Below are 57,671 nucleotides of genomic sequence, written 5' to 3' on the forward strand. Positions count from 1 at the left end.
TCGCCGGAGTCGAGCATCGCATCCGTAAGAGCCGCGAGTTCCTCGGTGGCGAGGCCGCGATAGAAGACGGCCATTGCAAGTGCCGCCATCTGGTAGTCGGGGACGTCGCCGGTGGTGTAGTGGCGGATCAGCTCGCGCCATTCGTCACCGGTGAGTGTACCGCCGTCTCGCTTGCGTTCGATCAGGCGTGGGACGACCATTCAGCCTCGGGCCGCAGCGGCCCCGGATCTTCGAGAAGAGTGATGACCAGCGTATCCCGCATTGCATCATGCATCGTGCTTTCTGCCCTGGCCCTGCTGGGGCCTCGGCGCCTCGCGGCCCAGGAAAGCGCCCTGGCGCGCGGCACGACGGCGATGCTCAGCTATGACTACCTCGGCGCCCGACGCGCGCTCGAGCAGGCCGTCAAGGAAGAGCCAGACAGTTACGAAGCCAACTGGCGACTCGCCATGACGCTGGTCAACATCGGCCAGCAAACCCCGGACAACCAGAAGAGTCCCGCGCGGGACTCACTGTACGCCCAGGCCGAAAGCTACGCTCGTCGGGCCGTGACTGCGAAGCCATCGGGCGCCGATGGCCATTTTGCCCTCGGGACGGCGGTCGGCCGTGCCTCGCTGACGCTGGGGGTGCGTGAGCGGATCAAGCGCGCCGCCGAGATCTATCGGGAGGCGCATAACGCCATCGACCTCGACCCGAAGCACGACGGCGCGTACCACCTGCTCGGCCGCTGGCACGCCGAGATCATGCGACTCTCCTCGTTGCAGAAGTTCTTCGCGAAAAGCTTCCTCGGGGCGGATATCTTCAATCGTGCCTCATGGGACGAAGCCGAGCACAATCTCCGCACCGCCGTCGAGCTGGATCCGCGACGGATGTTCCACCATCTCGATCTCGCCGAGGTGCTGGTGAACCGGGAGCGGTGGCGGGAGGCGAAGCGGGAAGTGGACCTGATTCTCACCATGTCGCCGGTCGAGCCGATGGACCTCACCTATCGACGGCGCGCACAGGAGTTGAGCACTGTCATCGCGGGGAAGTTGAATCGATGAACGAACGGGCAACACCACCGGCTATTGCGGCCGAGGCCGAGAGGCTCCGACAGCAGCTGACCCAGGCGAGCCGCGAGTACTACGAACTCGATCACCCCACCATTTCCGATGCGGAATACGATCTCCTCTTCCGGCGACTCCAGTCGCTGGAAGCGGAGCACCCCTCGCTCGTCGTCGAGAGTTCGCCGACGCAACGAGTGGGCGGCGCGCCGTCGTCGCAGCTCACCAAGCACACCCACTTGCGTCCGATGCTGTCGCTGGCAAATGCGTTCTCCGACGAAGAGCTCGTCGCGTGGGAAGAGCGCAATGCGAGGCTCACGCCCGCGGTGCGGACCGCCGGCTACACGGTCGAAGTGAAGATCGACGGCACCGCGATCTCGCTGACCTATCGCGACGGCATACTGCAAAGCGGGGCGACCCGTGGTAACGGCAGCGTGGGCGAGGTGGTGACCGCAAACCTGCGCACAATCGACGACATTCCCTTGCGCCTGACCGGCGCTGGCTGGCCCGCCCTGATGGAAGTCCGCGGCGAGGTGTATTTCGCCCATCGCGCCTTCGCGAAGATGAATGCCCAGCGCGAGGCCGACGGCGACCCACCCTTCGCCAATCCGCGGAACGCGGCTGCCGGTGCGTTGCGTCAGCTCGACCCGGCGATCACCCGGAGCCGTCGCCTGCGCAGCTTCGCGTTCCACGTCGAGGCAATCGAAGGTACGCTCGCGGCCACGAGTCATCACGAGATGCTGGCGCAGCTGAGCGCCTGGGGATTCCAGGTCGAGCCCCATCACGCACGCTGCGGCTCACTCGCGGAGGTGTTCAGCCGCGTGGCGAAGCTCGAAACCACCTTGCCCACGCTTCCCTTCGATGCCGACGGTGTGGTCGTGAAGGTCGATCGGCGTGATTTGCAGGATGAACTCGGGACGATTTCCGATCGCGAACCGCGCTGGGCGATTGCCCGCAAGTTCGCGCCGGAAGTCGCCGTGACGAAGCTGCTCGACATCAAGGTGAACGTCGGTCGCACGGGCGCCCTGGCGCCATGGGCCGTGCTCGAACCGGTCGAACTCGGTGGCGTGACCATCAGCAGCGCGACGCTGCACAACGAAGATCAGATCGCCCAGAAGGAAATTCGCATCGGCGACTGGGTCGAGGTGATCCGCGCGGGCGAGGTCATCCCGCAGGTGGTGGGGCCGCTCCGCGAACGGCGTGATGGCAGCGAGGTTCCCTTCGCGCCGCTCACGCACTGCCCGATCTGCGGGACCCCCGCCATTCGCGACCCCGACGAATCGGCGCGCTACTGCCCGAATGTGCTCTGCCCGGGGCGACTGCTCGAGGGAATCATTCATTTTGCCTCTCGCGACGCGATGGACATTCGCGGACTCGGTGCCGAGCGGGTGCGGCAGCTCCTCGACGCCGACCTGATCCACGATGTGAGTGACCTCTACACCTTGTCGGTTGCCCAGCTGCTCGAGCTCGATCGTTTCGCTGAACAATCGGCGACCCAACTCGTTGCGGCGATCGCGACCTCGCGGCAGCGGCCGTTCTCCGTCCTGCTCTTCGCCCTCGGCATCCGCCATGTCGGGAAGACCGTGGCGCTTGCCATCGCGCGGGCCTTCGGCTCCCTGGCGACACTTCGGGCTGCGAGTGAGGAACAGATCGCCGAGGTCCCCGGCGTCGGTCCGACGATCGCGACCGCGCTCCGGAGCTATTGCGACGATGCGGCCTCGGCGGGGCTGCTCGATCGGCTGGTCGAACGTGGGCTCAACACGGCGGAGCCGCAGGCCGAGAGCATCACCGGGCCGCTCACCGGGGAATCGGTCGTCCTGACGGGTTCGCTGCCGAACCTGACCCGGTCAGAGGCGGCCAGGCGGATTGCTGCCGCAGGTGGGGTGGTCGTGGCAAGCGTCACGAAGAAGACGACGCTGGTGGTGGCCGGCGCTGATGCCGGTGAGAAGCTCGAGAAGGCGACCAAGCTGGGCATCCCGGTGATCGACGAGGCCGGGCTCTTGCGGCGCATCGGCCCCGACGCCTAGCTTCGCCTTCCCAGCCACCACGGTCCCCGATGCCCAGCTTCACCATCGCGCCTGAATCCCTGCATCGTCTGCGTCATCGCCTGCAGGCCGCTGGCGCCAATACCGCCGCTGACATCCTGCAGGATGCCGGTTTCGCGACCGGTGAGGCGCTCTTCGATCTCTGGCGCAACCAGATCGCCGCGCATACCGGCCTCGATGACGCTGGTCGGCTCGATATGCGCTGGTTCGGGCCGCTGCTGGACGAGGTCTGTGTCGAGCTGGGGTGGGGGTCGCTCACGGTCACGCCGCTGGCCGAACGCGCGGTTCTGCTCGAAGGCGGGGAATGGGCCGAAGCAGAACCGGGGAGCAGCGAACATCCATCGTGCCATTTTTCCTGCGGGCTCTTCGCCGCCTTCCTGACGGCACAGGCGGGGGCGCCGATGTCCGTGCTCGAGGTGGAGTGTCTCTCGCGCGGTGATTCGGCCTGCCGATTTCTCGCGGGATCCACCGCGACCCTGGCGACGGTCTACGACGTGCTCGCCGCCGGGCGGCCGTGGCGCGAGGCCTTCCGCCCGGGCGATTTCCCCGCCTGAGTCAGCCGGCCAGCCAGCCGCGCAGATCGGGCCTGGTCACCAGTTCGCCACCCTCGACCACTTCACGATCCCAGGGCAACACGATTGCCTTGGCGGTCTCGAAAGCGTGAAAGTCCGGATTCCAGCGACCGGTCTTGAAAGAGACGGCGGTGCGGACCGCCGCTGGCCTCGCTCCGTTGATGGCGTGGAGCGCGAGCTTGAGGGTGTCGCCGGTATCGCAGGTCTCGTCGACGAGCAGCACCCGCTTCCCGGCGATCGACGGGGGTGGTCCCGAGAGCAGTTCGGGGTCGGCGCCTTCGCTGGTGCGGGCGATCCCGATCGCCACGAAATCGCGTTGCAGAATGGTGGCGATGATCGCCGCCGGGATCACGCCTGCCTTCGCGATCCCCACCACAATCTCGGGGTCATACTCCCGCGACACGTGGAGGGCGAGGGCACGGCAGAGCTCGCCGAAGAAGGCCCAGTCGACTTCCAGCGCATCACGGGTTGGTTCCGGACGGAGACGCGGCACGGGAGCCTCGACGGGAAAGGTGGGGACCAGTGGAACCCCTGCTGCCAACCTACCCCTCCGACAGCGCCGCCGCCAATCGCGTTGCCCCACCTGCCAGCGCGGCCTAAGTTTGGCGGGATGCCACAACACTTCGGCGTGACCCGGCGATGAACTGGTGGAAGCGGATCCTCACGGGCGAGGAGGCCTCGGTCAAGCCGCAACGGCTCGATTACCTCAATGAGGGACTCGCGCTGGAGCGTCAGGGCGATTTCGAAGGTGCCGTGACATCGTACCAGCTCGCCCTGCGCGACGAGCCCACCAGCGTCAAGGTGCTGCAGTACATCGCGATTGCGCTTTCCAAGACGTCGCGCCACGAAGAAGCGATCCGGCACTACCGGCGTGCCCTCGAACTGACGCCCGATCTTCCCGGGGCCCACTACGGGCTCGCCTTCCTGTTGCTGCGACGCGGCGACAGCGCGCGAGCGGCCGAACACTTGCGCGCCTTTCTCTCCAAGCCGCCACGCGATCCGGAAATGGCGCGCTGGGTCGGTCACGCTCGCGAGACCCTCGAACGCCTCGGAGCACCGGCGGGAGAATCGTGATGCGACGAGTCGCCCTGCTCCTGGCGCTGGGGGCACTTGCCGCGTGCAGCGCGCTTCCGGTCACCGGTGATGGCGTTGTTGCCCTCGAGATCAGTTACACCCAGCCGCTGGTGTTGCGTCTCGGTCAAACACTCACGCTGCCGGTGCGCGCGGTGAACCAGCAAGGCGATTCGGTTGCCGCCGAGATTCGCTGGCAGACGCCCGACACGACTGCGATCTCGGTCGACTCGGTGAGTGGCGCCATCCTCGCCCGCGTCGGCACCGGAACGGCCCGGGTTCAGGCCCGCGTCGGCACGCTGCATTCCGACCTGATCTCGATCACGTTGCAACCGTGACGCCTGCCACGCTCAACGACATTTTCTTCGGCGCGATCGAGCGGTTTCGCAGTCGCCCGGCGGCGATGCGAGCGCGGCGCAATGGCCGGTGGACGCCGCTATCGCACGAGCAGTTGCTCCAGCGGGTCTTCCATCTTCACTGCGGTCTCCGGGAACTCGGCCTGACCGCCGGCGACCGGATGGCCATCCTCTCGGAAAACCGCCCGGAATGGGCGATTGCCGACTACGCCTGCCTCACGGCGCGTCTTGCCGATGTACCGATCTATCCGACGCTGACCGCACAGCAGGCCTGCTTCATCCTGCGCAACTCGGGCGCCAAGGGGATCTTCGTCTCGTCGCATGCGCTACTGGCCGAGGTGCTTCAGGGGCGCAGCTCAGTGCCCGACCTGCAACACATCGTCGTCTTTGACGACGGACCGTACCCCGAAGGCGTGATCGGGCTGCAGGAACTCGAAGCGCGCGGCGCTGCAGCTGCGGGTCGCTATGGCGACTGGATGGACGAAGCCAGGCAGGTGCAGGCCGGCGATCTCGCCACCATCATCTACACCTCGGGCACCACCGGCGACCCGAAGGGCGTGATGCTCAGTCACGGCAACATCACCAGCAACGTGGTGGCATCACTGCAGGTCCTCGAGATCACGGCCGAGGATGAATGCCTCTCCTTCCTGCCACTGTCGCACATCTTCGAGCGAATGGTCGGGCACTATACCATGCTCCAGGCCGGGACGGTCATCAACTACGCGACCAGCATGGACGCGCTGCTCACCGAGATGGGCGAGGTGCGCCCAACGATCCTCGCGTCGGTGCCGCGGATGTACGAGAAGATCTATACGCGGACCCTGGACAGTGCGATGTCGGGGGGCGTGATCAAGCGGGCGATCTTCGAATGGGCCAGGGCGACGGGCGAGAAGCGGCTCGAATACACGCTGGCGCATCGCACCGTTCCGGGGGGTCTCGCGTTCGGGCACAGGGTGGCGGATCTGCTCGTCTTCTCGAAGTTGCGCGCCCGGCTCGGCGGACGACTCCGCTTCGGAGTGTCGGGGGGCGCACCACTCAACCCCGACATCTGCCGCTTCTTCATCGCCGCCGGTTTGCCGGTGCTCGAGGGATATGGTCTGACCGAGACGTCACCGGTGATGACGGTGAACACCTTCTCGCTGCTGAAGCCCGGCACCGTGGGGCGCCCGATTCCTGGCGTGGAAGTCACCATCGCCAACGACGGCGAGATCCTGACGCGCGGCCCGAACGTGATGCTCGGCTATTTCAACCTCCCCGAGGCCACGGCGCAGGCCATCGATGCCGAGGGCTGGTTTCATACCGGTGACGTGGGGCTGATCGATGCCGACGGCTGCCTCAAGATCACCGATCGCAAGAAGGACCTGATCGTGACCGCCGGCGGGAAGAAGATCGCGCCACAGCCGATCGAAGCGCTGCTCAAGACCAACAAGTTCTTCCTCAATGCGGTGATGCTCGGCGACAAACGCAAGTTTCCGATCATGCTGTTGGTGCCGAACCAGAGCGCTGTCACGCAGTGGCTCGCCATCAAGGGGCGGACGCTCAAACAGGGCGAGGACATTGCCCAGCTGCCCGATGTGCAGGAGAAGCTCGAGCGCGAGGCACGCAAGAGCCTGCGCGACCTGGCTCGCTTCGAGATGCCGAAGAAGTTTCTGGTGCTGCCGCACGATTTCTCGATTGAGCGGGGAGAACTCACCCCAAAGATGTCGGTCCGACGAAAGGTCGTGGAGGAGCACTACCAGGCGCAGATCGAGAATCTCTATGTCGACGCCTGACGCGCGCTAGCGCCGCCGGACCACCCATACACCATCGGCCTCGGCGAGCAGTTCGACCCCCGGTACATCGAGGGGCGGTGCACCGACGCCCACCGCGCGAAGCCCCGGGAGTACCGAGCGAACCGCAGCCACCTGCCACTCGGCGGCGTCGGCTCCCACGATGACTCCACGCATCGAGTGCTCCTTGAGGGGCCACGCGCCACTCCGCAACACACTTACCCGCTCAGCCGGCACGACGCTTTCTGGCGGATTGATGGCCACGATGGCGACGCCAGCAAGCAGCTCCGCGAGTTCCCTGGCGAGGGCGCCGGCCGAACCCGCGAGCGCAAGCCAACCGCCCGGCCCCGAGATACCGAGCAAGGCAACCGCCGACACGGCATCGCATGGCGGCGCTGCCACCGATGGCGCTCCACCACCGAAATCAGGAATGCCATTGGTCCAGGCGCAGTTCCAGCCGCATGCAGGACAGCCGAGGTGTCCCGCAATCACCTCTCGGCCGGACATCTGATCGGGGAGCAGCACGAGAAAGGCTTCCTCGTGCGACTGGGGACAGCGCAGGTGATCTGTAAGCTCGATATGCACAGCGATCAGGGCCGGAACTCGACCCAGGTCATCGCGCCGGGTCGCACCCGGACCGATCGCGTGATTCGCTTGCCGTCGATGACGACAAAGAGGGTGTGGAGACCCGCCGGCACGTCGGTGAGGGCGAACTGCTCGCCATAAACCGGATGCGGGCGATTGCGCGGGCCATACGTTTCGGCAAAGACGAATGGCGTCTCGGCCGGCAACGGCTTCTTCACACCGTAGATGTGCGCCTGCGGAATCGCCTTCCCTGCTGCATCGACCACCGTGCCTGCGATCAGACCGGTGCCAGGCAGCGGCGTGATCCATAGTTCAGGATTGGTGGTATAGGGCGGGTAACGATTGAGCGAGTCGACGATCGGCTTCACCGAGTCGGTCGGTGCCAGGTGCACTTCGAGGTGCATATGATCGTTGGTGGCCCTGCCGGTATGACCAACTTCAGAGATGATATCACCACGAGCAACGCGATCACCTACCGAAGTGCGCAACCTGGAGTTGTGGTAGTACACCGAGAAGACGAAGAACTTCTTGTCGGCGATCGTCAGCATGGTGTCGTGACGGATCGAGACCGTGAGCGCGCCCCGTTCCGCTCGGCCCGCGTACACCACGGTGCCACTGCCGATGGCGTGCACCAGCGTGCCATCAGGGTTATTGAATTCGATCCCCTGATGTGGCTGGAAGAACCCACCCATGGTCGAGCCCCAGCGGTAGGTCTGGTCATTCATGTCATTGTCGGCATGACCGATCGGGCGGGCAAACCAGGGCGACCAGCCCTTGGCACTTCCCGCGACAGGGCCGGCAACAGGCACGAGCCCGATCGGCGCGACCGAAACCGCGGCACCGAGTCGCTGGTCGGCCACCACGCACGCTGCGTCATGCTCTCCGCTGGCGGCGCGCAGGCACTGCCCGAGCGGGAGAAAGGCAGTACGGTGCCCGAGGAGACGCAGGCCGAGTGACGAGGCGCGGGCCCGTGGCGGCGCAGCGAACCCGAGCAGATATTCGCTGGGCAACACCGCGAGCATGGTGTCGGCGGGCCCCTTGGCCGGCGGCCCCACGGCATCGCCGAATGCGGTCCAGTGGGCGCCGTCGTCGGTCGTTACCTGCAAGCCGTCGGCGGTCGCAATCGCGACGGTGTCGCCACGAATCAGGATGCCATCGGGCGCGACGTATTGCCACTCGGGGCCGAGCTGGGTGAAGGTCCAGTTCTTCCAGCTCTTCCCGCCATCGAGTGATACGCCCCAGCCGTTACCGATGGTACCGTACCAGATCTGGCCGCGCGCGCCAAAGGCGATGGCATTGATGAAGTTCATCGAGATCGAGGTCTTGCTGGTGTCATTCACGAGGCGGCGCAGCGGCTTCTTGCCGGAGGCGATGTAGATGCCGCGACCGTAGGTGCCGACCCAGATGTCGCCGTTGGGGGCTTTCGCGGAGGTGAGGGCGATCGTGGGGATTCCGGCGGAGTCTGGTAGGGCTGGTGGCGCGACCTGGTGGTGCCGCCCTTGGGCGGCACCGGTCTCCGCGTCACGCGGAGTCAGGGCTTTGGCATAGAGCGGAGATCCGTGCCGCGCGAGCGCGGCACCACCAAGGGTTCCGAACAGCAAGAGAACTCCGCGCGTCATCGGCTCGCCCCCATCCGGATCTCCTCGATCTGCACGTGGCCCGGCTGCATTGCTGCGAAGTGGATCGCCGCAGCGACATCGTCGACACAGAGCATATCGGCACGATTTGGCAGGTCGCCGCGCGAGTCAGGATCGAGCGGATCCCAGACCGAGGTATCGGTCGGGCCTGGCGAAATCAGGGTGCAGCGCACGCCACTCCCACGGCACTCCTCCAGCAGGACCTCATGCAGCCCGCGTGCACCGAACTTGCTCGCGGCATACGCTGCGTTGCCGGCGTACGCCTTGTGGTCTGCCACACTCCCGACCAGGAGATGCGCGCCGCTGCCGCGTTCCCGCATTGCCGGGAGAAATTGCCGCGCGATGGCGAGTGGCGCCTCGAGATTGATCGCGAGCTGCTCGCGCAGCAGGGCGTCGCTGGTGTCTTCGAGTGGGGCCATCAGGAAGGCTCCGGCATTGCTCACGATGACGTCGGGAAGGCCGATTTCTTCCGAGATCAGGTGCAGCACTCGCGCGCGGTCGGCGGGGTCGGCGAGGTCGACGCGGTAGTCGCGGCTCCCTGGAAGGGGAGGCAGTGCGCTGCGGGCGAGCCGGATGACGGTGGCGCCATCAGCCGCGAACCGTTTCGCCGTCGCAGCGCCGATGCCGCGCGACGCGCCGGTCACGAGGACCACAGCAGGGTTCACCTTACGCTCCGGTGTATTCGACAAAGTTGCGCGGCGTTTCCCACAGGCGCACACAGGCGAGCTTCCCTGCGGGAATCCGGTGCTCGAGCTGCTCCCAGATGAAGCGCGCGATATTCTCGGCCGAGGGCAGGTGGGTCGCGAACCACGGGACGTCGAGGTTCAGATTCCGGTGATCCAGCAAACCATGGACGTGTTCGTCGAAGAGGGCATTGAGAATCCCCACATCAACGACGTAGCCGGTCTCGAGGCTGATCTCCCCCGCGACACAGAGTTCGACCTCGTAGTTGTGGCCGTGATAGTTGGCGTTATTGCACGGTCCGAACGTGGCGCGGTTCCACTCGTCGGAGTGTGCGGGGTTGTGGAGGCGATGGGCCGCGTTGAAGTGCACGCGACGGACAACAAGAGCGCGGGGCATTTGCGGAATCCCGGGTGAACGGGCGATGGCAGGGAGGTGTATTTCGAAGCCCGTGGAGAAACGCTTTGGCACCCTCTCCCTGTCGTCCGTCTTCCCCCGAGGGGCATGGCGTCGGACCTGGAATGTGGGCCCATCCTCGGACCTGTTGGCTCGAAACGTTGGTTCCCCACCACCGTCCGCCCACCGCTATAATATGGGCACGCATCACAGCGGTCAACGCGACTGATTTCCTTACACCACAGGAGCAACGATGGTGGAACTCCCGATCGGCATCCTGTGCCTCATCGTCTGGGGCGTGCTGCAATTCAAGGTGCAGCCTGCCACAGCCTGGTACCACATCCTGCTGGCCGCTGGCGTGATCCTCGCCGTTCGCGGAATCGCCCGTTCTCGCTGGGGCACCCTGGAACCGCGTTGACGCTGCTAGCGCCAGATGCTGGCGGCGCGCCGGGCCGCATCTTCGAGAACGGCGGGTGGGGCGACCATCGACATCCGCAGATACTCCGCTCCACCGGTACCAAAACCGCTCCCGGGGGTCAGCACGATCCCTTCGCGGGACAGTAGCAACTCGGTGGCCTCCCAGTCGGTCATGCCCGCGGGCACCGGCAACCAGAGATACATGGCTGCCGCGGGAAGCTCTACCCTGAACCCGCCCGAGGCGAATCCTGTTCCCGCAGCCTCGAAGCGCTCGCGGTAGCCGGCTCGAAGTAGTGACGACAGTTCTTCTGCGCGCTCGAACGCCGTTGCCGCTGCCAGTTGAACCACCGTCGGTGCGCCATACCCGACCAAATTGCGGCACGCGTTGAGCGCCCGACAGACCTCCGGACTCCCCACCACCATACCGACCCGCAGGCCTGCCATCGAGAAGTTCTTCGAGCCGGAATGAATCTCGATCGCCGTATCGAGGGCACCCGGGACCTGCAGCACGCTGGGCGCCGGTTCACCGCGGAAGGTCAATTCGCTATAGGCAAGATCACTCACGAACAGGATGTCGTTGGCGCGGGCAAACGCCACTGCCTCGGCGAGTCGATCGAGCGAGGTGACCGCACATGTCGGGTTGTTGGGGAAGTTCAGCACCAGCACCTTGGCGCGGCGACGAAGATCGGCCGACACCGCTCCCAGGTCCGGCCACCATTCACCCGCGGCCGAGACTGGCAGGGCGACGGTCTCGGCGCCAACGGCCATCGCAGCGCGCTCGTAGACCGGGTACGCCACGTCAGTGATGAGGACCACGTCGCCGGCATTGCAGTAGGTCTGGATCACCTGAGCAAGCGCCTCCTTCGCGCCCGCGGTCGGAACCAGTTGAGTCATCGGATCCACCGTGGCGCCAAACCGGCGCTCGAGGAACCCCGCAAAGCTGCGCTTGAATGTCGGATCACCGGTGAAGTCGGGATAGCCGTGACGCGACCGATCGTGCACCGCGGTAGCGAGCGACTCGATGATGGCATCGGGCATCGGCTGATCAGGGGAGCCGAGTGACAGATCGACGATCGCGGCACCGGTCGCGAGCCGGGCGCGCTTCTTTTCGGCGAGCGTGGCGAAGACGTACGGCTTGATCCGCTGCAGGCGTTCAGTTGGAACGGGCACATGCACTCACAAGGTCACGGGGAATGGGCGTCGGCGCGGAGGATTGTGGCAGGTCTCCGCAACGGATGCAACACCCCCGTACGACTCCGGATCAGGCTCGTACGAGATCCGGTCGGAGCGTCGCCGCGCCCCGGAGATAGACGTGCCTCGGCGCAGATTCCTGCCAGTCACGTTGCACGTGTACCAGCACGCGCAGACAGCGAGGCATGCCTCCCGGTACCGCAATCTCCTGCATGCAGAGCAGCGGCACGTGATGCCACCCCGCGCGACGAGCCGTCTCGGCCGGAAACGCCGCCGTGAGATCGGGAGTGACGGTGAAGATGGCACTGATCACTTCGGTGTCGGCAAAGTGATTTTCCCGGCGCACCTCTCGCAGCAACTCGAGGACCGCCTCGCGGATTGCCGCCGCGTCGTCGCTGGCGACGGTAATAGCGCCGCGGATCGCCCGGACGTCGGGCACCGCCAGCCATCGTCGCACCCATCGCCGGATCACGCGGCCACCTCGGCGCGCACTGCGGTCGCGATGACGACGAAGCGAGTGCAATTGTCGCCGCGGTCGGCGATATCGTGCGCCAGGACCTCGAGGCCATACAATTCTGCGGCCTCGACCCCGGCGATCGCTGCGCGGGTGTAGTCGCGGTCCGCGGCGATGCTGCGGGCGGCACCGGCGGTATCATCGACCGCCCGCATCTGCAGGCCGCGCTCGGACAGCCATCCGGCACACTGCGCCAGCGCCGCGGGATGACTCTCGACCCAGCGGATCCCCGCCACCCTGGCGCCCGGAAGTGCGAGCAGGCACTGACGGATCGGAAAGGTGGCATCCTCGACAATGACGAGCCCCGCTTCAGTGCGCAGTGCCGCCTGCGCCTCACGCACCTCACCGATCACCGAGTTCTCGATCGGGAGGATGCCGAGCTCGACACGACCCTGCGCCACCGCACGGACGACCGACGCGAAATCGCTCATCGCCTGGCGCTTGGCCCGCGGGAAGAGCTCGCGCGCCGCGAGCCACGAGAACGCGCCGGGGGCACCCTGATAGGCAATGCGAGTCATGTCGTTCCTCCAAAACGAAAAAGCCCCCTCGAGTATTGAGGAGGCTTCGGGACTGGTGCGTCGCGGTATTGCTAGCGCGTGCGCCTGTGCCCGACCCCCTCAGTGAGGAAGGCCGTAAAGCGATAGGCGAAGGTAAACATTGCGCGAGGCATGGTGACTCAGGTTACCGGGTGCAGGGGGAGGGCGTCAAGGGGAGGGCGTCACGGGGGCCACCACCCGCGTCCGGGCGAGCGCGAGGCGGAGTCCGTCGGCGAGCTTGTCGGGCGCACCGACCCCGTAGAAATGCAGGAAGAGCAAGCGCGGTTCCTCGGCCAGCAGGTGACTGTGCAGTGCCGTCACGGCGATGGCATTCGCGGTCAGGGCGTTGATCACGGGCTGTACTTCGTCCGCCGCGAGGACAAAATCACCGGTCACCGCGACGAGATTCCTGCCCGCCGACTGGACATTGATAGCCGTTGCGACGCCCATTGACGGCGGGATAAGCATCCCGCCGGAGCGAATCGAATCCTGGCGCGCGATGGCGATCTGCAGCACCCCACCCACGACCTTGCCGCGGTATCCAAGGCGATTGACGATGAGCGCCGTGTCGAGCCGGCTGTCGACCGGGGTGGCCGCGCCGCTCGTCGCGGGGGTACCCGTGAGTGCGAGCGCAGCCCGGATCGCCCGCGCGATCTGCACCGCGTCGCCGTGGGCCTCGACGTGCATGTACATCACGTGAGGCGATTCATTCAGGAGATGATTGTGCAATGCGGAGGGGACGATCGCGGACGACTGCAGACTGCGTCGCACCGGTTCGACTTCCGACGGCAGCAGCACGAGGTCGCCCATGGCCATCGCTTGCGTTCCCTCACGCTGGAAGGCGATCCACGAGCCGAGAGCAAAGGTGGGCCGAAGTGTGACCGCGCCGATCCGGACCCGGAGGTCGGCGCGCGGCATCCCGAACTTGTGAACACCGCCAGGGAGCACCGTGGCGGTGCGACCCATGGCAGCGTCGACAGCCTTCCAGTCATCACCCTGAGCGAGCAGCGACGCTGGCAGGAGCAGAGCGAGTGAGAGCGCGGTACGCAGGGCGGTGGCAGACATAGGGTCCCCTGGAAATGGCGAGTGTGCTGTGCCGAGGAGACGAGTGGACCTTTGCTTGCCCCACGGGTGACCTACGGCAACAGATTCCCCGGCGCCATCAACCCCTGCGGATCGAGCGCGTGCTTGAGGGCCGCCATCGCATCGACCTGGATCCGGCTCAACTGCAACGGAAGCCACCGCTGCTTGATCTTGCCGATGCCATGCTCGGCCGCCACGGTGCCGCCCATCGCGATCACCCGCGTGAGGGTCTCCAGCAACACCCGATCGACCGCCTCGATCTCCGCCGGGTTCTTGCAGATGAAATTGAAGTGCGGATGGCCGTTGCCGGCGTGGCCGAAGATGGTCGGGTTTTCCACTCCGTGACTCGCCGCGACTCCCCGCGCCATCGCGATCGCCTCGGGCAACAGTCCATATGGCACGGCCCAGTCGGTACCGACCCGAATCCCGCCGGTGGCCTTGTGCCGGCCGCCGTATTCGCCGAGCACGGCCGGGACAGCGTGGCGCAGCCGACGGGCGACACGAATGCTCGCATCGCTATCGAACACCAGCATATCATCGGTGACGGCGTGGTGCCGTTCGGCGAGCGCGAGCCAGGCATCGAAGTCGAGTTCCTCGTCGCCGCGGCTCTCCTGCTCGGTGTAGATGAATGCCTTGCCGCTCCATTGCGCCCCGCCCTCTTCCGCGCGGACGATCTCGAGCGCACCGCTGTCGAGGAATTCCAGGCAGCGTGGATGCATCGTGCCGGCGTCCATCGCGCTGCGTGCAGCGACGACAAATGCCAGCGCATCGCGCTCATCCGCAAACGGAATGCCGATGCCTGTCACCTTCTCCGGCAAGGGCAGCAGAGCCAGTTCCGCAGAAACAACAACACCGAGGGTCCCCTCGCTGCCGATGAACCAGTCGATCGGATCCTGCATCGGGGCGTAGCCGACGGTGTTCTTCTCGAGCCGGGTGCGGCGCAGCTCCACCTCTTCCCCACTCGCGAGCACGACGGTCAGCGCCCGCACGTGCGGCCGGGTCGCCCCGTACCGGAGAGAACGTGCGCCCGAGGCGTTGCAGGCGATCGCGCCACCGAGCGAGGCTTCCTCTTCGCTCGTGGGATCGACGGCGAAGAGGAGGCCGTGCTCCGCGAGCTGGCGCTTGAGCTGGGCCACACCGATCCCGGGGCCGACCCGCACCGTCCGCGCGGCGACATCGAGGTCAGAGACCTGATCGAGGCCGCGGAGCGAGAGCAGGATTCCGTGATCGGTGATCGCCGCGGCGGTCATGCTGCTCTGCCCGCCGGCGGAGGTCACCGATGTGCCGTCGGCACTGGCCTGCTTCAGCAGGTCCACGACCTCGGCGGCCGCAACGGGTCGCGCGACGAGGTCCGGAATCATCTCGATGCCTGACGCGTCGGCACTGAAGGCCTGGCGAACCGCGGGATCGCTGGACAGAATGTCGTGTACCACGAGTTCAGATCTCCCAGTTCGACAAGAGCACGCCACGCGCTGCCGCTTCGGGGTGGCTGCCGAGCGTGAGCCGGAGATCGGTCCACTGCACCCGGAAGCCGTCGGCGACGAGCATCGTATAGAGTTCGCGATAGTGCGTCTGGCAGCGCAACGAGAAATGCGTCAGCCCGAGCGCGGCAGTTTCGTGCTCGACCGCCGCGATCACCTCGACGGCGGTGGCTGTATCGGGCGCGACCAGCTTCAGGATCCGAAGCTCCTCCACCGGGCGTCCCTGGGCGAGTGGCGCTGTATGCCAGAGTGCAAAGCCGCGCAGCGCACCGTCGGCCCCACGCAGCAGCGTCGCGTCACCCACCTTGTATTCGAGCGTGAGATCGATCTCCCGGGTGAAGTCGACACCGGTGCAGACGGCATCGGCGAGAAGTCGGCACTCATTGATGACGGGGCGTGCGGCCGAAGCAGAGAGCTCACCGAGACGCTCCCCGACCCGTTCCTGCTGGCGCGGGTCGTCGCGCTGCAAGGTGATGGTGAGCGGCGATGGCACAAAGCCGAGTCGCGAGTAGAAGCCGATGTTGTCGATTGTGCGCGGCATCGTTTCGAGGCCGATGGTGGTGGCCCCCTGGGCGATGAGCCATTCGACGCCCGCCAGCACGATCTGCCGACCGAGCCCCTGCCCCTGTCGATCGGGCCGGACGGCGAGCGGCCCCATCCATCCTTCGCTCCCCGTCTGGTGCACGATGTTGAAGGCGATCATCTCTCCTCGCCCGTCGCGCCAGAGCATCGCACCGTCGCCGGCATCGGCGATGGCGAACTGCCAGATCAGAGGGTTGAGATAGGGCACTCGCACACCCGAGAGGCCGTCCTTCCGGTAGCGCTCGGTGAAGGCATCGGAGAAGACACGATTGAGCGGGTCGATGTCGCGTGGCTTCACCCGCTCGGGTCCGGCTACAGTACGATCAGGCCGCCACATCGCTCAGCTCCGGAGTTTCGTCAGTGGCCGTCGTGACACCCTTCTCGACATCGTAGGTCATCCGGATCACCCGGTCGAAGGCGTCACGCATCCCCTCGACGTGCGTGATCAGCACAACTTGCGGGAAGCGATCCGAGAGCGCCCGGAGCAGGTCGAGCACCGACCCGCGGCGCTCCTCGTCGAGCGATCCGAAGATTTCGTCCAGCACGAGCAGGGTGAGCGGCTGCCCGGCACGTTCAGCGATCATCTGGGAGATCGCCAGGCGTAGCGCGAGATTCACCACATCTTCCTCGCCGCCCGAGATCACCGGCTTGGCCTCGCCATCTTCGACGATCGTCGGAAGATACGACTCGTCGAGGTCGAGGTCGGGGTAGCGTCCGCCCGTGAGTTCACTGAGCAGGAGTGAGGCCCGCTCGGCGAGTTCGGGCCGGAGCTGGAGATTGAGTTCGTGGCGCAAGTCGGTGAAGGCCCGATCGAGTTCCTGGAGCAGTCCGAGTCGCACGCCGAGACGCGTCGCCGCCTCCGCCTTCGCCTGTCGATCCGCCTGGCGGGAGAGTGCCGTCACCTGCTGCCGCTCGCCTGCCTCCACCAACGTCGTCGCCCGTGCGACTGCCACTCGCGACGCCTGCAAACCGGCCTCGATTTCCCGCAGGTTCCGTTCGAGCGCGGCGAAGCCTTCGGGATCCCAACCCAGGGCCACAACGCGCTGATCGAGCGCCGCGAGCTCCGCCTCGGCGGCACTGGCTCGCTGCTCGGCAATGGCAGCGTCGGCGAGGAGCGTTTCCGCCCGGGTGGCGAGCCCGATCAGCTGATCGTGTTCGCGTCGCAACGGTTCGAGTTCGGCGAGGCGGGTGCGCACGCTCTCGTGGCGCGCGGCATCGTACGCTGCTGCGGGGCCGGCCAGCTCTGCCTCGAGTTGCACCAGCTCGGCGGCGAGGCGATCACGCTCGACTTCGAGATCGCGACGCTGGCGGATCTGCGCTTGCGCCTGCCCCAGTGCCTCGGTGGACTTGCGCAGCTCCTGCTCGAGTCGCTGCCGCTCGGCATCGAGCTCGGTGAGTTCCGCGGGCGCATCCTTGAGTTGGTCGGCGCGCTGGCGGAGGTACTGTCCGTCGACGGCCACCTCTTCGAGCTGTCGCGTCAGCAAATCGAGGAGCGACTGGAAGTCCTTCCCGAGCGGCCGGCCGCAGGTCGGGCAGATTCCTTCAGGCCCGCGTGCCTCGATCAGCTCTCGCTGCTCCTTGAGTTCGCGATAGCGATCACGGAACTGTTCCAGGCGCGTGCGGACTTCCTGACCATCCTGGGTCCAGCGGGTCCGCCGCTCCTCGTTCTGGCGATCGGCGGCGTCGCGCAGCAACAAGGCATCAGCCCGCGCGATCATCAACTGGTCAACGCGCGCGGCGTCGGGGAGCACGGCGAGCTGCGGCGCGAGTTCCTCGGCGCGTCGCCGCGCCTGGTCGCGCCGCGCAGCGCTCTTCGAGCGCGCGCCCCACGCCGCCGAAGCCTGGTCGAGCAACTCGCGCTCGGCCGTGAGGGCCGTCCATTCGCTGGTGGCCGCGGCGGTTTCGGTGAGGCGCGTGCGCGCCCGCAAGGCGGTGGCGAGTTCGCGATCGAGTGCCTCGAACGACGCGCGCGCCGCGGCCACCTTTCCCTCGGCGACACGGCGTTCGCCGTCGAGCGACTGCCACGCCGTGCGACGTGCCTCAGCGGCCGTCCAGTCAGGCGTGAGCGCAGCGAGGCGCGCCGAGGCAGACTGTTCTCCGGCAAGCGCAATATCCCGCTCCCGGCGCGACCCCGCGAGCGCCGCCGCGGCCGCGGCAAGCTCGGCCTCGAGCGCCGCCGGATCGGCCAGCCCCTGCTCGATCCCCGTCAGCTCGGCGCGGAACGACGTGCGCCGATCGCGCAGCCGATCCTGTGCCTCGCGCAATTTTTCATAGCCGAGAACGCGCGAGAGAAACTGTGCGCGCTCGGTGGCCCCCATTGCCGCCATCACCGCGAGTTCCTTCTGCCCGGTGAAATAGGTGTTGAAGAACTCGTCGCGTGTCATACCGAGGAGCGCGGTGACCCGATCAGTCACTGCCCCGGTGCTGTTCGCGATGAGGTGTCCATCCTGCGACAGCTCGGCCGTGGTCAGCGTCCGCGTGATCGAGTAATGATGGATTCCCAGCGAGAAGTCGAGGGTGACCTCGAACCGGGAGCGGGGCGGTGCCCCGCGACGACGCAGCGTTTCGCGGGTGCCGCGCGTGGCCGGCACACCGTACAACGCGTAGGCGATCGCCTCGAGCAGTGTGGTCTTGCCGGCGCCGTTCGGGCCGATGATGCCGATCAGCCCGACACCGAATTCCAGGTCTGTGAGCTCGTGCTGCCGAAAGTTCACAAGACGAAGCCGCTGCAGCAGCATCAGCCCTCCCCGTGGTCGCGGGCGACCGACGCGAGGAGTTCCATGCCTTCGGCGACGAACGCGGTGCGATCCATCCCGCCGGGTAGCGGCCGACGCGCGAGGAAATCCTCGAGCATCTCGGGGAGCGTCTGTCGGCTTCCGGGTGCCGCATTGCCGACGCTGCGCTCGGTCGCCTCGGGGCGCCGGAGGTCGAGCTGGAAGTGCAACGCGAAGGCCTTCCAGGCGCGGATCTTTGCATGATCGAGTTCGCGCCCGACTGCGCGCGGGACGTTGCGCACCACCTGGCGAACCACGGCCTCGGCAATCCCGCCCGGCACGCTCTCGACCGCCTCGGTAAGGAGTCGATCCAGCTCGGGCGCGGCAAGCTCGGCGCCGTCGAGCGCTGGCAGGTCGAGAACCCGCCGCGGCGGTGCAATCGGTTTGCGAGTCACTTCGCCGGTGGCCAGATCGACCAGCAACCACCCCTTTCCAGCGATGCGCTGCCGCCGCTCCTCGTGCAGCTCGCCCCAGGGGTTCGGACTCACATACTCCAGCGCGCCGGAATACCAGACGCGTTCGCTCATTTCGTGCTGCACGTGGTAGTGGCCCAGCGCGACGTAGCTCCAGGCGCCGCGTCCGAGGTCCGCTTCCGAGAGGTGGGCACCGCCCGGCTCCGCCACCCCACGATCATCCCCGAAGAGACCGGGCGTCTCGCCGTGGAGCACCAGCACCTGATATTTCGCGGCGCCCGCCGGCTCGAGGCCGGGGCGCGGCTCCTCGAAGAGTGCCTGATGCGGGACAGCGAGGACACTCAGATCAAGTGCCGGATACTCGAGGCGACGAGCACTGTCGAGCGCGACATCGATGCCGAGCTCGGGGAACAACCCGAAGATCGAGACAGTATCGCTCGAGCGGGGCGTATCGTGATTTCCCGCAATCACCACCACCGGGGCATCCGGAAGCGCGGTGCGCAGCCGGAGGAATTGCCGGTATGCCAGGAGGATCGCCGAATTGGTGGGCCGCACCGCGTGGAACAAGTCACCGGCGACGATCACCGCGTCGGGCCGCTCGGCGATGATACCGTCTATGGCACGCTCGAAGGCCAGCGCAACATCAACCTCGCGTTGATTGTGCCCGCGCGCTGTCAGCCGGTGGTACTGCCGGAATCCGAGGTGCAGGTCGGCGACGTGGGCGATGCGCATCGATCAGTAGGGTGCGAACGGATCGTCGTCGTTGCGCGCGAGCGGCGCGATACCGCGGCGCGGTTCGACCGGACTCGTGGCAATGGTGCGCCTGAGGCAGCCGCGGAAGAAGGCGAGCACATCGTCGGGGCGCCGTTGTGCGGTGGCGCTCAGGGCACGCCGCACTTCATCATCGGGGCGCCCGTCGATCGCGGCCCGCACGGCATCTGCGGCGATACTCGCGTCCACCGCCTTGAGCCGCTCGATCACGGCATCGGCGAAGGGGAGGTCGATCGCAGGTGGGAAGCGCTCGACACCTTCGCGCCCCGAGAGTGAGGCCGGGCGCGGGAAGCGCACGAAGATCGGTTGCGTAAAATGCGGGTGCCGGAGCAGCAACTCTCCCTTGGGCAGCGCTGCGAGCTTCGCCTTCACCGCCGGCGACAGTGTCGCGTAGCCCGGCATCGCGAGTTCGTCGCTGTCCATCCGGCCGTAGACCGTGGTGCCGGCGTTCCCGGTGACCCGGCGAAGGACCTGCGAACGGAATTGCTGGGCCGAGAAGAGCACGAGCCCGAGGTAGCGTCCGCGCTCTGACAGATCGAGCAACATCTTCTTGACGTAGTTGTCCGGTCCGTCGGCGGCCGCGTACTTGTTGAGCTCATCGACGAAGACCACCACGTGATCGACACCGAGGTCGCGACGCTCGAGATGCTCGCGCAGCTTGGAGATCACCCGGGCGAAGACGAGGTCCTGGGCGAGCGGGTCGACGCCGGCCACATCCACCACGGTGATCGACTTGTCGCGGAAGGCGCCCCACGGCAGGTCATTCGCGATGCCGTCATCAGTGACGAGCCCCTTCGAGCGGGTCGCGATATTGCCGAGGCGATTGCGGATCTTCCGGATCGTGGCGACGTGATGGGTCCGCCACACCTCGGCGCCGCGCTGGTTGGTCTCGAGGAAGTTGAAGATGGCCTGGAAGAATTCGTCGAGGTCGGCAAAGCTCATCACCTCGAACGGCGCGCCGCGCAGTTCAGCCGCCTCGAAGCGCTTCCCGACCACCCGTTCGGCCAGGAAGTCGATCAGGGCATCCGACTTCGCGTCCACGTCGTCACGATTCAGGACGACTTCGGCGTAGTCGAGCACTTCACGCAGCCCCCAGACCAGGGGTGCGACGTTGGCGCGCAATGCCGGATTGCTCCGGAGCGTGTTGAGGTTCACACCATCGGGCTTGAACGGCGCGAAGACGGTCACATCGGCGAACGGCGCCGCATGCAGCCCGAGGCGGTGCCAGAGGGCAAGGTCTTCCTCGGTCAGCGCGGTGGGCTGATCGAGGAAACAGAGATCCGGTCCCTTCACGTTGAAGCAGACCGCAGCGACGCTCCCCTTCGTGGCAGGAAAGGTCTGGAAGATGCTCGAGAGCAGGAAAGTCACGGCACTCGTCTTGGTCGCGAGGCCGGAGACACCGGTGATGTTGAGATGTGCGGCTTCGGGGCCGAGCAGGAAGTCGGCGTCGAGCAACACCGGGGCCGAGAGTCCGCCGGCAGCGTACACACCAATCGGAATTCCAGTGGAGGCATCCTCGCGGACATAGGCATCCATTCGCAACGCAATCCGCACGTCGGCGTCACTCGCCAGGGTCACGCCGCCGAACGGCACCGGCTGCATCGGCTCCTCAGGAAGCTGGCGCAGGACCGCCGCGCTCCAGAGACGGATTTCGGGCCGTAGTGTCGGCTCGTTTGCCACGTTGGCCGGATCACCGTCGGCGCCAATCACGGCGTCGAGCGGGCGCGCAAGATCGGCGTAGGCAAAGCCTTCCATCACGACCCCGAACACCGTGCGGCCTTCGCCTTCGACGCGCACAATCGTCCCGATCCCCAGCGTGGCATCGGGCGCAGTCCAGAAATGGAACTGATGCGGCGTACTCGGCTTCATCTCGGTGGCGACCACACGACCCAGAATGCTCATCGCGTCAGCTCCCCTGGGCCCGCAAGAAACGCTCGACATCATGGATGCCGTAGAGCAACCGATCGGCACGCGCATCATTCGCGAGCGGTGCGCGTTCGGCGAGCAAGTGACGCGACAGGGTGTCGGCCGCTGCAATGGACGACTCACTCGCGGTGACCTCGATCCGCACCAGCCCGTGAAAGAGATCGCGGCCTGCAAAGTCATGCAACCGCAGGCCCCAGGCGTACACCGGGGCAACGCGCGAACTCGCGGGTTCGAAAATCGAGCTACGACATCCCGCCGGCACCGTCAGGTAACACTCCAGGGCATCGCCCTCGAACGGGAGTGAGGCGTGGCTCTTCACGACGCCGATCATCCGCGGATCGGTGGCCCAGTCGGGCGAGGCACTCAAGGAGCCATCGACAATCAGCCAGCCGTCATTGTTCGCCCTGAAATCTCGCGCCGCGCGAATTTCGAGTTCGCCCCGCACGCGGTCGACCACGGCGTTGGCCCGCTCGAGATCACGGATCGGGTGAGGTGATTCCTCGACATCGGTGGCGATGGCGTCGTAACCGTCGAGGGTACCGCCGAGCTGCGCCAGCGTCTCGGGGCGCGCCGTCACAATCCGCCGCTGCATCACCACGGCCGCGTGCAACAGTCGCTGCCGCCGCACTCGCACCGCGGCACGTATCACCGCCGCCATGACCGGCGCGGTGCCGACGTACCCGACCAGTTCGACATGCTGCGTCCCATCGAGAAAGCCGACCTCGGCGTCCCACGGCACCGGTTGCCCGAGCGGGTGGTGCGCCATTGGCGATTCGATCAGGCGCGCCGGACGATAGCTCGCATCACCGCGGCGTCCTTGCGCCGACTCGGACGGAGCGTCACTCGGCCGTCCTCCCGCGAGAGCGAGGCGACGACGCAGGGCAGCAAATGGTGAGGCGGGCATCAGCGCGCGCGGGGCGCGATCAGGCGAGATCGGGAAGCGGCGGGACGTCTTCGAGCCAGAAACCGGCGAGTCGCTGCGATGCATCCACTTCGACCAGAAAACGATCGGCAACCCGGATCGGCTCCACCGGCCGTCGGGTGCCGATGCGTACGTGATAGACCCGCTCTCCCGGATCGGCCGACGCGGTCAGCGTGGCATCGAATTCCAGCGCCGACGTGCCCCGCTTCGCTGCGCGTGAGGGCACCACCACCTGTCCTGCGCGGGCCTCGACAGGCGCCGCGAGTCCCGCCATCGTGGTGACCTCAGGCCACACCACGATGTCGAGTCCGCAGAGCACACCACCTGCGACGTCAATCACCGCGATCGAGCCTTCATCGTCATTCAGCTCGACGGTGCCGGTATAGCCGGCGCCGTGCGGAGCGCTCGCGAAAGTTCCGCTGAGAATGTCGGTCTCGGCATCGCGCCGCCACGAGAATGCCGGCAGTGGGCCGGGGAGCGCGAGGACGTGAATCTCGAGCGCCATCAGCTGGGCCCGCCGACCTTGGCGATGAAGCGCATCAGGCGATCGCAGGCGGCTTCGAGTTCGACATCCGACACGCTGTAGGAGAGCCGGACCCAGCGATCGTCACCGAAGGCGAGCCCCGGCACCAGCGCCACGCCCTCCTCCATCATCAGTCGATCGCAGAAGGCCGCGCCACCCATGCCGGGGGCAAGACCATCAACGCGGAAGAAGATGTAGAACGCGCCGTGCGGTTCGACGAACTCGACGCCTGGCGCCTGGTCCTGGAAGCGGGCCACGAGATAATCGCGCCGACGCCGGAATGCGGCCACCATCTTGTCGACTTCCACGTCTTCGGCCGGATTGCCGAAGGCTTCGGCGGCCGCCCACATCGCCGGCTGATTCGCACCCGTGGTGGTATGGCTCTGGAAGGCGGCCATCGCCTTGACGAGTTCCGGTGGTGCGTACGCCGCCCCGATGCGCCACCCCGTCATCGCGTAGGCCTTGGAGGCGCCGTAGATCACCACGCTGCGGTCGAGGACGCTGTCGTCGAGATCGAAGAGGGATGGTGCCGGACCCGCGCCGTAATAGATCCGCCGATAGATCTCGTCGGAAATGAGCCAGATGTCGTGTTCACCGCACCACGCGGCAATGGCGGCGAGCTCTGCGCCCGTGTACACCGACCCGGTCGGATTGCAGGGCGAGCAGAGGATGAGCCCCTTGGTCGATGGATCACGATGCCGCTCGAGATCGGCGACCGAAACCTTCAGCCCCCACTCGGGATCGCCTGGCACCATCACCGGCGTGGCGCGTGTGAGATGCACGATCTGCGGATACGACACCCACGCCGGCGAGGGAATCAGCACGCTATCACCGACGCCGAAGAGTGCGAAGCAGGCATTGAAGAGCGACTGCTTCGAACCATTGCTCACGATGAGACGTTCCGGATCGACCGCGCGGTCACCACTCATCCGCGAAAGCGCGCCGGCCATCGCGCGACGCAATTCGAGGATGCCCACGTTGGGCGGGTAGCGAGTCTTGCCGCCACGAATCGCTTCGATCCCGGCCTCCGCCACCATGGCAGGCGTGTCGAAATCGGGTTCGCCGACGCCGAGATCGAGCACGTCCTCTCCGGCCGCCTTGCGACGCTTTGCCTCCGTGCTGATGGCCACTGTTTCCGAGGTCTTCAGGTAGGCAAGGTTCGGTGACGGTCGAAACGTCATGCGGGCACGGATCCGGCTGGAAGTGGCTGGGGCGCTGGGAGGGGAAACCTTTGCCGCTCCGATGCCTGTGTCAACCGCACGAGAGCCAGCTCGAACGCTTGGCCGCGCCGGGTCGGCCGAGTAGTTTGCCTCCGCAGCAGAGCCCAGATGGACCAATTGACAATCGAGGAACCGGTGTCGGATTTCGAATCGTGGGGGCTGGCGCCCGTCGTGGCGGCCGGCATGGAACGTCTGGGGTGGAATGGCGACAGCGCACTCGTGCGTGATGTAGTTCCACCGATCGTGCGTGGCACCAATCTCGTCGCGGTGCTGCCGCCCGCCCCGGCCTGGGCCGGACCAATCGCCGCCGGGCTCCTCGGCGGGCTCCTCGGTCGTGCCGACGGTGGCCGGGTCCTCGTGCTGACCGCTCCCGCGCTGGTTCCCGAATGGGGCGCCTTGCTGGCCGGTCTCGCCGACGGGAGCGCCCTCCGCATCGAAGCAGCAACCGGTGCATCGCGCGCCGCGCGCCGCCTCAAGGCCGACGCCGTCGATATCCTCGTCGCCTCCCCCGACACCGCACTCACCCTGCACACTCGCTCCGCCCTCGGCGTCGATCGCATTGCCGCGATCGTCTTCGCGTGGCCCGAAGACTGGGACGCCGATGAAGCGATCGCCGTGCTGTTGCAGGACCTCCCCAAGGATGCCCAGCGGGTGGTGATCACCGCGCGTGCCGAGCGGCTCGAAGGAAGCGATGGGTTGGTCGAGCGGTATGCCCGACGTGCCCTCGTCGTTGGTGCGCCGGCGGCCGACGCCAATCCGACGCCGGCCGGCCCGGTCCGCACCGTGCCCTCGACCTGGTCGAACCGTCCGGCCACGATCGCCGCGCTCCTCGAAGCGACCGACCCACATCGCCTGACGATCTGGACCGCCGACACCCGCGACCACGCCTTGCTCCGCAGTGCGCTGGGCGGCCTGGGCGACGGCATCTCGCTGTTGAGCCAGACGATTCCCGATGGTGGCACGATCGTCTGTTACGATCCGCCAAGCCTTGAGGCGCTGCGTGCGCTCACGGCCGCCGGCGACGTCGTGCTGCTGGTCCCGCCTGGAGTCGAAGGGCACGTGGCCCGGGTGGCCGCGCCGCGCCGACCGATGCTCCTCGAGTCGGCGGCGACCGCCCTGATGCGTCGCGATGCCGGGGTGCGCGGGCAGGTCCTTGCCGCGCTCGAACACGGCCCCGACGCAGCGGCACTCTACGCCCTCGCTCCGCTCTTCGAGCGATTCGAGCCACAGGTGGTCGCTGCGGCGCTGTTCGGGCTCTGGCGCGGCGCTGAGGCACGCCGTGAGGCGCTCCCGGTCGTTCAGGCGATGCCGGTCCAGAGCGCGACGCCCGTGGGCGGTCTCGCCGTCGCCAAACTCTGGGTCGGTGCCGGCAAGAAGGACGAAGCGACAGTTGGGGATCTCGTCGCGGTGCTGGTGAAGGAAGTCGGCATCGATCGCTCCCTCATCGGGCGGGTCGAATTGCGCGATACTTTCACGCTGGTGGAAGTGCCGGCGGCGGATGCCGACCGGATCGCCGAGAAGCTCACCGGGCTCACGATTCGCCGGCGGCGGCTGACGGCGCGCGTCGACCGGGGGCCGACCGAGCGACCGGGTGGCTCGATGCGAGGCGGGGGGAGCACTGGCGGGAGTGGCGGGCGGCCGCCGTTCCGGCCGAGGAGCTGAAACGCCGACGGGCCGCCCAGCGGGGCGGCCCGTAGTCCGACTGCGGACTTCCTGCGGTGTTACTTGGCCTTGTTGACGAGATCCTTGAGACCCTTGCCCGGACGGAACGCAGGCACCTTGGACGCCTTGATCTTGATGGTGGCGCCGGTCTGCGGGTTGCGGCCTTCGCGGGCGGCGCGCTTGCGGACTTCGAAGCTGCCGAAACCGGTCAGGTTGATGCTGCCGCCCTTCTTGAGCTCCTTGGCAAGGAGGCCTTCGGTCGAGAAGAACAGGTCCACGATCTCGCCGGCATGCGCCTTCGAGGTATCGAGGGCCTTCGCGACCGCTTCGATCATCTCCATCTTGTTCATGATGAGCTCCTGGGAAATGTTGGGTTGGATCCGATCGCGGGCCAGTGTGGCCCCGACGGCGGAGAATATGGGACACGCGCTCGAAACAACGCAAGATGCTTGACAAATCCGGATGCGTGCCGCTGCATCCCGCACGGCAAGCGGACTTCCGGCTGACACCCCCTTGACGAATCCCCAATGACCCTACCTTCCCGACCCGGACGCATCGAAGTGGTGGCCGGAGTGATGTTCAGCGGCAAGAGCGAAGAGCTGATCCGGCGGGTCCGCCGGGCCCTCATCGCGAAGAAGCGCGTGCAGGTTTTCAAGTCGCATCTGGACCAGCGATACCAGGGACTCCATCACGTCTCGAGTCACACGGGCATCGCGCTGGAAGCCGCGCCAATAGACCGTTCCGACGAGATCCTGCGCCGGCTTCCGGAGCCCGAGCTGATCGATTTCGTCGCCGTTGACGAGGTCCAGTTTCTCGATGCCGGCATCGTCGAGGTGGCGACCCATCTCGCCGAGCGCGGCGTCCGGGTCGTGCTCGCCGGGACCGACACCGACTTCCGCGGCGAGCCCTTCGGGATGATGGGCCACCTGATGGCGATCGCCGAGGAAGTGACCAAACTCCAGGCCATCTGTGTGGTCTGCGGCGACCTGGCCTGCCGCAACCAGCGGCTCGTGGACGGGCGTCCGGCCCGGTGGGACATGCCGGTCGTGATGGTGGGCGGGAGCGAAAGTTACGAGGCGCGCTGCCGGCGCTGCTTCCAGGTGCCTCGCCTCGCCGAGGACCAGGTCCCCCTGTTGTGACCAAAGTCGTCGCCCTGACCGGCAACGTCGCTGCCGGCAAATCCACCGTGGCGAATCTGCTTCGGAGCTGGGGCGCCACGGTGATCGACGCCGATGCCCTGGTGCGCGAACTGCAGCGCCCGGGGCAGCCGGTCTACGCGGCGATCCTCGGGCACTTCGGGCCGGCGATGCGTCGGGCTGACGGCGCCCTCGACCGGGCGGCGTTGCGGCGGCGGATCGTCTCCGATCCCGCCGCCAAGCGTGACCTCGAGGCGATCGTGCACCCCGCGGTCGAGCGGCAACGGCAGGAGCTCGTCGCAGCGGCGCGCCGCCGGGGCGACGAAGTGGTCATCTGCGACATCCCGCTCTTCTTCGAGGCGGTGGACCCGGCCCTCTTCGATGGTGTCATCCTCGTGGACGCACCGGTTGCCTACCGCCACGCCCGGTTGGTCCACGATCGGGGGCTCCCGGCCCATGAAGCCTTCGCGTTGATCGCCGCCCAGGTACCCACCGACGGGAAGCGACCGCGGGCGACCTGGATCATTGACAACGACAGCGATCGTGCGAGCCTCGACGCCCGGACCCGAGCGGTCTGGGAGGCGATCCGCCGCTGACAACCCAGCTCTGGCTCGACACCACGCCCCGTGCGGAATGGGAGCAGATGGCCGTCGATCACGCGCTGCGTGACCTCGCGGAAGCAGAACGCAGCGACGTGCTGCGACTCTATCAGTGGTCGACCAGTACTGTTTCCTTCGGCGCGAACGAATCCGCCGCGCGCCACTGGCAGCGTGATGCACTCGAACGAGCCGGTGTCCCGACGGTGCGACGTCCGAGCGGCGGACGCGCCGTCTGGCACGACGAGGACGACCTCACTTATGCCTGCGCCGGTCCGCTGACGACGTACGGGGCGCCGCAGGTGGCCTATCGCACGATTCACGAATGGCTGGCCGCCGCACTGGCGCGACTCGGCATCGCCGCGACCCTCGCGCCGCCGCCCTCCCGGTTGCCCGGATTGCGTCGTGGTGCCTGCTTTGATGTGGCGATCGGCGGTGAGGTGATTGTCGGCGGTGGCAAGGTCATCGGCTCGGCTCAGGTGTTGAGCCCACTGGCACTGTTGCAGCATGGCGCCATTGCGCGTGCAGCGCGAACCACCACGCTGGCACGCTTCCGCGCCGGGAGCAACGCCGATAGTGACGAGGCGGCGCCGCACGTCGTGCCGATACTACCGGCTGCTGCAGCGCTGAGTGCGGCGATCGTGCAGGAATGGCTGGATCGTGGCGCCCGGATGATCGATCCGGAGTTGACCGCGCGGGCGAACCTCGCCAGCGTGAAGCACGTAGCACGGTACCGCGATCCGCTCTGGACGTGGCGCCGATGATGGGTCCCCCGCTCCCGCTGCCGAGGTCGCCCTGATGCGTCGAACCTTCCTGCTCATCTTTGCTCTCGTCGCACCGCTCGCTGCACAACAGACTCGTACTGTGCCGGGCACGCTGGTCATGGGCATCGGACAGGAAGTCACCCGGCCGTTTCCGATCGTCGGGTCGACCACCACGGCCGATGCCGATGTGGCCGACCAGATGTTTCTCCGGCTCGCCGGGCTCGCCGCCTCACTGCGCACCACCGGCGATGACGCCCTGCGCCCCGAGCTCGCCCGAGCCTGGCGGCGCGTCGATTCACTCACCATCGTCTTCGACCTCGATCCCCGCGCGCACTGGCACGATGGCAAGCCCGTGGTCGCGAACGACGTGGTGTTCGCCTGGAAGTTGATGTCCAATCCCGTCGTCGCCTACAACGGCCTGGCCACCCTGGAGCCGATCGCGGCCGTAGAGGTCGCCACACCACAGAGCGTTCGAATCCGCTTCCGGCGTTCGTTCCCCGAACAGGTGTATCTGGCGGGCTTCAATCTGATTCCGATGCCGGCCCACTTGCTCGAACGGATGCCGGCGGAATCCATTCTCACCTCGGCGTGGGCGCGCGAGCCGGTCGGGAATGGACCGTACCGATTCGTGCGACGGGTTCCGGGCGAATTCACCGAACTTCAAGCGAACCCGGCGTTTCACCTCGGCAAGCCGGGTATCGGACGGCTGCTCTTCCGCTACGTCGCCGACGCCACCGCGCGGAAGAATCTGTTGCTCAGTGGCGAAACCGATGTGCTCGAAGGCGTGCCGCTCGCAAACGTGGCAGAGCTCAAGACCCAGCCGCAGCTCCGGCTCATCACGGTGGCCAGCAACATCCTGTCATACGCGCTCTTCAACAGCCGGAATCCTGCGGACACCGCGCAGCCCAATCCAATCCTGAGTGATGTTCGGGTACGCGAGGCGCTAACGCTCGCGCTGGACCGGCAGACGATGGCGGCCTCGGTCTGGCAACCCGGCGTGGGAATTCCCGACGCGGCTCAGTCGCAGCTCTGGGGCTGGATCACTCCCGGAGGCGTCCGCGGCGCACAGCAGAACCTGCCGCGCGCCAAGGCCCTGCTGGCAGCTGCGGGCTGGCGCGACAGTGACGGTGACGGGATCCTCGACCGCAACGGGAAACCACTGCGACTCACGGTGCTCCTCCCCAATTCGCCGACGCGACGCCCGGTGGGAATCCAGGCGCAGCAGATGTGGCGCGCGGTCGGGGTGCAGGCAGATCTCGATCTCGTCGAGCGTGCGGAGTATGGCCCCAAGCGGGAGTCCGGCCGGTGGGATCTCGATTTCGCTGGTGCGAGTCAGGATCCTGCTCCCTCATCACTGGTGCAAAGCTGGTCGTGCACGACCGCAACCACGCCGGGTACTTCGAACGTCGGCCACTGGTGCGATTCAGCCTTCGACCGATTGACCCGGGTCGCGACCACGAGCAAGCAACCCGTCGCCGCATGGGGTGCCGTGATTGCGCGGATGAGTGCGTGGCATCCTGCCATCTTCCTCGCCGCTCCGGTCAGTCTGGTCGCCGTACATCAGCGATTCACCAATGTCACCATCTGGCCGTCGAAGAGCTGGCGCTCGCTCTGGCTCTGGCGCGTGAAGCCAGAACTGGCCCTGCCGCGCGATCGCTAGCGTGAACCACTGGCTCCTCCGGCGTGGAGCCGACGCGCTCATCACCGCGCTGGTGGCGGCGATCGCGCTGGTCGTGCTGGTGCACCTGCTGCCGGGCGATCCCCTCACCGCACTGGTCGGCGACAAGGGTGCCACTCCGGAGCAGCTCGCGGCACTCACGGCACGTTGGGGAACCGACCGTCCGCTGCCGACCAAGGTACTCGACTATTTCACGGCGCTCGCGCGTGGTGACCTGGGCTATTCAATGACGCGCGGGATTCCCGTCGGCACCGTGCTCCTCGAACGGATCGGCCCGACCCTGCTGCTCGGCTCGCTCACGCTCCTCGTCGATTTCACGCTCGGACTCGCGCTCGGACTCTGGGCCGCGCTCCATCCGGAGAGCTGGCGCGCCAGGGCCCTCGGCGCCCTCTCCATTCTCGGTTACGCCGTACCGTCGTTTGTCGCGGGGATGCTGCTGGTCTGGCTCTTCGGAATCAAGCTGCCCTGGCTGCCGGTCGCCGGATACCGCAATGTGCTCCTGCCGGTCGATGCCGACGCGGGCGCGATCTTCGTCGATCGTGTGAGGCACCTGGTGTTGCCGCTCACGGCCATGGTCATCGCCACCATCGCGGTCCCATTGCGGCAACAGCGCGCGGCCGCACTCGCCGTGGTGAATGCACCGTGGGTCCGGGCGGCGCGCGCACGCGGCGTGTCGCCGGCGGCGGTAGCGTGGCGACATTGCTGGCGGCCCGCGCTCACCCCGATCGTCACGCTCTTCGGGCTCTGGCTGCCGATGCTGGTGGCTGGTGCGGTGTTCATCGAAGGACTCTTTGGCTGGCCGGGTCTCGGGTCGCTCATCGCCGAGGCGACGCAGGCGCGTGATGTGCCGCTGGTGATGGGTGCCGGATTGCTGCTGGTGGTCGCGGTCCAGGTCGGCGCACTGGTGGCGGACATTCTGTATCGCGTCGTCGATCCGGCGCAACGCCACCCATGAACAACTCGCTGCGGCTTGGACTCGGACTGCTCGCCGCCCTGCTGCTCTTCGTGGTGGTCGCGCCGTGGATGGCGGTGGATCCGGCCCTGCAACCCGACCTGGCGCACGGCGCACTCATCGCCCCCAACGCGGCGCACTGGTTCGGCACCGACGCCTTCTCACGCGACGTCCTCTCCCGCCTCGCCTGGGGTGGCCGCAACTCACTCCTGATTGCGGCGATCGCGATCTCCGTCGCCGTCGGCATCGGGTCGCTCCTCGGCCTCGCCGCGGGAAGCGCGGACGGCATCGCTGCCGGCTTCTGGCGGCGGCTCATCGATATCGGCCTCGCCCTGCCGCGGATCATCGTGCTGCTGGTACTGCTCGCTGCCACCGGGGCACTGAGCACCATGCAGCTTGCCATGATGATCGGCATCACCGGCTGGCCCGGCATCGCGCGACTCGTCCGTGGCGAAACCTTGCGGCTCCGTCACGCACCCTGGGTCGAGGCCGCCCGTGCGCTGGGCGACACCCCTGCGCGCATTCTCTGGCGCGAGATCTTTCCCGCGACCCTGCCACCGGTCCTGGTCGCCGCGACGCTCGGCGTTGCCGATGCGATCCTGCTGGAGGCGGGGCTCTCGTTCATCGGACTGGGACTTCCGGTGCCGGCGCCCTCGTGGGGCGGGATGCTGTTCGAGGCGCGCGACGTGATCGGCCAGGCGCCGTGGCTGCTCTTCTTCCCGGCAGCGGCCTTGGTCGCGGCCACCTCCGCCGCCACATTGATCGGCGAAGCCCTGCGCCGCTCCCTCCAGCCCGACAGCCGATGACCGCCCTGCTCGAGGTCGAGAATCTCCAGATCACCTTCCCGCGCCGCGAGACGACGCCGCTGATCCCGGTCGATGACGTGAGCTTCACCATCGCCTCCGGTGAACTCGTCGCCCTGGTCGGGGAGTCCGGCTGCGGCAAGACGCTCACCGGGCTCGCGATTCCGCGACTCCTCCCCTCGAATGCCGTGCTCGGGTCGCAGACCGCCATCCGCCTGCTCGGCACCGACCTCGCCCGCGCCGATGAGCGCGCGCTGCGCGCTGTTCGCGGTCGCCGCATTGCGATGGTCTTCCAGGATCCGATGTCGTCGCTGAATCCGGTGATGAAGATCGGCGACCAGATCGCCGAAGCCATCACGGCGCACGCGCGGGTGCCGCGCGCCGATGCACGCGCGCGGGCTATCGCCCTGCTCACCGAGGTCGGCATTGCCGATCCGGCCGCGCGGGTGGATGTCTACCCCCATCAGTTGAGCGGTGGCATGCGTCAGCGCGTGATGCTGGCGATCGCGCTTGCCGGCGAACCGGAATTGCTGATCGCCGACGAACCGACCACCGCGCTCGACGTCACCGTGCAGGCGCAGATGCTCGAACTGCTCGACACGCTGCGGCAAGCCCGCGGGATGGCTGTGCTCCTCATTACCCACGACCTCGGCATCGTGGCAGGGCGAGCCGATCGCGTGCTGGTGATGTATGCCGGACGCGTCGTGGAGCAAAGCGTGACGGCGGCGCTCTTTGCCTCGCCCGCACACCCGTACACGCGCGGACTCTTTGCATCGATTCCGCGACTCGACTCCACCACGACGCGACTGACGCCGATTGCAGGCAGCGTCCCGCCGCCCGATGCCTGGCCCACCGGGTGCCGCTTCCATCCGCGCTGCCCCTTGAAGATCGCTCGCTGCGTGACGGAGCGACCGCTGCTCGAAAGCGTCGGCTCGGCGCACGAGGTGGCCTGCTGGGTTGCGACGGGAGCGGCAACGTGACCGCGCCGCTGCTTTCGGTCGAAGGACTCGTGAAGCACTACCAGAGCGGCGGCTTCCTCTCGAGGGCCAAGCCACCGGTGAAAGCGGTCGATGGCGTCTCCTTCACGATCGCCCCTGGCGAGACTCTTGGTCTGGTGGGTGAGAGTGGCAGCGGCAAGAGCACCGTCGGCCGTGCCGTGCTCCGTCTCGAGCCGCCCACGGCCGGCATCGTACGCTTCGAGGGCAACGACCTCGCCACGCTCGACCCCGCCACGATGCGCGCGACCAGGCGGAGGATGCAGATCGTCTTCCAGGATCCGCTCGGCGCGCTCAATCCCCGGCGCACCATCGGTGACTCGGTGGCCGAAGGTCTGATCATCCATCGGCTGGTTCCGACGCGGGAGGTCCCGGCCCGCGTGAGCCAGTTGCTGGAGGAAGTCGGCCTGGATGCCTCATATGCGAGCAGATATCCGCACGAGTTTTCGGGGGGACAACGGCAACGGGTCGGGATCGCGCGTGCGCTTGCCGTCGAACCGCGCTTCGTGGTCTGCGACGAACCGGTCTCGGCGCTCGACGTCTCGGTGCAGGCCCAAGTGCTCAACCTCCTGCTCGACCTGCGCGACCGGCGCCAGCTCGCCTACCTGTTCATCGCCCATGACCTCGCCGTGGTCCAGCAGGTGGCCCATCGCGTCGCCGTGATGTATCTCGGGACGATCGTCGAAATCGGGCCGGCGCGCTCGATCATCAGCATGCCACGGCACCCGTACACCCAGGCACTCGTATCCGCTGTGCCCGATCCGAACCCGGCCTCGGGCCGCCGCCGTATAGTGCTCGACGGTGAACCGCCTTCCCCGGCCGCACCGCCGCCGGGGTGTCCCTTTGCTCCCCGCTGCTTTCACCCGCACCGCGACGCGCGCTGCACGGCCGAGCGCCCGGCGCTTCGCACCATCGGCGACCGCGAGGTCGCCTGTCACTACGCCGACACCTGAGGAGATTCACCTGATGCGTTTGCGCTCCCGTACTCCGGCACTTGCCCTGGTGCTCGCCCTGGCGGCCGTTCTCCCCGCCACGGCCCAGCTGAACCCGATCACGACCGCGAACAAGGGCCCGGTCATTGTCTACCAGATCGCTTTCCCGAATGCGGCCCATCACGAAGCGGAAGTGACGGCGACGTTCACTGCCCTCCCCGCTGGCACGCTGCACGCACGGATGGCGCGCTCGTCGACCGGCCGGTATGCGCTGCACGAATACGCCAAGAATGTCTACGCTGTGAAGGCGGTCGACTCGAAGGGGAAGACGCTTCGGGTGACCCGGCCCGATCCGTATGGCTGGGATGTCACCGGCCACGATGGCACGGTGAAAATCAGCTATACCATCTTCGCCAACCGCGCCGATGGTACCTACTCGGGCTTCGATCTGGTCCAGGCACACATCCAGCCGCAGGGGACCTTCATGTACGCGCGCGGCCTCGAAGCGCGCCCGATCAAGCTCGTCATCGACAAGCCCGATCCGAGCTGGACGGTGGCGACCCAGCTGGTGGGCGACAAGAGCGGAACGACGTTCACCGCGCCCGGCATGCAGTACTTCTTCGACTCACCGACCCACCTGGGCGCGATCCAGTGGCGCGAGTGGCAGCTGACGAGTGGCGGGCGCACGCAGACGATTCGCACGGCGGTTGACGATCCGGCCCCGGCATCGTCGATCGACACCTATGCCGACGGCGCGAAGAAGATCGTGAGCGAGGCGGCAGCAGTCTTCGGCGAATTGCCGGCCTTTGATTACGGCAACTACACCTTCGTCGCGTGCTACCGTCCCAGCTGCAGCGGCGACGGCATGGAGCACCGCAACTCGACCAGCGTGACCGGCGGCAACAGCATGGGTGATAACGGCAACGGCCCGCTCGGCACCGTTTCGCACGAATTCTTCCACACCTGGAACGTCAAGCGGATCCGCCCGAAGACCCTGGAACCGTTCGACTACGATCGCGCCAACATGTCGGATGCCCTCTGGATCGCCGAGGGGTTCACCCAGTACTACGGCCCACTGGTGATGACTCGCGCAGGGCTGTCGACGGCAGCCAACTTCCCGCGCGGACTGAGCGGGACAGTCAATGCCGTCACCAATTCGCCGGGGCGCCGGATCTTCGGACCGATCCAGATGAGCCAGCAAGCGGTGTTCCAGGATGCCGGCGTGTCGATCGACCAGCAGAATACCGCGAACAACTTCATCTCCTACTACACCTACGGAGCAGGGATCGCGCTCGCGATGGATCTGTCGCTCCGCGCGCACGGCAAGTCGCTCGATGATTTCATGCGCCAGATGTGGCTGCAGCGCGGCAAGCCGCAGATCGCCTACACGCTCGATGATGCGCGCCGGATTCTCGGCAGTGTGGCGGGTGACACCGCGTGGGCAAACAATTTCTGGACGCGATATGTCGATGGCCACGAACTCCCCGACTACAACGCGCTGCTCGAGCCCGCCGGAATGCTGGTGCGGAAGTCGCAGGCCGGCGCACCGTGGGTCGGCGTGAACTTCTTCGGTGGCGGCAATCGCGGTGGCCCGCGCGGTGGCGCGCCAGCCCAGGCACCGACCGCCTCGGGCTACACCATTGCCGGCTCGGTCCTCGTCGGCACGCCGCTGTACGCCGCCGGGCTCGAGACCGGCGACCGGATTCTCACGGTCGAAGGGAAGGAGATCACGGCGGATTCGGTCCTCTCGGCTGCCATCGCGGCGAAGAAGCCGGGTGAGAAGCTGAACATCGGCTACGAAGGGCGTGCGGGGCGCCGCGAGACGTCACTCACAGTCGCGGAGAACCCGGCCGTGCAGGTGGTCACCTTCGAGGATGCCGGCAAGACCCCGACCGCCGCGCAACTCGCGTTTCGCGCGGCGTGGATCAGCAGCAAGGTGAAGAACTGATCCGATAGTTCCGCCATCACTGCAGACAAAGGGCGCCCCACCGGTCACGGTGGGGCGCCCTTTGTTGTGGCTGGCCAACCTCGAATCAGCCGCCGAGCTTTTCGACCTGGAAGGTCTTGAGGCGCGGCATCGAACGTCCCCGGGTCCAGCGCACTGTCGTACCATCCGGCGCCGGCTCCTCCCACTTCACGATGTAGCGATCATCAGCGTCGATCCAGTAGCGACGCAGGACACCATCGAGATCGCCTTCGATGACCCAGGTCTGCCGCAGCGCGCCGTTGTCGCCTGGCACAAAGACCTTCTGCGCCACACGGAACCGGAGCCAGTGCAACTCCTCGGGACGTTGCGTCAGCACCAGCGGCAAGGCGCCGTTGTAGTTCTCCGAGAGCGGCATCGTCGCCATCACCAGTTCGATCCCGGGCTCCGCGTATGCCTCGGCATCCAGCAACAGGCGCGACTTCGAGTGCCGCCCCTTGAGCGAAATCTTTTCAGTGACCACCGCACGGCGATCGAAGGTCTGCCGGATCTGTCCGTCGGCGAAGCGACCCCAGGTGGCGATCGGCTTGAGCGTCCACCGCTCGAGCCAGATGGAGTCCGTCTGCTCAGCGAGATTCGCCGACGTCCGGGTCCGGGTCAGTAACCACGCCTCCTTGGTCCCGACCATCGCGGTGTCAAGTTGAAACGTGGCTTCGCCCAGCATCTTGGGTGGGTCGCCAACGATCCCCTCGGCCCGTTCGGCAATGGTCAGGCTCTTGAGCTTGCTTCCGTCGGGCTTCGGCGCGAACCCGTAGTAGCCGTAGTTCGGCAGTTCCATCCCGATCGCCGAACAGCTGGCGAGGGCGGGAATCAGGGCCACAACGAGGGCTGTGCGGCGCCAGGAGCGCCGGGCATGTGGCATGGAGGGCGGGGTCAAGTGTGAGTGCGCAACCTTGCACGCGGGACCAGTGGGTGGGACAATCTATTGATATGGCTGACCCAATGAAAACGTTGAAGGACACATTCATGGACCGGGCTTAACCCCCGGCACGGCCGAGCGTCTCCAGACCATGACCAGATACCGACATTTCGCCGCCTTCGGCCTGCTGCTCGCCGCTGTGCTCCCTGCGGCCTCGCAGGCCCCACTTACCCCACGCGATTCCGCCCGCCATGTGCTCAATCGACTCGGCTATGGTGCCACCCCCGGCGAGGTCGACGCCATCGCCACAGAGGGGGTGAAACGCTGGATCGATCGCCAGTTGGCCGTGCGCGATCCGCGCGACCCGGCACTCGCCGCGCGCGAGGATGGCTACGACGTGCTCCACACCGCCGCGCGCGACATGGTCGCGATGCATACTGACCAGCTGGCCAAGGCGCTCAAGGCACAGGCCGGCGGTGCCGACTCGATGCGTCGCCCGGCGGCGGATGCGGAGAGGCGTGAGCAGCGCGCCACAGGCGGCAAGAAGGAATTGCGGGATCTCAATGCCGAACTGATGAGCGTCACGCTCCTGCGCGCAACATCATCGGATCACCAGCTGGCTGAAGTCCTCGCCGATTTCTGGACCAACCATTTCAACGTCTTCATCGGCAAGGGGTTCGATCGCGCCTACTTCGCCGACTACCTCGAGCACACCATCCGGCCGAATGTGCTCGGTCGCTTCGAGACGCTGCTGACGGCCACGGCGAAGAGTCCTGCCATGCTCTTCTATCTGGATAATGTCGAAAGCGTCGCCGATGGCACCTCGATGCAGGCCCTCGCACCTGGGCGGATGCAGGCGGCGGCCGGGCGCGGGCGGTTCGCGGGGCGGGCCGGCGCGGCCCGCGGCCTCGGGAGGACACGGCAACCGGACCCGGCGATGGTCGAGAGGGTGAAGGCGAGGATGCCGAAGGGGATCAACGAGAACTATGCCCGCGAGTTGATGGAGTTGCACACGCTCGGAGTGGATGGCGGCTACAGCCAGCAGGACGTCGGCAATGTCGCGCGCATCCTCACCGGCTGGGGAATGGATCGTCGGAGCAATTTCGAATATCGCTTTCTCGATGGGGCTCATGACCGCAATGCCAAGAGCGTCCTCGGGGTTGCGTTTCCTGCGGGGCACGGCGAGGACGAAGGGATGCGCCTGCTGAAGTTGCTCGCCGAGCAACCGGCGACCATGCATCACGTGAGCGCCAAGCTCTGCGCCCGCTTCGTGGCCGATGTTCCGCCCGATGGTTGTATCGACGACGCAGTCCGCGCGTGGAAGCAGAGTGGTGGCGAAATCCGGGAGGTCGTGCGCGCCATTCTCTACTCGCCCGACTTCTGGGCTGCGGCGAACGTGCAGAGCAAGGTCAAGACGCCGCTCGAATTCGTGGTCTCGGCCCTCCGCGCAGTGGGGGGCGAGCCCGATGCCACGCCCCGGCTGGTGCAACAGGTGGCGAAGCTGGGGCAACCACTCTTCCAGATGACGACGCCGAATGGCTATCCGGAGAGCCAGAGCGAATGGGTCAACAGCGGTGCACTGCTGGCGCGGATGAACTTCGCCGTGGCGCTTGCCGGGGGTCGGCTTCCCGGCGCGATGGTGGATCTCGATCGGGTCGTCCCGCTGACCACCGATCACGTTGTCCTGGTCGACGGAGTGAACCGCGCCATTCTCGCCGGCGGCATGACGGCCCAGACCCGGACCACGATCCTGCGCGAAATCGCCGACATCAACAATGCACGGGACGCACGAGCACTGGCGGTCGGCCTGGCGCTCGGCGGCCCTGAATTCCAGAGGCAGTGATGACGATCTCCCGACGCGCCTTCATCCAGGCCGGCGGCCTCGCGATGGTATCGCTTGGCGCCGATCCGCTCTTCCTCGATCGGGCGGCCTACGCCCTTGGCGACCTGCGACGCGGCGTGGCGGGCGGCAAGACGCTGGTCTGTCTTTTTCAACGTGGTGCCGTCGACGGTCTCTCGATGATCGTGCCTGCCGGCGACAGCTGGTACTGGCAGGAGCGTCAACGCATCGCCCTGCCGAAGGACGAACTCATCTCGCTCGACGGCATGTTCGCCCTGCACCCGCGCCTGGCTCCGCTCAAGCCGCTCTGGGACCGGAAGTCGCTCGCGATCGTGCACGCCGTCGGCTCGCCGTCGACCACACGTTCGCACTTCGACGCCCAGGACTACATGGAGAGCGGCACCCCGGATCGGAAGAGCACACCCGACGGGTGGGCGAATCGTTACTGCTCTCACGCACGCGAACATGCCGAGACACCCTTTCGCGCCGTGGCCTTCGGACCGCAATTGCCGCGCACGCTGGCGGGAAGCGCGCCGGCGCTCGCCATCGATGATCTCCGCACCTTCGGGATGCGCGCCGCCCGCGCCGACGGGGAACAGCGACTCACGCGCGCGTTCGAATCACTGTATCAGGGCGCGGCCACGGGCCTCGTCGCGTCGTCATCGGCGGAAGGCTTCGAAGCAATCAAGATGCTCAAGGCCGCCGATCCGACCGCGATTCCACCCGCCAATGGTGCCCAGTATCCGCGCGGCAAGCTCGGCACGTCAATGCAGCAGATCGCGCAGCTCATCAAGGCCGACCTCGGGATGCAGGTTGCCTTCGCCGATGTCGGCGGCTGGGACACCCACGTGAACCAGGGGAGTGGTCAGGGTCAGCTGGCCACGCGACTCGATGAACTCGCTGGTGCGCTGGGCGCATTCACCGCCGATCTCGGTGAACGGATGCGCGATGTCGTCGTGGTCACGATGAGCGAGTTCGGTCGCACGGTGAAGGAAAACGGAACCGGCGGGACCGATCACGGACACGGCACCGCCATGATGGTGCTTGGCGGCGACGTGCGCGGCGGCCAGGTGTACGGCCGCTGGCCGACCCTCGCTCCCGACGCGCGGCACGAGGGCCGCGACCTCGCCGTCACCACCGACTTCCGGGCTGTGTTCGGCGAAGTGCTCACCGGCCATCTTGGGGCGGCCGACCTGGGCAGCGTCTTCCCCGGCTTCACCGCTGGAAGCCGGCTCGCGATGTTCGGCTAGCCGGGGGTCGGCGGTCGCCGCTGCCATCACGCTTCGAGCGGGGTAGTATTCCGGATCCCTCCACACCGGACCCGCTCGTGTTTCGCTTTCCTGCCGCTCGCCTCGCAGTGCTGATGGCCGTTGGCGTCGCCCCGATCGTCGCACAGGGCGCGCCGCCGGCCTTCGACGTCCGGCTCGACTCCATCGCCCAGGCGCCCCGCAGTGCCATGATCGAGCGCGACGTGCGCACCCTCGCCGGATTCGGCACTCGCAACACCTACTCCGATACCCTCTCCACCAGCCGGGGGATCGGTGCCGCCCGCCGCTTTGTCTTCGCGGAGTTCCAGCGGATCAGCGCGGCCTGCGGGAAATGCCTCGAGGTACGTTACCAGCAATCAATCGTGAAAGGCACCGCGACCGAGTCACGCACCACGCCCGACGTGAATGTGGTCAATGTGATCGCCATCCAGCGCGGGACCACCGACCCCGGCCACGTCGTGATGATGTCGGGCGATATCGACTCCCGCAACAGCAACGGCAACGACGTCACCAAGGATGCTCCCGGCGCCAACGACAACGCCAGCGGGATGTCGGGCGTGCTCGAAGCGGCGCGAACGCTGACCCGCTACAAATTCGGCAAGACAATCATCTACACCGGACTGAGCGGCGAAGAACAGGGGCTCTACGGCGGTACGTCGCTCGCCAAGGAGTTTGTCGACAGCGCCTGGGTCGTCGAGGCCGTGCTCAACAACGACATGATCGGCAACGTCTCAGGCATCAATGGCGAGATGGACAACCGCTCTTTCCGGATCTTCTCCGAGCCGGTGCCGGTCACCGAAACCGAGGCGGACCGGCGCGCGCGACGCAGCTATGGCGGCGAAGTTGATGGCCCGTCGCGCCAGCTGGCACGCTACATCGAGCGCGTGGTCCGGGAGCACATGCCGGCGATGCAGCCGCGGATGATCTACCGTCTCGATCGGTTTGGCCGCGGTGGACACCACAAGCCGTTCAATGATCTCGGCATGCCGGCCGTCCGCATCATGGAGACGCACGAAAATTACGATCGCCAGCACCAGGATGTTCGCAGCGAGAACGGTCGCGAATTCGGCGATGTCGTGAGCGGTGTCAACTTCGACTATGCAGCGCACCTGACCGGGGCCAACGCGGTCGTCCTGGCGTCACTCGCCTGGGCGCCCGCCCCCCCGGGCAAGGTCCGGGTGCAGGGCGCGGTCAGTCCTTCGACTTCAGTCTCCTGGACGCCGGCCCCAGGTGACTCGGCGCTGGGTTACAAGGTCTACTGGCGGGAGACCACCTCCCCCCAATGGCAAAACTGGCGCTGGGTCCCGGTCGGCACCACGCTCATTACCCTGCAGAATGTCGTGATCGACGATTTCTACTTTGGGGTCGCCGCGGTCGGCCGGGGTGGCCACGAATCCGTGATCCAGTTCCCTTCCTTCGTGCGCTGACCCGCAGGAGTGCCATGCCGCTTCCCCCCTCGATGCGGAACCGGGCTCTCCTCCTCGCAAGCCTGCTGCTCACGGGGTGCGGGCACAGCGACGCCTACGTGGTGGCTGGCATTCCGCAGCAGGAGGGACCGCTGGCCGCGAATGACCCGGTTCGTCTCACCTTCGACACCGGCAAGGATCGCTTTCCCACGCTCGCTCCCGACGACCGGACCCTCTGGTTCTCGTTCCAGTCGGTCGAGCGTACGGACGGCGATCGTTGCCTCGCCTCGATGCCGGCGGCCGGGGGAACCCGAACCGAATACTGCCTGCTGGACTTCGCCACCCGGAACGTCAGGGACGGCTTTGATCAGCCCACCCCGGGGCCGGGTGGACGGCTCCTCTATGCCCGTTTTACGTCAGACATCGGCGCATTTCTCCCCGACTCCGGCTCACTGCTGCTGGCGGATGTGGCGAGCCCGCTCACGGCGCGCACCCTGCTGCGCTTGCCGACCAACATCGACGGGGTCGGCTTCACCTACATCGGCCGCATTCGCTGGCTCGCTCCCGATCGCTTCATCTTCGTGGGCGAAGACATGTCGGTGCGTCGCATCTGCGGCAGTTGCGCGGCGAAGGACACCATCTACCGCGGCAGTGCGCTCATCGATGGACGATTGACGGCGACCGGCGCGGCCTTCGCCGTGATTCCCGGCAGCATCAGCGCCAGCGACTTCGCCATCTCCTCGGCGGGGGACTCGCTCTACTTCTCGCAGACGGATGACGACCCCGTCGTACCACCGCAGCGCTCCAACCGGATCTTCGTGATTCCTGTCGGAGGGGGAACGGCGCGAATCGTCTACACCGGCACGCCTGGTGATACGATCTACTCCGTTGCGCGGATTGGCGGGCGACTCGCCGTGACCTCCAAGGGAGCCATCAACGCAGTCGATCTCACCGCCGGCACGCTCACCAATCTGGCGCGAGCCGGAAGCATCAGCGGCGCGAGCGGCTTCGGGATGGTGAGCGCCAGCAGCGACGGCTGCACGCTGCTGGCGGAGTTCCGCCGTGCCGAGGGCTTCGCGCATACGACGGACCTCTATCGACTGGGGATCGGAGGCGCACCCTGTGTCTGACCGATTGACGATGCTGTTGGTCTTCGGCGGCGTCCTGTCGGCGTGTGGCCACAGCGAACCGTTCGAGTCTCCGATCATGCCACCGCTCGCGGACGCCTTCACGTCGTCGACGCCGACGCAACTCACGTTTGACGAGGGGATGGATCGCTGGGCGGTCTGGAACGAAGACGAAACCAGCATCTGGTATTCGTTCCAGCCGGGAGATCGGGCAGACGGCGACGTCTGCCTCGCCGAGATGCCGGGGCGCGGCGGCACACGGAAGGACTTCTGCCTCACGTCGACCGCGCAGGAGGAACGGCGCGATGCCTTCGACCGACCTGCCCCCGGCCCGGACGGGCAACTCCTCTACGGACACTACACCTCGAACATCGGCATGCTCACGCTGCTGGATGGCGAGCTCGATCTCGCCACCACGGCCGCGCCCCTTGCGGCGCGACGACTCCTCTCGCTCCCCAACAATATTTCGGGCGTGGGTTTCAATCACATCGGTCGCATGCGCTGGCTCGCGCCGGACCATTTTCTCGCCGTTGCGGAAGACGAAACCGTGATCCCGCATTGCGCAAGCTGCACCAAGCGCGACACTATATACATTGGCTACGCCCTGCTCGATGGGCACATCACCGCCAGCGGCGGTACCTTCTCGGTCGTTCCCGGCACGCTCAACGCCAGCGACTTCGTGCTCTCAACGGCGGGGGACTCGATCTACTTCACCCAATCCGACGACCCGGCAGCACCCACCGGCCGCTCCCGCACCATCCTGTCCGTGCCACTGAGTGGCGGGACGCCGAGCGTGGTGTATACCCGGGCCGGGGGCATCTTCTCGATCAGTCGTGCCGGCCCGCGGCTCCTGGTTGCGCTGGGCGATCAGGTGATCGCGCTCGACCAGACGACCGGCACTACCAGCGCGGTCGCCCGCAACGGACTCAATGGCGCCTCGGGGTTCGGGACGGTGACCGGTTCACGCGACGGCTGTCGCGCACTCGCCGAATTCGCTCGACCCATGGGACTCACCTTTGAGACCAACCTCTACCTCGTCTCGACCGGGAACAGTGGCTGTGCGCAGTAGGACAACGCCACGCATCGGCTTGCTCCTCCTGATGGCAGGCGCCGGATGTGGTCACAGCGAACCGTTTCTGACAGGTGCACCGCCGGGCCAGGATGGGCCATTACTGGTCGGCGCGCCCACACGCCTGACCTACGGGGATGGCATGGATCTCGTTGCGTCGATCAGCCCCGATGGCGCGACGCTGCTCTACGCGTTCCAGCCGTACAAGCCACCGCCGCCGGCCACCCTGAGTCGGCCCGACGTCGATCGCTGCATCGGCATCATGCCGGTTGGTGGCGGTTCCCGGCGGGAAATCTGCCGCGCTGACAACGCTGGCCTCGACAGCACCGATGCGTTCGAACAGGCCTCGCTCGGCAGTGATGGCGCGTTGCTCTATGCGGCCTACGCTTCCCGCATTGGCGCGCCCGCGGTCAATACCGGCGCGCTGCGACTCGGCACGGTCGACGCCCCATATCCGGGCAGGGTCCTGCTGACCACGCCGAACTTTGTGTCGGGGCTCTCGTTTGATCATTTCGGCGCGATCCGCTGGATTTCAGCAACCTCGTTCCTCGTGGAAGTGCACGATCAACAGATCTTCAGCAATGGCGGCAACGACACCAGGTCGGACACATTTCCGCTCGGAGTCGGCATCCTTCGTGGCGAGCTGAACGGGGGCCAGGCGACTTTCTCGATGGTCGCGGGCACCGACAGCGCCAGCGGGTTCGACCTCTCGGTGGCAAAGGACTCGATCTATTTCACTCGCCTCGATGATGCCCGGCTCTACGTCGTCGCCATCGCCGGCGGGACCCGCCGGGCGGTATTCACCGAACCCGCGAACGGTGCGACGCGTCGCTACCTCCGTGACCCGGTCCGAATCGGGAATCGCGTTGCCGTTGTTGGTCAGGATTATCAGCAACGCGAAAACCTGAAGTTTCCACCGGGGCAGCCGCCGCTCGGGTTGGGCGCGGGATCGGTGGTCAAGGCCATCGGCCCAGGCGATGGTATCGCCAGCAGCCTCCTCGCGACGAACGGCTCCAACAGCACGCAGGGTTCGTTCGCGGCCTTCGGCGCCCTCGCTGCCTCGCCCGATGGCTGTCGCCTGGTGGTCGAACACCGCATCGTGAAGGAGTCCTCGTTCACGACCGACCTCTACTCCTACTGCCTGGGCACGGGCGGGAGTTGCGTGTGCTCCTGACTTCGCACCCCCGACGCGCCCTCGCAATGACCCTGCTCACCCTGACGGCCTGCGGGCACAGCGAGACCTTTGTCACCGGTACACCGCCCGGCGAGGAGGGCCCCTTGCTCGCAGGCGCGCCGACACGGCTCACCTACAGCGACGGCGTGGATCTCGTCTCCTCCTTCAGTCCGGACGGCAAATCCCTGCTCTTCTCCTTCCAGCCGTTCAAGCCACTCCCACCGGTTGTACTCAGCCGCCCGGATGTCGATCGTTGCATCGGCATCATGCCGGCCTCCGGGGGCACGAGGAACGAGCTCTGCCGCCTGAATACCGCTGGACTCGACAGCACTGATGCGTTCGAGCACGCGGCCGTTGGAGGCGATGGCTCCCTCCTGTACGGCGCGTACGCTTCGACCGTCGGTGCCCTCATCGTCAATACCGGCGCGCTTCGCCTGGGGACTCTGGCCGCGCCATACCCCGGGCGAGTCCTGCTGGCCACACCGACGGTCACCGCCGGCCTTTCCTTCGATCATTTCGGCGTCATCCGCTGGGCGTCCCCCACCACCTTCTTTGTGGAAGTCCACGACCAGACGGTCTTCGGAAATCCCCTCAATGAGGTGAAAAGCGATACCTTCGCGCTGGGGGTCGGCATTCTCAGAGGTGACATCTCGGGGAACGGAGCGGTCTTCACGGCAGTCGCAGGCACCGACAGTGCCAGCGGCTTCGATCTCTCGACCGCCGGGGACTCCCTGTATTTCACTCGACTCGACGATGTCCGCCTCTACTCGGTCCCCGTGGCGGGCGGCACCAGGCGAGTGGTGTACACCGAACCCAATGTCCCTGCGCGCCGGATCGTGCGTGACCCGGTTCGGATCGGAGGCCGCATTGCGCTCGTCGCCCAGAACTACCAGCAGCGCAACACGATCAAGTGGCCCGATCCGCCACTCGGCCTCGCACCGGGATCGACGATCAAGCTGGTTGGGCCAGGTGATGGTGTCGTCTCCTCGTTGGTCGCAACGACAGGGGACTATTACACCCTCGGCGCTCTCGCCGCGTTCGGGGCGATGGCGGCGTCGCCCGATGGTTGCCGCCTGATTGTCGAGCACCGCATTGTGCAGAAGTTCAGCTTCACGACGGATCTCTACAGCTACTGTCTCGGCAACAACGGATCCTGCACCTGCTCGTGAAACAGACGAGGGCGGACGATCCGCGAACGGGATCGCTTGCTGCGATGTGCCTCCCTTTCCCCCGGGTATCTATGCCACGACCGAGGACATACCACTGGCTGCTGGCGAGCGCCGTGCTGGCCGCGCTGGGATGCGGCCACTCCGAGCCGTTCGTGAGCGCGGGTGTCGACCAGCAAGGCCCCTACAACGGCGCCGATCCGCTGCGGCTGACGTTCAACAGCGATGCCGAGTATGGCGCGTCATGGACAGCCGACGGCAAGGGGATCCTCTACTCGTTTGCCGATCCCTCGCGCGCCGACCACGATCGCTGTCTCGCGATCCTGCCGGCGGCCGGGGGCACTCGCCTCTTCACGCTCTGCGACAACCGCCCGGGGCACGCGGATTCGGCCGAGACCATTGCGTCGGGGGCGCTCTCCGACGACGGCGAATTGCTCTACCTCGTGGGAGCGTCACTCCCCATCGGACAGTTGCCGGTCAACATCACCCTCTTCCACGCCGACACCGCGGCGCCGTTCAGTCGACGCACCCTGCTGACGCTGCCCCGCGATGTAGGTGGCGGCCTGCGACCGAACTGGCTGACCGATGTCACCTGGGTGGGGCCGGATGAATTCGTCGCGATGGCCACCGATCTGACCCTGGTGCCACAGTGCATCGGCTGCGCCCTGCGTGACACCGTGTTCAACCCGCTCGGTGTGGTGCGGGGAACCATCGGCGGCAACGGTGCCGCCATGGAGCTCATCGAGGGAACGCTCGGCGCCAGCCACTTTGCGGTGGCCGACGGTGGCGCGTCGCTGGTGATTTCCAAGGGGCTGACGCTGTCGAAGCTGCCGCGGGCCGGCGGCGCGCTGACGACGCTCACCACTCTGCCCGCGACATTCTCGAAGCGCATCGACGACATCAGCTGCCGAGGCAGCGCGTGTGTGGTGCTGACGTATGAGCAGCAACTCGAGCCCGAGCCTCCGCCGCCGTTCTTCGTCGACCTCTGGACGCTGCAACGGATCTCGACGGCTGGCGGGGCCCCCACCATCCTGACGCAAAGCTTCTCGACTCCGTGGCTGCAGGCAAAGGTCTCACCGACGGGATCCGACGTGGTCGTTCGCCAGGGTCCACCGAAGACCGGCGATCTCTATCTCCTCCGGAATCTGCTGCCGTGAGGGGCCCAGTCCTGACCATGCTCGTCCTGGCGCTGTCGGCGTGCGGCCACTCCGAGCCGTTCGTGAGCGCGGGTGTCGACCAGCAAGGCCCCTACAACGGCGCCGATCCGCTGCGGCTGACGTTCAACAGCGATGCCGAGTATGGCGCGTCATGGACAGCCGACGGCAAGGGGATCCTCTACTCGTTTGCCGATCCCTCGCGCGCCGACCACGATCGCTGTCTCGCGATCCTGCCGGCGGCCGGGGGCACTCGCCTCTTCACGCTCTGCGACAACCGCCCGGGGCACGCGGATTCGGCCGAGACCATTGCGTCGGGGGCGCTCTCCGACGACGGCGAATTGCTCTACCTCGTGGGGGCGTCACTCCCCATCGGACAGTTGCCGGTCAACATCACCCTCTTCCACGCTGACACCGCCGCACCGTTCAGTCGACGCACGCTCCTGACGCTGCCCCGCGATGTGGGTGGCGGTCTGCGACCGAACTGGCTGACCGACGTCACCTGGGTGGGGCCGGATGAATTCGTCGCAATGGCCACCGATCTGACCCTGGCGCCACAGTGCCCCGGCTGCGCCCTGCGTGACACTGTGTTCAACCCGCTCGGTGTGGTGCGGGGAACCATCGGTGGCAACGGTGCCGCCATGGAGCTCATCGAGGGAACGCTCGGCGCCAGTCACTTTGCGGTGGCTGACGGGGGCGCGTCGCTGGTGATCACCAACGGGTTGACGATCTCCAAGTTGCCCCGCAGCGGTGGACCACTCACCGTACTGACAACGCTTCCCAATGCGCTCTCCAAGCGGATCGATGACCTCAGCTGTCGAGGCGGGGTATGCGTGGTCCTGACCTTCGAGCAGGAACCTGATCTCAACCCGCCACCGCAATTCGACGACCTGTATAAGCTGCTGAGGATTTCAACGTCGGGTGGCCCCGCCACAACCCTCACGCTCACCTATTCGACGCAATGGCGCCAAGCCAGGGTGTCGCCCACTGGCCCGGACGTCGTGGTCCGGGAAGGCTCTCCCAAGACCGGCGATCTCTACCTCTTCCGGAACCTCCTGCCGTGAAGGACTCAATGACTCTCCCCGCGCACACCCCGACCTGGCGAGGCGCCATGCGCTCGTTGACCCTGCTGCTCCTGTTTGTCGCCACACTCGCCGCTGGTGCCTCGGCCCAGAGTGTCGGCGGAATCGTTGGCACGGTGACCGATGCCGCAACGGGGCGAGTGCTTCGCGGCGCCGAGGTACGGATCGATGGCGGTCGTCGTGCCACGACCACCGACACGCTCGGCAACTACCGCATTCGCGGAGTCACGGTTGGCCTGCATCGCCTGGAAGTCCTCATCCCGGGATTTCGCTCGGCCCAGCGAGAAGGGATCGCGGTACGCTCGGATGAATTCACCCGGGCCGACGTGCACCTCGCGCCAATCGCCGTCCAGCTCACCGAACTGCGCGCCGTCGGCGTGCAAGACCCCGTGCTGGATCCGCTCGCCACCTCGACAGCGCAGCGCATCACTGAGGCCGACCTTCGCCGTCTGCCCGTCTCCTCGCTCGAAGACGCCCTCGCCCTGCAGGCCGGCGTTGTCGGCGAGAGCTACCGCGGCGGGCGCGTCGGGCAGCAGTCGTTCCTGCTCGATGGCTTCGGCGTGAAGAACCAGCTCGATGCCTCCACCGGCGGCCCCGGGATCCGGATCCCACCGGACATCATCACCGAGGCATCACTGATCACCAATGGCTTCTCGGCGCGGTACGGGCAGGCGCTCTCGGGGATCATCAACGTGATCACCCGCGACGGCGGCGATCACTGGCAAGGGCGGGCCGCCTACGAGACCGATCGCCCGCTCAGCGGAAGTGGCGACCTCGGCCTCGATCGCCTCGTGCTGCAGGCCGACGGCCCGCTATTCGGCAAGGTGACCGCGGTCGGGATCCTCGATTTCTCCGGCCGGCTCGATGCCGATCCGGCGAACGCGCCAAAGCCAACCGACCCGCGCGACCCACGCTCCACCACGCCGGCTCCGCTGCCACACAACAGCGGCGAGACCTACACGGTGGGCGGCAAGCTGACGATTCCCTTGAGTCAGCGAGTCGTGTCGCGGCTCTTCGCCCTCGGCACCACCGAGCAGCGGTATCTCTACGATCAGACCTACAAGTACGATCCCGATTTCGCACCGGGCCGTCGCGTCGACGGTCTGCTGCTGACTGGACATGTGCAACTGCTCCCGGGGACGAACACGGCACGCCCGAAGGTGGGCGATCTGCGCATCGGCTATTTCTCGAAGGAGTTCGTGCGCGGCGCTGTGACTGCGCCCGACTACAAGTTCGGTGCCTTCACCGGCGAGCGTCTCCACATTCAGGGCGAGGAACTCGCCAAGCGCCAGGACACCATCGCGGCGAGGTCGGCGCTGAGCGGTTTCGAGCCGCCGCGCTTCTCGGACAACACTCCGTATGGTGTGCAAGGGTTCTTCCTCGGCGGCGCGCCGCAGGGCGAACTGGCGTGGAATCGCTTCTCGGAATTGCGCTCGCAACTTGATATGTCGCTGAGCATTGGCGATCACACCGAGCTCTACGTCGGCGGACTCGCCGCCGCGCAGGACGTCAAGACCTTCCAGCGAGTGCAGGCGTATCGCCCGGTGGGCGGCACCACGCCTCCCGCAACGGCCTCGAATTTCAAGCCGCTCATCAGCGGTGCGTACGTGGAGGCCCAAGCCCGCACCAGTGATCTCGCGTTCACGGCCGGCGTGCGCTACGATGGCTTCGATCCCGGGGGCGACCTGGCTGCGAGCAACAAGAGCCTCGGCGCGCGCAGTTCGATCAATCCGCGCGTCGCCGTTTCGACCGTGCTCAAGGGCGCCACGGTCGTTGCAAGCATCGGCCGCTTCTCGCAGGCCCCCGACCTGCAGTTCCTGGTCGACGCGGCATTCGATGACACCACCCGCACTGGCCGCTTCCGGCAGGGTAACCCGAACCTGGGCTTCGAGTCGGCCACCCAGTTCGAGCTGAGTGCCCGTATCCGGCTCCGTGAACAGACCTCGCTCCGGGTCAACATCTACACCAAGCAACTGGACGGACTCGTCGCCACGGCACCGATCGGCGTCAATCCTGATTCGGCGCAGTTCGTCAACGCCGACGTGGGCAACGTGATCGGCGGCGAATTCATCTTCGAGCGTGCCCGCACCAACGGGTGGGGCGCCCGCATCGCTGCCGTGCTCCAGCGGGCCGAGGCCACGGTCACCGATGCCTTCGAACTGCGCCGACTGGTGCAGATTGACCCCAATACTCACGACACCCTCGCGGCTCCGGCACGCGCATCGTTCCCGCTGGACTACGATCGACGGCTCTCGCTCATCGCGACCTTCGACGGCGAGCTGAACCCCGCCTTCGGTCCTCGCGTTCTGGGGGTGCGCCCCTTCGGTTCACTGCTGGCCTCCGCCGTGCTCCGCTACGGCTCCGGGCTCCCCTACTCCCGAACCGATATCACCGGCGACAATCTGGTGGCCGAGCCGAATGGTTCGCGCCTCCCGGCGCAGTACACGCTCGACATGCTCTTCCGCCGGCCCGTCAAGTTCGGCTCGATGGTGGGTGGCATCTACCTCGACGCGCGCAACATTCTCAACACCAGGAACCAGACGTCGGTGCGGCGCGACACCGGCAGTCCGTTCGCGTCGGAGGCAACCATCACCAAGCTGGCGACTGACGCCTACAACGCCAATCCGAACCCGATCCCGTATGAATCGAGCCGCTATCGTCGTTCGGCCGACCTCAACAATGACGGTGTCATCGCGGGACAGAGCGAACTGCTGCCACTCTACGTGGCGGCAGCCCGTGACTTCACCCAGCCCCTGTTCGTCTACGGCCCGCCGCGCCTGATGCGCTTCGGGCTCGAAGTCCTCTTCTGATGCCAGGACCCCGCATCGGGCTGCTGGCCATGCTCGGTGCGGGGTGTCTGCTCCTCGCGTGTGGTGGCGGGACCGGCCCCACCACCCTCGCCGATGATCCCTGCAACGCCGCAACCTCCTGGGATGTCGCACGTGATATCCCGTACGCCGTGCTGGCGGGCGCCGATCAGAACCTGCTCTCGCTCGACGTCCACCGACCGCATGCCAGCGTGACCTGCGCCGCCCGACCCGTGCTGCTCTGGGTCCACGGAGGCGACTGGCGCGGGGGGGACAAGGAGGAAGTCTTCGAGTCGATGGCCAAACTGGCGACCGAAAGCGGTTACCTGCTGGTCTCGGTCAACTATCGACTCTCGCCGCTCTTCACCGATGGTTCGACACCGGGTGTCACCTGGCCGGTGCACGGCGAAGATGTCTCACGTGCCGTGCGATGGATCGAGCAGCACATTGCCGAGTATGGTGGCGATCCGACTCACATCGCGTTGATGGGGTTTTCGGCCGGAGCGCAAATCGTCGCGGTGCTGGGGGCCGGCCCCGGGTTCCTGCAAAGCGCGGGCGTGGACGTTTCGCATATCCGCTGTATTGCGTCGCTCGAGATCGCCCTCTACGACATCCCCGCCTATCTCGCGGACCACCCGGACGACATCGAGGAGTTTCGCAACATCTTTTCGGCTGACCCGGCGAACTGGGCCAGTGCCTCTGCCGCCGTCATCGCTCGCACCAGCAAGCCGCTTGGCCCCTTTCTGGTCGTCCTGCGGGGCGACGTAGAGCGCCGATCCCGGCAACAGGCCTTCGTCGATCTCCTGCGGTCGAAGGGCGTACCCACCACTCTGGCCGATGTTGGCAATTACGCTCACACCGATGTCTTTTTCCTGCTCGGGCGCGATACCGTCATCACTCCGCCGGTGCGCCGCTTTCTTGAGCAGGACTGTCGTCACTGACATCACCACGGAGTGAGTTATGCCGTTGCTCTTTCTTGCCGTCGGCCTTGCGGCCGGCGTACTCTCCGGGCTCTTCGGGATCGGCGGCGGGGTCGTCATCGTCGCCGCGCTGGTCTCCGTGGGCAAGATGCCGATCCATATTGCCGTCGGCACCTCGCTCGCGGCACTGCTGCTACCGGTTGGCCTGCTTGGCGTCCGCGAATACTGGAAGGCCGGTCACGTTGACCTGCGCGCGGCTGGGCTCATCGCCCTCGGCATCGCGATCGGAGTCTATTTCGGAGCACGCTTCGCCCAGGGACTCACTCCTGTCACTCTGCAGCGCGCTTTCGCAGTCTTTCTCGGCCTGATGGCGCTGCGCACCTGGATCAAGGTCACCTAGGCTAATTTTCCCCAATGACAAACCCACCCGCTCCACTGCCGCGCCGTCGCTTCCTCGGCGGACTCGCCTTCGCCGGGGCGGCCCTCGCCGCTCCCGCCGCCCTGCCCGCCCTCGCGGCGGAAAGCCGTCGCGATCCGGCCGACTGGGATCATCACTGGCTCAAGCAGCTCAAGGCGAAGCACCGCACCTTCTTTGATACCCCGGCGTGGAACGGCGGCGATGCCTTCGGCTATCCGGGCCGCTACCTCGACGCAATGCGTGATGGGTACGGCGCCCCAGAAAGCGACGTGCAAGTCGTGATCGGCTTTCATGGCGCGACCTGGCCGCTCGCGATCGATCCCGAGCGCTGGAATCGCCATCAACTGGGGAAAGTCGTCGGTGTCGACGATGTCGAGGTCAGGACGCGGGCGCTCACCGAGATCCAGAAGCGCGGAGCGATCGTCCTCGTATGCAACAACTCGATGCGTCGCGGCAGTCGTGAACTGGCCGCTGCCCAGCCAGGTGGCGACGCCGAGAAGATCTACGCCGACCTGCGAGCCGGCGTCCTGGCGAACATCGTGGTCGTGCCGGCAATGATCGCGGCTGCAGCGCTCGCGCAGGAGCGCGGCTGCAGTTACATCGGGTGACCAACGCCATGTCCCCTTCCGACTTCGACCATCGCTGGCTCGCGCGGCTCACCGCCCGGCACCGGATCCTTTTCGACGTGCACGCATTCGGCGAGCAGGCCACGCCATTGAATCGCGCCGCCAACTTCTTCGACACGATGCGCGATGCCTACGCCGCGAAACCGGGCGAGGCCCAGGTCGTGCTCTCGCTCCACGGATCATCGGCCCCGATCGCCTTCAACGACGCCGCCTGGGAGAAGTACGCCCTCGGCGAGCGGATGGGGAAAGTGGCGACCGATCCGCTGACCGCGAAGCCAGCGGTGCGCAATATCTTCGCATCGGAAGCGACGACCGACCCGTGGAGCCGGGTTGCTGTCCCGGCACTGCAACGACGCGGCGCGATCTTCCTCTTCTGCAACAATGTGATGCGCTTCCTGAGCACCTCGCTGGCGCGAAAGCGTAACGAAGCGCCCGACGCAGTCCGTGCCGACTTGATCGCGTCGTTCCTTCCCGGGGTGGTGCTGGTACCCGCCGTGGTGGCCGCGACGGCGATGGCGCAGGAACACGGTTGCAGCTACGCCCTGATCAAATGAATCACCGCCATCTTGCGACCCTGCTGCTGCTGGCTGGCTGCGCCGCACCACCGCCGAAGCCGAAGACTGCGGATGCCGCCTACACCTTCACCGCCGCCGATTCATTCCGCACGCCCGATGGATCGCCGCTTCCCGACGGCGAACTGGGGCGCAGCATCCGGCGCGGTCACGCCATCCTCTCCGCCACGCGCGATTCGCTCCCGGACCACGTCGGCAACAAGCTGCGCTGTACCTCCTGCCATCTCGACGATGGCCGACGGCCCGACGCGATTCCCTTCACTGGCGTCTACGCGCGCTTTCCGCAGTATCGCTCACGCTCGGCCAGTGTCTCGCGGCTCGAAGACCGCATCAACGACTGTTTCCAGCGTTCGTTGGTGGGGACCGCGCTCGCCTGGGATGATCCCGCGATGCGCGACATCGTCGCCTATCTGGCGTTCGTCTCACGCGGCATCAAGGTGGGAGCGAAGGTCCCCGGGCAGGGGTTGCCGCTGGGCGAAGCGACCGGAGGGGACACGCTCGCTGGGTCACTGATCTTTGCGTCGACCTGTGCCCGCTGTCACGGGGTCAATGGTGAAGGAACGCCGCTCGCGCCGCCGACCTGGGGCGACGCCTCATTCGGTATCGGCGCAGGAATGGCGCGGCTCCGTTCGGCCGCAGCGTTCATCCGCCACAACATGCCCTACGACCGCGCCGTTACCCTCACCGACGCCGAAGCGGTCGACGTCGCGGCGTATATCGTTTCGCGCCCACGACCAGACTTCGTGGGAAAGGAACGCGACTGGCCAAAGGGCGACCCGCCGGTCGATGTCGCGTATCCCACGACCGCCGGACGCGGCCCCGCCAAGCCCTAGACTTCAGCTCCGCGCGTGAATAGCCGCAGCTTCGCGCGCGAGTTCCTGGTGGTCGAGAATCGCGAGCGGCAACTCGAGTAGGGCGGCGAACCGGGTATCCAGCGCCGCCGCGGTTTCCCGGAAGGCCTGCCGCAGAGTTGCGTCGTCGGCACCCGCGGAGACCGGATCTTCCAGACCCCAGTGCACCATCGTCGCACCCGGCAGGATGGGGCAGGCATCCCGCGCTGCGTCGCAGACCGTGATCACCAGATCCCACCCGGCCGAAGCGACCTCATCGATTCCCTTCGAGTGCTTTCCTTCCCAGATGATCCCTCGTTCGGCGAGCACTTCCCTTGCCATCGGGTGTGGTGCGCGGCCCGGCACCGCACCAGCACTCGCCACCATGACGAGGTCGCCGCCACGATGGAGCAACAGTGCTTCGGCGAGCTGAGAGCGCGCGACGTTCGCGGTGCAGAGTATCAGCACCCGTAGCGGCTGTGCGCGCCGTACCAGCACCGCCGCAGTCGCGGGGCAGGCGTGATGGAACTCCACCGTTGCCTGCAATGCGTCGGGGACCTTCTCGCGAGGAACCTGGCGGAATCCGAAGCGCGGAAAGAATCCGATCGCGCTGATGGTGAGCAGCCAGACCTTTTCGAGTCCGCGCGCCCGGGCCTCTGCGATGGCGCGTGCCGTGAGCTGGTGGCCCACGGCGTGCCCCTGCGCGGCCGGTGCAACGACGACCGACCGCAGCAGTGCGTCGCGCCCGCGAATCTCGAGGCCCGCGGCGCCGATGACTTCACCGGCCGATTCAGCCACGAAGAAATCGCCGAAGGATTCGGCCACGCCATCGCGAGGCAGCTCTGCCTCGGCGAGCAGTGCGGTCACTGCGGGAAGGTCGTGAGCCTGCGCCGCGCGAACCCTGATGTTCACGCGACCTCCGGCTTCCGTGCCCGGATGAAGCCGGAGAAGACGTGTCCGTCGATTTCTGCAGGATCAATCTGGCCGGCGAGCCCGGCGTCGGCGAGAATCTGGGCTGCATCGCTGCCGCAATACTCGCGCGTCGGCTCAATGCTGGCATCCGCGAAGCCAGCCGCTGTCAGCATCTGCACGAACTCCTCCTGATCGAGCGCACCGGCCACGCAACCGGTCCAGAGCGCCATGCTGTCGCGTACGGCCGCGGGAATCTCGCCGCGCGTGAGTACGTCACTCACCGCGAAGCGACCACCCGGCCTCAAGACACGGAAGGCCTCGGCCAGCACGCGCGACTTTTCGCCGGACAGGTTGATGACGCAATTCGAGATGATCACATCGACTGATGCATCCGGGAGCGGAATGGCCTCGATCTCGCCCTTGAGGAACTCGACATTGGTCACCCCCGCCCTGGCCTGATTCGCACGCGCGATCTCGAGCATCGCATCGGTCATGTCGAGCCCGTACGCCTTCCCCGTCGGACCGACGCGCCGCGCAGAAAGCAGCACATCAATGCCGCCACCCGATCCGAGATCGAGCACGGTCTCGCCGGCACGAAGTTCGGCCAGCGCGGTCGGATTGCCACAACCGAGCGAGGCCGCAACCGCGAGAGTCGGAACCTCAGCCGATTCGGCGCCGGAGTAGAGATTGGCAGTAATCGGGTCGGCGCCGCAACTGCTGCCGGTGCCACAGCAGCTGGCCTTCGATCCGGCAGCGGCCTGGCGGGCCGCTTCACTGTAGCGCTCGCGTACGATCGTGGTGAGTTCAGAATCGCTCATCGAGACAACTCCATCAAAAAACGTTGATGTATCAGCGAAAAAAAGAGGAGACTAGCCACAGCAACCGCCGCCGAGCACCGGGAGTGTATGAATCGGACGCAGACTTACGACAGCGTCGTGCAGCTCGGTCATCGCCTCGGGAGCGAGGGTGTAGAAGCTCCACCGCCCTTCGCGACGGTCGGTCACCAGTCCCGCCTCGCGGAGCACCCGGAGGTGGAATGAGAGCCGCGACTGGGCCGCATCCAGATCGGTGACCAGGTCACAGACGCAGCGCTCCCCGTGACGCAACGCCTCGATGATTCCGAGCCGGGTCTCATCCGAGAGCGCATGGGCCAAGGCGGCGGTCCGTTGCCGGCTGGAGGCGAGTGAAGTGGTCACCCGTAGACTCTAATCAATATTTCTTGATGGGTCAATACCCGCTACCGAATGGCAGGGCCGAACAGGAGATCCACCGGGTAAGCGGCGGATGCGGCAATCCAGGGTGCCGCTTCACCCGGCCGGCCGGCGGACTCGAGCAGAGCCGCCCGGCGGCGGCGCTCGAGCGACCCGTTCACCCAGAGCTGGGAATGCGCTCCCGCTGGCGCAGTGAACACCAGCTGCTCGAGTCGCGCGAGCGCCGCCGCGCTGTCACCGCGGGCGAGCAGCTGCAGTGCCTGGAGTGAGAGCGCATAGCTGCCGCCGCGCCGTGGCAGCGTGAGTTCACCGAGCTTCGGACTCGCCAGTGAATCAATCGCGCTCTGCACCCCGCGCGCATCGTTGAGCCGGGCCGAGAGCTCACCCGCGAGATAGAGCCGCAGGGTACGACTCGAGGGCGGCAAGAGCGAATCACCTCCCGTCGATTCACTGCTGTCCACGACGAAGCGCATCACCCGCTCGCGCAGGGTGCGCAATTCGGCCGGACGCGTGGTTCGCGAGGGCGCGAGCGCCATCGCGACCTCGAGCTCGAGCGCTCCCCAGCGCCAATCGTGCTCCATCGCCACGCGTTCCGAGTCAGCGCGCGTCCAGTCACCCACCGCACCAAAGAGCGCGGCACGCAGTGTCCGCGCCTGCACGCGGGAGTCACGCGGAGCAGTCGGCCCGAGCAGCGGCGCGGTGAAGTCGAGTGCCTCGAGCGTGCGACCCGCATCGAAGCCGATCGAGCTGGCGCGACGGAGTAGTACGGCTGCGGGCAAGGTTGCTGCACGCGCGACCTCGCGTTGCAACGGCAGGGTGTCGTCGCTCCAGGCGCTGCGCATCCAGCCGAAGGTGCTGTCGGCAGCGCTTCCCATGACAGCCCGGAGGCCAGCATAGCTTCGTTGCGCCAGCGCGGTATCGTGCGCCGCGAGCGCGAGTTGCAACAGGCGCTGCCAGCCTGCGGCGGCAGGCCGCAATTTCACACTGCGTTCGAGCGCGGGCCGGGCACTCATTGGGGCGCGACCAACCAGTGCGCCGGAACGATAGGCAATCTCGCCCTGGGCTGCGGCAACCTCCGGTGAATCGGGGGCCGCTTCGGCGAGGGAATCGAGCGTGGTCAGTGCCTCGTTGGTGGAGCCGGCGCGCCAGCGCTCGAAGCCGTGGACCAGCGCCGCGCGCGTTGCATCGAGGGTGCTGCGCAACGAGTCCGCACGCGTCGCCGC

At 66.7% G+C, this 57,671-nt stretch carries 56 protein-coding genes (2 of these 56 running past the window's edge); 32 read left to right on the forward strand and 24 right to left on the reverse strand.

All coding sequences use genetic code 11. The features are described from left to right. Positions 1-200 carry the 5' portion of a thymidine phosphorylase gene (locus tag V4558_01435; GenBank protein ID MES2304135.1) on the reverse strand. It extends 1,138 nt beyond the left edge of the window, so 200 of the gene's 1,338 nt are visible here — the first part of the coding sequence; it begins with the start codon at positions 198-200; the stop codon falls past the left edge of the window. A 75-nt stretch (positions 201-275) separates the two neighbouring features. Between V4558_01435 and V4558_01440 the strand changes: the two genes are divergently transcribed. Genes V4558_01440 through V4558_01450 form a run of 3 tightly spaced genes read left to right on the forward strand, consistent with a single transcriptional unit; the run spans position 276 to position 3,639 of the window. Then, positions 276-1,040 carry a hypothetical protein gene (locus V4558_01440; GenBank protein ID MES2304136.1) on the forward strand — a complete coding sequence of 255 codons (765 nt, stop codon included), beginning with the start codon at positions 276-278 and terminating at the stop codon, positions 1,038-1,040. Continuing rightward, complete coding sequence (gene ligA, locus V4558_01445; GenBank protein MES2304137.1) at positions 1,037-3,067, forward strand: NAD-dependent DNA ligase LigA; 2,031 nt, start codon at positions 1,037-1,039, stop codon at positions 3,065-3,067. The genes V4558_01440 and ligA overlap by 4 nt, the downstream gene beginning before the upstream one ends. Before the next feature lie 29 nt (positions 3,068-3,096). Then, the gene (locus V4558_01450) at positions 3,097-3,639 is read left to right on the forward strand and encodes a V4R domain-containing protein (protein ID MES2304138.1); all 543 of its coding nucleotides are present in this window, start codon (positions 3,097-3,099) and stop codon (positions 3,637-3,639) included. A gap of 1 nt (position 3,640) precedes the next feature. Here the strand turns inward: V4558_01450 and V4558_01455 are convergent, their stop codons facing one another. Further along, on the reverse strand, positions 3,641-4,150 hold the full coding sequence (locus V4558_01455; protein MES2304139.1) for a phosphoribosyltransferase family protein: 510 nt from the start codon (positions 4,148-4,150) through the stop codon (positions 3,641-3,643). A gap of 146 nt (positions 4,151-4,296) precedes the next feature. Here V4558_01455 and V4558_01460 point away from each other — a divergent pair, with 146 nt between their 5' ends. From V4558_01460 to V4558_01470, 3 genes are read left to right on the forward strand one after another with little or no spacing between them, the layout of a single operon-like run. After that, entirely contained in the window at positions 4,297-4,731 is a 435-nt protein-coding gene (locus tag V4558_01460; protein MES2304140.1) for a tetratricopeptide repeat protein, read from the forward strand. Beyond that, a complete protein-coding gene (locus V4558_01465; GenBank protein ID MES2304141.1) occupies positions 4,731-5,066 on the forward strand; it encodes a hypothetical protein in 336 nt (111 codons plus the stop codon). Before V4558_01460 ends, V4558_01465 begins: the two co-directional genes overlap by 1 nt. Further along, on the forward strand, positions 5,063-6,856 hold the full coding sequence (locus V4558_01470; protein ID MES2304142.1) for a long-chain fatty acid--CoA ligase: 1,794 nt from the start codon (positions 5,063-5,065) through the stop codon (positions 6,854-6,856). The genes V4558_01465 and V4558_01470 overlap by 4 nt, the downstream gene beginning before the upstream one ends. A gap of 6 nt (positions 6,857-6,862) precedes the next feature. On the opposite strand, the gene V4558_01475 is transcribed toward V4558_01470, so the two are convergent. From V4558_01475 to V4558_01490, 4 genes are read right to left on the reverse strand one after another with little or no spacing between them, the layout of a single operon-like run. Then, on the reverse strand, positions 6,863-7,438 hold the full coding sequence (locus V4558_01475) for a hypothetical protein (protein ID MES2304143.1): 576 nt from the start codon (positions 7,436-7,438) through the stop codon (positions 6,863-6,865). Between the two features lie 5 nt (positions 7,439-7,443). Continuing rightward, positions 7,444-9,057, reverse strand: a complete 1,614-nt coding sequence (locus V4558_01480; GenBank protein ID MES2304144.1) for a M23 family metallopeptidase — start codon at positions 9,055-9,057, stop codon at positions 7,444-7,446. Continuing rightward, positions 9,054-9,740 carry an SDR family oxidoreductase gene (locus V4558_01485; protein ID MES2304145.1) on the reverse strand — a complete coding sequence of 229 codons (687 nt, stop codon included), beginning with the start codon at positions 9,738-9,740 and terminating at the stop codon, positions 9,054-9,056. The genes V4558_01480 and V4558_01485 overlap by 4 nt, the downstream gene beginning before the upstream one ends. A 1-nt stretch (position 9,741) precedes the next feature. Beyond that, the gene (locus V4558_01490) at positions 9,742-10,155 is read right to left on the reverse strand and encodes a 6-carboxytetrahydropterin synthase (GenBank protein MES2304146.1); all 414 of its coding nucleotides are present in this window, start codon (positions 10,153-10,155) and stop codon (positions 9,742-9,744) included. A gap of 250 nt (positions 10,156-10,405) precedes the next feature. Between V4558_01490 and V4558_01495 the strand changes: the two genes are divergently transcribed. Further along, entirely contained in the window at positions 10,406-10,570 is a 165-nt protein-coding gene (locus tag V4558_01495) for a hypothetical protein (GenBank protein ID MES2304147.1), read from the forward strand. Between the two features lie 5 nt (positions 10,571-10,575). Here V4558_01495 and V4558_01500 read toward each other — a convergent pair whose 3' ends face one another. The 12 genes from V4558_01500 to V4558_01555 all read right to left on the reverse strand — a co-directional run bounded on the left by V4558_01500 (position 10,576) and on the right by V4558_01555 (position 24,466). After that, the gene (locus tag V4558_01500; GenBank protein ID MES2304148.1) at positions 10,576-11,739 is read right to left on the reverse strand and encodes an aminotransferase class I/II-fold pyridoxal phosphate-dependent enzyme; all 1,164 of its coding nucleotides are present in this window, start codon (positions 11,737-11,739) and stop codon (positions 10,576-10,578) included. A 91-nt stretch (positions 11,740-11,830) separates the two neighbouring features. After that, positions 11,831-12,232 carry a chorismate mutase gene (aroH, locus tag V4558_01505; GenBank protein MES2304149.1) on the reverse strand — a complete coding sequence of 134 codons (402 nt, stop codon included), beginning with the start codon at positions 12,230-12,232 and terminating at the stop codon, positions 11,831-11,833. Beyond that, complete coding sequence (locus V4558_01510; protein ID MES2304150.1) at positions 12,229-12,792, reverse strand: prephenate dehydratase domain-containing protein; 564 nt, start codon at positions 12,790-12,792, stop codon at positions 12,229-12,231. Before V4558_01510 ends, aroH begins: the two co-directional genes overlap by 4 nt. Positions 12,793-12,978: 186 nt before the next feature. Continuing rightward, positions 12,979-13,875, reverse strand: a complete 897-nt coding sequence (locus tag V4558_01515; protein MES2304151.1) for a DUF1259 domain-containing protein — start codon at positions 13,873-13,875, stop codon at positions 12,979-12,981. Between the two features lie 71 nt (positions 13,876-13,946). After that, a complete protein-coding gene (locus tag V4558_01520; GenBank protein MES2304152.1) occupies positions 13,947-15,326 on the reverse strand; it encodes an FAD-binding oxidoreductase in 1,380 nt (459 codons plus the stop codon). A 4-nt stretch (positions 15,327-15,330) separates the two neighbouring features. Beyond that, on the reverse strand, positions 15,331-16,293 hold the full coding sequence (locus V4558_01525; GenBank protein ID MES2304153.1) for a GNAT family N-acetyltransferase: 963 nt from the start codon (positions 16,291-16,293) through the stop codon (positions 15,331-15,333). Beyond that, a complete protein-coding gene (locus V4558_01530) occupies positions 16,280-18,694 on the reverse strand; it encodes an SMC family ATPase (GenBank protein ID MES2304154.1) in 2,415 nt (804 codons plus the stop codon). Before V4558_01530 ends, V4558_01525 begins: the two co-directional genes overlap by 14 nt. Then, complete coding sequence (locus V4558_01535) at positions 18,694-19,875, reverse strand: DNA repair exonuclease (protein MES2304155.1); 1,182 nt, start codon at positions 19,873-19,875, stop codon at positions 18,694-18,696. Before V4558_01535 ends, V4558_01530 begins: the two co-directional genes overlap by 1 nt. A gap of 3 nt (positions 19,876-19,878) precedes the next feature. After that, positions 19,879-21,816: an ATP-binding protein gene (locus V4558_01540; protein MES2304156.1), complete on the reverse strand. Its 1,938-nt coding sequence runs from the start codon at positions 21,814-21,816 to the stop codon at positions 19,879-19,881. A gap of 4 nt (positions 21,817-21,820) precedes the next feature. Next, on the reverse strand, positions 21,821-22,828 hold the full coding sequence (locus V4558_01545; protein MES2304157.1) for a hypothetical protein: 1,008 nt from the start codon (positions 22,826-22,828) through the stop codon (positions 21,821-21,823). Beyond that, positions 22,764-23,267 carry a hypothetical protein gene (locus V4558_01550; GenBank protein ID MES2304158.1) on the reverse strand — a complete coding sequence of 168 codons (504 nt, stop codon included), beginning with the start codon at positions 23,265-23,267 and terminating at the stop codon, positions 22,764-22,766. Before V4558_01550 ends, V4558_01545 begins: the two co-directional genes overlap by 65 nt. After that, positions 23,267-24,466 (reverse strand): pyridoxal phosphate-dependent aminotransferase, encoded by a 1,200-nt coding sequence (locus tag V4558_01555; GenBank protein ID MES2304159.1) that lies wholly within the window; start codon positions 24,464-24,466, stop codon positions 23,267-23,269. Before V4558_01555 ends, V4558_01550 begins: the two co-directional genes overlap by 1 nt. Positions 24,467-24,613: 147 nt before the next feature. Between V4558_01555 and V4558_01560 the strand changes: the two genes are divergently transcribed. Next, positions 24,614-26,167 (forward strand): DbpA RNA binding domain-containing protein, encoded by a 1,554-nt coding sequence (locus V4558_01560; GenBank protein ID MES2304160.1) that lies wholly within the window; start codon positions 24,614-24,616, stop codon positions 26,165-26,167. Between the two features lie 59 nt (positions 26,168-26,226). Here the strand turns inward: V4558_01560 and V4558_01565 are convergent, their stop codons facing one another. Continuing rightward, positions 26,227-26,517, reverse strand: a complete 291-nt coding sequence (locus V4558_01565; protein MES2304161.1) for an HU family DNA-binding protein — start codon at positions 26,515-26,517, stop codon at positions 26,227-26,229. A gap of 177 nt (positions 26,518-26,694) precedes the next feature. On the opposite strand from V4558_01565, the gene V4558_01570 reads away from it, so the two are divergent. The 9 genes from V4558_01570 to V4558_01610 are packed head-to-tail and all read left to right on the forward strand — an operon-like array spanning position 26,695 to position 35,971. Then, positions 26,695-27,306, forward strand: coding sequence for a thymidine kinase (locus V4558_01570; protein ID MES2304162.1), 612 nt, complete (start codon positions 26,695-26,697; stop codon positions 27,304-27,306). Then, positions 27,303-27,899, forward strand: coding sequence for a dephospho-CoA kinase (gene coaE, locus V4558_01575; GenBank protein MES2304163.1), 597 nt, complete (start codon positions 27,303-27,305; stop codon positions 27,897-27,899). Before V4558_01570 ends, coaE begins: the two co-directional genes overlap by 4 nt. Before the next feature lie 47 nt (positions 27,900-27,946). After that, positions 27,947-28,663, forward strand: a complete 717-nt coding sequence (locus V4558_01580; GenBank protein MES2304164.1) for a hypothetical protein — start codon at positions 27,947-27,949, stop codon at positions 28,661-28,663. Between the two features lie 34 nt (positions 28,664-28,697). After that, positions 28,698-30,323, forward strand: coding sequence for a peptide ABC transporter substrate-binding protein (locus V4558_01585; protein MES2304165.1), 1,626 nt, complete (start codon positions 28,698-28,700; stop codon positions 30,321-30,323). A 1-nt stretch (position 30,324) separates the two neighbouring features. Next, positions 30,325-31,296 (forward strand): ABC transporter permease, encoded by a 972-nt coding sequence (locus tag V4558_01590; protein ID MES2304166.1) that lies wholly within the window; start codon positions 30,325-30,327, stop codon positions 31,294-31,296. Beyond that, complete coding sequence (locus V4558_01595; protein MES2304167.1) at positions 31,293-32,099, forward strand: ABC transporter permease; 807 nt, start codon at positions 31,293-31,295, stop codon at positions 32,097-32,099. The genes V4558_01590 and V4558_01595 overlap by 4 nt, the downstream gene beginning before the upstream one ends. Next, positions 32,096-33,076, forward strand: coding sequence for an ABC transporter ATP-binding protein (locus tag V4558_01600; GenBank protein MES2304168.1), 981 nt, complete (start codon positions 32,096-32,098; stop codon positions 33,074-33,076). The genes V4558_01595 and V4558_01600 overlap by 4 nt, the downstream gene beginning before the upstream one ends. Further along, a complete protein-coding gene (locus V4558_01605; GenBank protein ID MES2304169.1) occupies positions 33,073-34,044 on the forward strand; it encodes an oligopeptide/dipeptide ABC transporter ATP-binding protein in 972 nt (323 codons plus the stop codon). Before V4558_01600 ends, V4558_01605 begins: the two co-directional genes overlap by 4 nt. Before the next feature lie 13 nt (positions 34,045-34,057). After that, positions 34,058-35,971, forward strand: coding sequence for a PDZ domain-containing protein (locus V4558_01610; protein ID MES2304170.1), 1,914 nt, complete (start codon positions 34,058-34,060; stop codon positions 35,969-35,971). Between the two features lie 85 nt (positions 35,972-36,056). Here V4558_01610 and V4558_01615 read toward each other — a convergent pair whose 3' ends face one another. After that, a complete protein-coding gene (locus V4558_01615; protein ID MES2304171.1) occupies positions 36,057-36,869 on the reverse strand; it encodes a hypothetical protein in 813 nt (270 codons plus the stop codon). 148 nt (positions 36,870-37,017) lie between these two features. Between V4558_01615 and V4558_01620 the strand changes: the two genes are divergently transcribed. The 15 genes from V4558_01620 to V4558_01690 all read left to right on the forward strand — a co-directional run bounded on the left by V4558_01620 (position 37,018) and on the right by V4558_01690 (position 54,328). Next, positions 37,018-38,709 carry a DUF1800 domain-containing protein gene (locus tag V4558_01620; protein MES2304172.1) on the forward strand — a complete coding sequence of 564 codons (1,692 nt, stop codon included), beginning with the start codon at positions 37,018-37,020 and terminating at the stop codon, positions 38,707-38,709. Then, complete coding sequence (locus tag V4558_01625; GenBank protein MES2304173.1) at positions 38,709-39,956, forward strand: DUF1501 domain-containing protein; 1,248 nt, start codon at positions 38,709-38,711, stop codon at positions 39,954-39,956. Before V4558_01620 ends, V4558_01625 begins: the two co-directional genes overlap by 1 nt. Positions 39,957-40,033: 77 nt before the next feature. After that, positions 40,034-41,401 (forward strand): M28 family metallopeptidase, encoded by a 1,368-nt coding sequence (locus V4558_01630; GenBank protein MES2304174.1) that lies wholly within the window; start codon positions 40,034-40,036, stop codon positions 41,399-41,401. Between the two features lie 14 nt (positions 41,402-41,415). After that, on the forward strand, positions 41,416-42,510 hold the full coding sequence (locus V4558_01635; protein ID MES2304175.1) for a hypothetical protein: 1,095 nt from the start codon (positions 41,416-41,418) through the stop codon (positions 42,508-42,510). Continuing rightward, positions 42,503-43,576 carry a hypothetical protein gene (locus tag V4558_01640; protein MES2304176.1) on the forward strand — a complete coding sequence of 358 codons (1,074 nt, stop codon included), beginning with the start codon at positions 42,503-42,505 and terminating at the stop codon, positions 43,574-43,576. The genes V4558_01635 and V4558_01640 overlap by 8 nt, the downstream gene beginning before the upstream one ends. Further along, entirely contained in the window at positions 43,566-44,750 is a 1,185-nt protein-coding gene (locus V4558_01645; protein ID MES2304177.1) for a hypothetical protein, read from the forward strand. The genes V4558_01640 and V4558_01645 overlap by 11 nt, the downstream gene beginning before the upstream one ends. Continuing rightward, complete coding sequence (locus tag V4558_01650) at positions 44,741-45,919, forward strand: hypothetical protein (protein MES2304178.1); 1,179 nt, start codon at positions 44,741-44,743, stop codon at positions 45,917-45,919. The genes V4558_01645 and V4558_01650 overlap by 10 nt, the downstream gene beginning before the upstream one ends. Before the next feature lie 71 nt (positions 45,920-45,990). Continuing rightward, entirely contained in the window at positions 45,991-47,073 is a 1,083-nt protein-coding gene (locus V4558_01655; GenBank protein ID MES2304179.1) for a hypothetical protein, read from the forward strand. Further along, entirely contained in the window at positions 47,070-48,134 is a 1,065-nt protein-coding gene (locus V4558_01660) for a hypothetical protein (protein ID MES2304180.1), read from the forward strand. Before V4558_01655 ends, V4558_01660 begins: the two co-directional genes overlap by 4 nt. A 47-nt stretch (positions 48,135-48,181) precedes the next feature. Further along, positions 48,182-50,962, forward strand: coding sequence for a TonB-dependent receptor (locus V4558_01665; protein MES2304181.1), 2,781 nt, complete (start codon positions 48,182-48,184; stop codon positions 50,960-50,962). Beyond that, entirely contained in the window at positions 50,962-51,900 is a 939-nt protein-coding gene (locus V4558_01670; protein ID MES2304182.1) for an alpha/beta hydrolase, read from the forward strand. Before V4558_01665 ends, V4558_01670 begins: the two co-directional genes overlap by 1 nt. A 19-nt stretch (positions 51,901-51,919) precedes the next feature. After that, positions 51,920-52,279 (forward strand): sulfite exporter TauE/SafE family protein, encoded by a 360-nt coding sequence (locus V4558_01675; GenBank protein MES2304183.1) that lies wholly within the window; start codon positions 51,920-51,922, stop codon positions 52,277-52,279. Between the two features lie 14 nt (positions 52,280-52,293). After that, complete coding sequence (locus V4558_01680; GenBank protein MES2304184.1) at positions 52,294-52,905, forward strand: hypothetical protein; 612 nt, start codon at positions 52,294-52,296, stop codon at positions 52,903-52,905. Between the two features lie 8 nt (positions 52,906-52,913). Next, a complete protein-coding gene (locus V4558_01685) occupies positions 52,914-53,477 on the forward strand; it encodes a hypothetical protein (GenBank protein MES2304185.1) in 564 nt (187 codons plus the stop codon). After that, a complete protein-coding gene (locus V4558_01690; GenBank protein MES2304186.1) occupies positions 53,474-54,328 on the forward strand; it encodes a c-type cytochrome in 855 nt (284 codons plus the stop codon). Before V4558_01685 ends, V4558_01690 begins: the two co-directional genes overlap by 4 nt. A gap of 3 nt (positions 54,329-54,331) precedes the next feature. Here the strand turns inward: V4558_01690 and arsN2 are convergent, their stop codons facing one another. The 4 genes in view from arsN2 to V4558_01710 are tightly spaced (at most 51 nt apart) and all read right to left on the reverse strand, a layout consistent with a single transcriptional unit that may run on beyond the window. Further along, a complete protein-coding gene (gene arsN2, locus V4558_01695; GenBank protein MES2304187.1) occupies positions 54,332-55,237 on the reverse strand; it encodes an arsenic resistance N-acetyltransferase ArsN2 in 906 nt (301 codons plus the stop codon). After that, on the reverse strand, positions 55,234-56,055 hold the full coding sequence (locus V4558_01700) for an arsenite methyltransferase (GenBank protein MES2304188.1): 822 nt from the start codon (positions 56,053-56,055) through the stop codon (positions 55,234-55,236). Before V4558_01700 ends, arsN2 begins: the two co-directional genes overlap by 4 nt. Positions 56,056-56,106: 51 nt before the next feature. Continuing rightward, a complete protein-coding gene (locus V4558_01705; GenBank protein MES2304189.1) occupies positions 56,107-56,433 on the reverse strand; it encodes a metalloregulator ArsR/SmtB family transcription factor in 327 nt (108 codons plus the stop codon). A 41-nt stretch (positions 56,434-56,474) separates the two neighbouring features. Beyond that, positions 56,475-57,671 carry the 3' portion of a hypothetical protein gene (locus V4558_01710; protein ID MES2304190.1) on the reverse strand. 939 nt of this gene lie beyond the right edge of the window, so only the last 1,197 of its 2,136 coding nucleotides appear in the window; its start codon lies beyond the right edge, outside the window; it ends in the stop codon at positions 56,475-56,477.

It is taken from the genome of Gemmatimonadota bacterium (assembly GCA_040388535.1).
In the GTDB taxonomy this organism is placed as follows: domain Bacteria; phylum Gemmatimonadota; class Gemmatimonadetes; order Gemmatimonadales; family GWC2-71-9; genus Palsa-1233.

Coding starts and splice junctions, on each gene's coding strand:
- V4558_01690 (MES2304186.1), top strand. CDS start 53,474: ATGAATCACCGCCATCTTGCGACCCTGCTGCTGCTGGCTGGCTGCGCC.
- V4558_01625 (MES2304173.1), top strand. CDS start 38,709: ATGACGATCTCCCGACGCGCCTTCATCCAGGCCGGCGGCCTCGCGATG.
- V4558_01560 (MES2304160.1), top strand. CDS start 24,614: ATGGACCAATTGACAATCGAGGAACCGGTGTCGGATTTCGAATCGTGG.
- V4558_01495 (MES2304147.1), top strand. CDS start 10,406: ATGGTGGAACTCCCGATCGGCATCCTGTGCCTCATCGTCTGGGGCGTG.
- V4558_01675 (MES2304183.1), top strand. CDS start 51,920: ATGCCGTTGCTCTTTCTTGCCGTCGGCCTTGCGGCCGGCGTACTCTCC.
- V4558_01700 (MES2304188.1), bottom strand. CDS start 56,055: ATGAGCGATTCTGAACTCACCACGATCGTACGCGAGCGCTACAGTGAA.
- V4558_01510 (MES2304150.1), bottom strand. CDS start 12,792: ATGACTCGCATTGCCTATCAGGGTGCCCCCGGCGCGTTCTCGTGGCTC.
- V4558_01460 (MES2304140.1), top strand. CDS start 4,297: ATGAACTGGTGGAAGCGGATCCTCACGGGCGAGGAGGCCTCGGTCAAG.
- V4558_01490 (MES2304146.1), bottom strand. CDS start 10,155: ATGCCCCGCGCTCTTGTTGTCCGTCGCGTGCACTTCAACGCGGCCCAT.
- V4558_01535 (MES2304155.1), bottom strand. CDS start 19,875: ATGCGCATCGCCCACGTCGCCGACCTGCACCTCGGATTCCGGCAGTAC.
- V4558_01620 (MES2304172.1), top strand. CDS start 37,018: ATGACCAGATACCGACATTTCGCCGCCTTCGGCCTGCTGCTCGCCGCT.
- V4558_01555 (MES2304159.1), bottom strand. CDS start 24,466: ATGACGTTTCGACCGTCACCGAACCTTGCCTACCTGAAGACCTCGGAA.
- V4558_01615 (MES2304171.1), bottom strand. CDS start 36,869: ATGCCACATGCCCGGCGCTCCTGGCGCCGCACAGCCCTCGTTGTGGCC.
- V4558_01635 (MES2304175.1), top strand. CDS start 41,416: ATGCCGCTTCCCCCCTCGATGCGGAACCGGGCTCTCCTCCTCGCAAGC.
- V4558_01565 (MES2304161.1), bottom strand. CDS start 26,517: ATGAACAAGATGGAGATGATCGAAGCGGTCGCGAAGGCCCTCGATACC.
- V4558_01680 (MES2304184.1), top strand. CDS start 52,294: ATGACAAACCCACCCGCTCCACTGCCGCGCCGTCGCTTCCTCGGCGGA.
- V4558_01580 (MES2304164.1), top strand. CDS start 27,947: ATGGCCGTCGATCACGCGCTGCGTGACCTCGCGGAAGCAGAACGCAGC.
- V4558_01550 (MES2304158.1), bottom strand. CDS start 23,267: ATGGCGCTCGAGATTCACGTCCTCGCGCTCCCCGGCCCACTGCCGGCA.
- V4558_01545 (MES2304157.1), bottom strand. CDS start 22,828: ATGCATCGCAGCGACTCGCCGGTTTCTGGCTCGAAGACGTCCCGCCGC.
- V4558_01570 (MES2304162.1), top strand. CDS start 26,695: ATGACCCTACCTTCCCGACCCGGACGCATCGAAGTGGTGGCCGGAGTG.
- V4558_01670 (MES2304182.1), top strand. CDS start 50,962: ATGCCAGGACCCCGCATCGGGCTGCTGGCCATGCTCGGTGCGGGGTGT.
- V4558_01595 (MES2304167.1), top strand. CDS start 31,293: ATGAACAACTCGCTGCGGCTTGGACTCGGACTGCTCGCCGCCCTGCTG.
- ligA (MES2304137.1), top strand. CDS start 1,037: ATGAACGAACGGGCAACACCACCGGCTATTGCGGCCGAGGCCGAGAGG.
- V4558_01450 (MES2304138.1), top strand. CDS start 3,097: ATGCCCAGCTTCACCATCGCGCCTGAATCCCTGCATCGTCTGCGTCAT.
- V4558_01600 (MES2304168.1), top strand. CDS start 32,096: ATGACCGCCCTGCTCGAGGTCGAGAATCTCCAGATCACCTTCCCGCGC.
- V4558_01525 (MES2304153.1), bottom strand. CDS start 16,293: ATGTGGCGGCCTGATCGTACTGTAGCCGGACCCGAGCGGGTGAAGCCA.
- V4558_01540 (MES2304156.1), bottom strand. CDS start 21,816: ATGAGCATTCTGGGTCGTGTGGTCGCCACCGAGATGAAGCCGAGTACG.
- V4558_01585 (MES2304165.1), top strand. CDS start 28,698: ATGCGTCGAACCTTCCTGCTCATCTTTGCTCTCGTCGCACCGCTCGCT.
- V4558_01530 (MES2304154.1), bottom strand. CDS start 18,694: ATGCTGCTGCAGCGGCTTCGTCTTGTGAACTTTCGGCAGCACGAGCTC.
- V4558_01665 (MES2304181.1), top strand. CDS start 48,182: ATGCGCTCGTTGACCCTGCTGCTCCTGTTTGTCGCCACACTCGCCGCT.
- V4558_01465 (MES2304141.1), top strand. CDS start 4,731: ATGCGACGAGTCGCCCTGCTCCTGGCGCTGGGGGCACTTGCCGCGTGC.
- V4558_01685 (MES2304185.1), top strand. CDS start 52,914: ATGTCCCCTTCCGACTTCGACCATCGCTGGCTCGCGCGGCTCACCGCC.
- V4558_01655 (MES2304179.1), top strand. CDS start 45,991: ATGCCACGACCGAGGACATACCACTGGCTGCTGGCGAGCGCCGTGCTG.
- V4558_01480 (MES2304144.1), bottom strand. CDS start 9,057: ATGACGCGCGGAGTTCTCTTGCTGTTCGGAACCCTTGGTGGTGCCGCG.
- V4558_01515 (MES2304151.1), bottom strand. CDS start 13,875: ATGTCTGCCACCGCCCTGCGTACCGCGCTCTCACTCGCTCTGCTCCTG.
- V4558_01610 (MES2304170.1), top strand. CDS start 34,058: ATGCGTTTGCGCTCCCGTACTCCGGCACTTGCCCTGGTGCTCGCCCTG.